The organism is Pararhizobium sp. DWP1-1-3, from assembly GCF_049896125.1.
In the GTDB taxonomy this organism is placed as follows: domain Bacteria; phylum Pseudomonadota; class Alphaproteobacteria; order Rhizobiales; family Rhizobiaceae; genus Pararhizobium.
In genome coordinates, this window is sequence record NZ_JAFCTR010000013.1 from 112,534 (window position 1) to 160,695 (window position 48,162).

The 48,162-nt window shown below is 60.4% G+C and carries 55 protein-coding genes and 1 tRNA gene (1 of these 56 only partly in view); 26 read left to right on the forward strand and 30 right to left on the reverse strand.

What is annotated here, in order from left to right:
• The 3 genes from ACP7BS_RS22735 to rpsI all read left to right on the forward strand — a co-directional run.
• A protein-coding gene (locus tag ACP7BS_RS22735; protein ID WP_426239910.1) for a PaaI family thioesterase crosses the window boundary here: on the forward strand, positions 1-18 show its 3' portion. Its footprint begins 414 nt before the window's first position; only the last 18 of its 432 coding nucleotides appear in the window; the start codon falls outside the window, past its left edge; its stop codon occupies positions 16-18.
• A 226-nt stretch (positions 19-244) separates the two neighbouring features.
• Positions 245-709 (forward strand): 50S ribosomal protein L13, encoded by a 465-nt coding sequence (gene rplM, locus ACP7BS_RS22740; RefSeq protein ID WP_060641245.1) that lies wholly within the window; start codon positions 245-247, stop codon positions 707-709.
• 2 nt (positions 710-711) lie between these two features.
• On the forward strand, positions 712-1,185 hold the full coding sequence (gene rpsI / locus ACP7BS_RS22745) for a 30S ribosomal protein S9 (RefSeq protein WP_426229969.1): 474 nt from the start codon (positions 712-714) through the stop codon (positions 1,183-1,185).
• Positions 1,186-1,245: 60 nt separating this feature from the next.
• Here rpsI and ACP7BS_RS22750 read toward each other — a convergent pair whose 3' ends face one another.
• Positions 1,246-1,707: an Lrp/AsnC family transcriptional regulator gene (locus tag ACP7BS_RS22750; RefSeq protein ID WP_426229968.1), complete on the reverse strand. Its 462-nt coding sequence runs from the start codon at positions 1,705-1,707 to the stop codon at positions 1,246-1,248.
• Between the two features lie 122 nt (positions 1,708-1,829).
• Between ACP7BS_RS22750 and ACP7BS_RS22755 the strand changes: the two genes are divergently transcribed.
• The 4 genes from ACP7BS_RS22755 (at position 1,830) to ACP7BS_RS22770 (ending at position 5,551) form a co-directional block, all read left to right on the forward strand.
• Positions 1,830-2,621: a phenylalanine 4-monooxygenase gene (locus tag ACP7BS_RS22755; protein ID WP_426239911.1), complete on the forward strand. Its 792-nt coding sequence runs from the start codon at positions 1,830-1,832 to the stop codon at positions 2,619-2,621.
• Between the two features lie 90 nt (positions 2,622-2,711).
• The gene (gene speB, locus ACP7BS_RS22760; protein WP_426239912.1) at positions 2,712-3,668 is read left to right on the forward strand and encodes an agmatinase; all 957 of its coding nucleotides are present in this window, start codon (positions 2,712-2,714) and stop codon (positions 3,666-3,668) included.
• Positions 3,669-3,761: 93 nt separating this feature from the next.
• Complete coding sequence (gene argC, locus ACP7BS_RS22765; protein ID WP_426239913.1) at positions 3,762-4,694, forward strand: N-acetyl-gamma-glutamyl-phosphate reductase; 933 nt, start codon at positions 3,762-3,764, stop codon at positions 4,692-4,694.
• 65 nt (positions 4,695-4,759) lie between these two features.
• On the forward strand, positions 4,760-5,551 hold the full coding sequence (locus ACP7BS_RS22770; RefSeq protein ID WP_426239915.1) for a sulfite exporter TauE/SafE family protein: 792 nt from the start codon (positions 4,760-4,762) through the stop codon (positions 5,549-5,551).
• On the opposite strand, the gene ACP7BS_RS22775 is transcribed toward ACP7BS_RS22770, so the two are convergent.
• Entirely contained in the window at positions 5,552-6,655 is a 1,104-nt protein-coding gene (locus ACP7BS_RS22775; protein ID WP_426239916.1) for a COX15/CtaA family protein, read from the reverse strand. It abuts the gene before it with no gap.
• A gap of 177 nt (positions 6,656-6,832) precedes the next feature.
• Between ACP7BS_RS22775 and ACP7BS_RS22780 the strand changes: the two genes are divergently transcribed.
• Together ACP7BS_RS22780 and ACP7BS_RS22785 are read left to right on the forward strand one after the other, a co-directional pair.
• A complete protein-coding gene (locus tag ACP7BS_RS22780) occupies positions 6,833-7,045 on the forward strand; it encodes a DUF2842 domain-containing protein (RefSeq protein ID WP_060641252.1) in 213 nt (70 codons plus the stop codon).
• A 16-nt stretch (positions 7,046-7,061) separates the two neighbouring features.
• Positions 7,062-7,805, forward strand: coding sequence for a metallophosphoesterase family protein (locus tag ACP7BS_RS22785; RefSeq protein ID WP_426239917.1), 744 nt, complete (start codon positions 7,062-7,064; stop codon positions 7,803-7,805).
• Here the strand turns inward: ACP7BS_RS22785 and ACP7BS_RS22790 are convergent.
• Positions 7,802-8,452 carry a CatB-related O-acetyltransferase gene (locus ACP7BS_RS22790; RefSeq protein WP_426239918.1) on the reverse strand — a complete coding sequence of 217 codons (651 nt, stop codon included), beginning with the start codon at positions 8,450-8,452 and terminating at the stop codon, positions 7,802-7,804. The genes ACP7BS_RS22785 and ACP7BS_RS22790 overlap by 4 nt on opposite strands.
• A 322-nt stretch (positions 8,453-8,774) precedes the next feature.
• On the opposite strand from ACP7BS_RS22790, the gene ACP7BS_RS22795 reads away from it, so the two are divergent.
• Positions 8,775-10,046: a GNAT family N-acetyltransferase gene (locus ACP7BS_RS22795; protein ID WP_426239951.1), complete on the forward strand. Its 1,272-nt coding sequence runs from the start codon at positions 8,775-8,777 to the stop codon at positions 10,044-10,046.
• A gap of 15 nt (positions 10,047-10,061) precedes the next feature.
• Here the strand turns inward: ACP7BS_RS22795 and ACP7BS_RS22800 are convergent, their stop codons facing one another.
• The gene (locus ACP7BS_RS22800; RefSeq protein ID WP_426239919.1) at positions 10,062-12,251 is read right to left on the reverse strand and encodes a GumC family protein; all 2,190 of its coding nucleotides are present in this window, start codon (positions 12,249-12,251) and stop codon (positions 10,062-10,064) included.
• A 230-nt stretch (positions 12,252-12,481) separates the two neighbouring features.
• Between ACP7BS_RS22800 and ACP7BS_RS22805 the strand changes: the two genes are divergently transcribed.
• The 5 genes from ACP7BS_RS22805 to ACP7BS_RS22825 all read left to right on the forward strand — a co-directional run bounded on the left by ACP7BS_RS22805 (position 12,482) and on the right by ACP7BS_RS22825 (position 18,342).
• Entirely contained in the window at positions 12,482-13,042 is a 561-nt protein-coding gene (locus ACP7BS_RS22805; RefSeq protein ID WP_426239952.1) for a polysaccharide biosynthesis/export family protein, read from the forward strand.
• A gap of 4 nt (positions 13,043-13,046) precedes the next feature.
• Positions 13,047-14,222, forward strand: coding sequence for a glycosyltransferase family 4 protein (locus ACP7BS_RS22810; RefSeq protein WP_426239920.1), 1,176 nt, complete (start codon positions 13,047-13,049; stop codon positions 14,220-14,222).
• 57 nt (positions 14,223-14,279) lie between these two features.
• Entirely contained in the window at positions 14,280-15,842 is a 1,563-nt protein-coding gene (locus tag ACP7BS_RS22815) for an undecaprenyl-phosphate glucose phosphotransferase (RefSeq protein WP_426239921.1), read from the forward strand.
• Positions 15,839-17,110: an O-antigen ligase family protein gene (locus tag ACP7BS_RS22820; RefSeq protein WP_426239922.1), complete on the forward strand. Its 1,272-nt coding sequence runs from the start codon at positions 15,839-15,841 to the stop codon at positions 17,108-17,110. Before ACP7BS_RS22815 ends, ACP7BS_RS22820 begins: the two co-directional genes overlap by 4 nt.
• 65 nt (positions 17,111-17,175) lie before the next feature.
• Complete coding sequence (locus ACP7BS_RS22825) at positions 17,176-18,342, forward strand: glycosyltransferase family 4 protein (protein ID WP_426239923.1); 1,167 nt, start codon at positions 17,176-17,178, stop codon at positions 18,340-18,342.
• A 114-nt stretch (positions 18,343-18,456) separates the two neighbouring features.
• Here the strand turns inward: ACP7BS_RS22825 and ACP7BS_RS22830 are convergent, their stop codons facing one another.
• Positions 18,457-19,134, reverse strand: a complete 678-nt coding sequence (locus ACP7BS_RS22830; RefSeq protein ID WP_426239924.1) for a hypothetical protein — start codon at positions 19,132-19,134, stop codon at positions 18,457-18,459.
• A gap of 205 nt (positions 19,135-19,339) precedes the next feature.
• Between ACP7BS_RS22830 and ACP7BS_RS22835 the strand changes: the two genes are divergently transcribed.
• The 4 genes from ACP7BS_RS22835 to ACP7BS_RS22850 all read left to right on the forward strand — a co-directional run bounded on the left by ACP7BS_RS22835 (position 19,340) and on the right by ACP7BS_RS22850 (position 21,146).
• Positions 19,340-19,416: transfer RNA gene (locus tag ACP7BS_RS22835), tRNA-Pro, on the forward strand.
• A gap of 482 nt (positions 19,417-19,898) precedes the next feature.
• Entirely contained in the window at positions 19,899-20,384 is a 486-nt protein-coding gene (locus tag ACP7BS_RS22840; protein ID WP_426239925.1) for a hypothetical protein, read from the forward strand.
• Positions 20,368-20,748, forward strand: a complete 381-nt coding sequence (locus ACP7BS_RS22845) for a helix-turn-helix domain-containing protein (protein ID WP_426239926.1) — start codon at positions 20,368-20,370, stop codon at positions 20,746-20,748. The genes ACP7BS_RS22840 and ACP7BS_RS22845 overlap by 17 nt, the downstream gene beginning before the upstream one ends.
• On the forward strand, positions 20,748-21,146 hold the full coding sequence (locus ACP7BS_RS22850; RefSeq protein ID WP_426239927.1) for a hypothetical protein: 399 nt from the start codon (positions 20,748-20,750) through the stop codon (positions 21,144-21,146). Before ACP7BS_RS22845 ends, ACP7BS_RS22850 begins: the two co-directional genes overlap by 1 nt.
• A gap of 71 nt (positions 21,147-21,217) precedes the next feature.
• Here the strand turns inward: ACP7BS_RS22850 and ACP7BS_RS22855 are convergent, their stop codons facing one another.
• The 10 genes from ACP7BS_RS22855 to ACP7BS_RS22900 all read right to left on the reverse strand — a co-directional run bounded on the left by ACP7BS_RS22855 (position 21,218) and on the right by ACP7BS_RS22900 (position 27,082).
• Positions 21,218-21,484, reverse strand: coding sequence for a hypothetical protein (locus ACP7BS_RS22855; protein WP_426239928.1), 267 nt, complete (start codon positions 21,482-21,484; stop codon positions 21,218-21,220).
• A gap of 86 nt (positions 21,485-21,570) precedes the next feature.
• On the reverse strand, positions 21,571-21,939 hold the full coding sequence (locus tag ACP7BS_RS22860; RefSeq protein ID WP_426239929.1) for a hypothetical protein: 369 nt from the start codon (positions 21,937-21,939) through the stop codon (positions 21,571-21,573).
• Positions 21,940-22,059: 120 nt separating this feature from the next.
• The gene (locus tag ACP7BS_RS22865) at positions 22,060-22,305 is read right to left on the reverse strand and encodes a DUF982 domain-containing protein (RefSeq protein WP_426231766.1); all 246 of its coding nucleotides are present in this window, start codon (positions 22,303-22,305) and stop codon (positions 22,060-22,062) included.
• A gap of 100 nt (positions 22,306-22,405) precedes the next feature.
• Complete coding sequence (locus ACP7BS_RS22870; protein WP_113316048.1) at positions 22,406-22,939, reverse strand: MerR family transcriptional regulator; 534 nt, start codon at positions 22,937-22,939, stop codon at positions 22,406-22,408.
• Between the two features lie 154 nt (positions 22,940-23,093).
• Positions 23,094-23,432 (reverse strand): integration host factor subunit alpha, encoded by a 339-nt coding sequence (locus ACP7BS_RS22875; RefSeq protein WP_113316049.1) that lies wholly within the window; start codon positions 23,430-23,432, stop codon positions 23,094-23,096.
• Positions 23,433-23,526: 94 nt separating this feature from the next.
• A complete protein-coding gene (locus ACP7BS_RS22880) occupies positions 23,527-24,498 on the reverse strand; it encodes a beta-ketoacyl-ACP synthase III (RefSeq protein ID WP_426239930.1) in 972 nt (323 codons plus the stop codon).
• Between the two features lie 5 nt (positions 24,499-24,503).
• Positions 24,504-25,562, reverse strand: coding sequence for a phosphate acyltransferase PlsX (gene plsX / locus ACP7BS_RS22885; RefSeq protein ID WP_426239931.1), 1,059 nt, complete (start codon positions 25,560-25,562; stop codon positions 24,504-24,506).
• 204 nt (positions 25,563-25,766) lie between these two features.
• Positions 25,767-26,318 carry a YceD family protein gene (locus ACP7BS_RS22890; RefSeq protein ID WP_426239932.1) on the reverse strand — a complete coding sequence of 184 codons (552 nt, stop codon included), beginning with the start codon at positions 26,316-26,318 and terminating at the stop codon, positions 25,767-25,769.
• 58 nt (positions 26,319-26,376) lie between these two features.
• A complete protein-coding gene (locus ACP7BS_RS22895; protein ID WP_426231947.1) occupies positions 26,377-26,916 on the reverse strand; it encodes a ubiquinol-cytochrome C chaperone family protein in 540 nt (179 codons plus the stop codon).
• Positions 26,867-27,082 carry a hypothetical protein gene (locus tag ACP7BS_RS22900; RefSeq protein ID WP_426231955.1) on the reverse strand — a complete coding sequence of 72 codons (216 nt, stop codon included), beginning with the start codon at positions 27,080-27,082 and terminating at the stop codon, positions 26,867-26,869. The genes ACP7BS_RS22895 and ACP7BS_RS22900 overlap by 50 nt, the downstream gene beginning before the upstream one ends.
• On the opposite strand from ACP7BS_RS22900, the gene ACP7BS_RS22905 reads away from it, so the two are divergent.
• Entirely contained in the window at positions 27,048-27,572 is a 525-nt protein-coding gene (locus ACP7BS_RS22905) for an outer membrane protein assembly factor BamE (RefSeq protein ID WP_426231770.1), read from the forward strand. The genes ACP7BS_RS22900 and ACP7BS_RS22905 overlap by 35 nt on opposite strands.
• A gap of 121 nt (positions 27,573-27,693) precedes the next feature.
• Here the strand turns inward: ACP7BS_RS22905 and ACP7BS_RS22910 are convergent, their stop codons facing one another.
• From ACP7BS_RS22910 to ribH, 4 genes are all read right to left on the reverse strand, one after another.
• Positions 27,694-29,832 carry a sodium-translocating pyrophosphatase gene (locus ACP7BS_RS22910; protein WP_426239933.1) on the reverse strand — a complete coding sequence of 713 codons (2,139 nt, stop codon included), beginning with the start codon at positions 29,830-29,832 and terminating at the stop codon, positions 27,694-27,696.
• A gap of 219 nt (positions 29,833-30,051) precedes the next feature.
• Positions 30,052-31,287 (reverse strand): MFS transporter, encoded by a 1,236-nt coding sequence (locus ACP7BS_RS22915; protein WP_426239934.1) that lies wholly within the window; start codon positions 31,285-31,287, stop codon positions 30,052-30,054.
• 9 nt (positions 31,288-31,296) lie between these two features.
• Positions 31,297-31,791, reverse strand: a complete 495-nt coding sequence (nusB, locus tag ACP7BS_RS22920) for a transcription antitermination factor NusB (RefSeq protein ID WP_426239935.1) — start codon at positions 31,789-31,791, stop codon at positions 31,297-31,299.
• Positions 31,788-32,249 carry a 6,7-dimethyl-8-ribityllumazine synthase gene (ribH, locus tag ACP7BS_RS22925; protein ID WP_113316057.1) on the reverse strand — a complete coding sequence of 154 codons (462 nt, stop codon included), beginning with the start codon at positions 32,247-32,249 and terminating at the stop codon, positions 31,788-31,790. Before ribH ends, nusB begins: the two co-directional genes overlap by 4 nt.
• A gap of 207 nt (positions 32,250-32,456) precedes the next feature.
• Between ribH and ACP7BS_RS22930 the strand changes: the two genes are divergently transcribed.
• Together ACP7BS_RS22930 and ACP7BS_RS22935 are read left to right on the forward strand one after the other, a co-directional pair.
• On the forward strand, positions 32,457-32,960 hold the full coding sequence (locus tag ACP7BS_RS22930) for a cupin domain-containing protein (RefSeq protein ID WP_426239936.1): 504 nt from the start codon (positions 32,457-32,459) through the stop codon (positions 32,958-32,960).
• A 42-nt stretch (positions 32,961-33,002) separates the two neighbouring features.
• On the forward strand, positions 33,003-33,521 hold the full coding sequence (locus ACP7BS_RS22935; protein WP_426231776.1) for a GNAT family N-acetyltransferase: 519 nt from the start codon (positions 33,003-33,005) through the stop codon (positions 33,519-33,521).
• 117 nt (positions 33,522-33,638) lie between these two features.
• On the opposite strand, the gene ACP7BS_RS22940 is transcribed toward ACP7BS_RS22935, so the two are convergent.
• The 10 genes from ACP7BS_RS22940 to ACP7BS_RS22985 form a co-directional block, all read right to left on the reverse strand.
• Positions 33,639-34,259, reverse strand: a complete 621-nt coding sequence (locus ACP7BS_RS22940) for a riboflavin synthase (RefSeq protein ID WP_426239937.1) — start codon at positions 34,257-34,259, stop codon at positions 33,639-33,641.
• Entirely contained in the window at positions 34,259-35,371 is a 1,113-nt protein-coding gene (gene ribD, locus ACP7BS_RS22945) for a bifunctional diaminohydroxyphosphoribosylaminopyrimidine deaminase/5-amino-6-(5-phosphoribosylamino)uracil reductase RibD (RefSeq protein WP_426239953.1), read from the reverse strand. The genes ACP7BS_RS22940 and ribD overlap by 1 nt, the downstream gene beginning before the upstream one ends.
• 69 nt (positions 35,372-35,440) lie before the next feature.
• Positions 35,441-35,914 (reverse strand): transcriptional regulator NrdR, encoded by a 474-nt coding sequence (gene nrdR / locus ACP7BS_RS22950; protein ID WP_037107514.1) that lies wholly within the window; start codon positions 35,912-35,914, stop codon positions 35,441-35,443.
• 27 nt (positions 35,915-35,941) lie between these two features.
• Positions 35,942-37,243 (reverse strand): serine hydroxymethyltransferase, encoded by a 1,302-nt coding sequence (gene glyA / locus ACP7BS_RS22955; protein WP_426239938.1) that lies wholly within the window; start codon positions 37,241-37,243, stop codon positions 35,942-35,944.
• A 182-nt stretch (positions 37,244-37,425) separates the two neighbouring features.
• Positions 37,426-38,751, reverse strand: coding sequence for a L,D-transpeptidase family protein (locus ACP7BS_RS22960; protein ID WP_426231779.1), 1,326 nt, complete (start codon positions 38,749-38,751; stop codon positions 37,426-37,428).
• A 549-nt stretch (positions 38,752-39,300) separates the two neighbouring features.
• Positions 39,301-39,813 (reverse strand): transcriptional regulator LdtR, encoded by a 513-nt coding sequence (gene ldtR, locus ACP7BS_RS22965; RefSeq protein ID WP_426239939.1) that lies wholly within the window; start codon positions 39,811-39,813, stop codon positions 39,301-39,303.
• Between the two features lie 131 nt (positions 39,814-39,944).
• Complete coding sequence (locus tag ACP7BS_RS22970; RefSeq protein ID WP_426239940.1) at positions 39,945-40,484, reverse strand: DUF6163 family protein; 540 nt, start codon at positions 40,482-40,484, stop codon at positions 39,945-39,947.
• 53 nt (positions 40,485-40,537) lie between these two features.
• Positions 40,538-41,467 (reverse strand): adenylate/guanylate cyclase domain-containing protein, encoded by a 930-nt coding sequence (locus ACP7BS_RS22975; RefSeq protein ID WP_426239954.1) that lies wholly within the window; start codon positions 41,465-41,467, stop codon positions 40,538-40,540.
• Positions 41,468-41,610: 143 nt separating this feature from the next.
• The gene (locus ACP7BS_RS22980) at positions 41,611-41,808 is read right to left on the reverse strand and encodes a hypothetical protein (protein WP_426239941.1); all 198 of its coding nucleotides are present in this window, start codon (positions 41,806-41,808) and stop codon (positions 41,611-41,613) included.
• Between the two features lie 85 nt (positions 41,809-41,893).
• Complete coding sequence (locus ACP7BS_RS22985; RefSeq protein WP_426231781.1) at positions 41,894-42,232, reverse strand: hypothetical protein; 339 nt, start codon at positions 42,230-42,232, stop codon at positions 41,894-41,896.
• Positions 42,233-42,680: 448 nt separating this feature from the next.
• Between ACP7BS_RS22985 and hemB the strand changes: the two genes are divergently transcribed.
• Positions 42,681-43,694, forward strand: a complete 1,014-nt coding sequence (hemB, locus tag ACP7BS_RS22990; protein WP_426239942.1) for a porphobilinogen synthase — start codon at positions 42,681-42,683, stop codon at positions 43,692-43,694.
• 41 nt (positions 43,695-43,735) lie between these two features.
• Here the strand turns inward: hemB and ACP7BS_RS22995 are convergent, their stop codons facing one another.
• Positions 43,736-45,445, reverse strand: a complete 1,710-nt coding sequence (locus tag ACP7BS_RS22995) for a diguanylate cyclase (RefSeq protein ID WP_426239943.1) — start codon at positions 45,443-45,445, stop codon at positions 43,736-43,738.
• A gap of 284 nt (positions 45,446-45,729) precedes the next feature.
• Between ACP7BS_RS22995 and ACP7BS_RS23000 the strand changes: the two genes are divergently transcribed.
• From ACP7BS_RS23000 to ACP7BS_RS23010, 3 genes are all read left to right on the forward strand, one after another.
• Positions 45,730-46,194, forward strand: coding sequence for an RDD family protein (locus tag ACP7BS_RS23000; RefSeq protein ID WP_426231784.1), 465 nt, complete (start codon positions 45,730-45,732; stop codon positions 46,192-46,194).
• 180 nt (positions 46,195-46,374) lie between these two features.
• A complete protein-coding gene (locus ACP7BS_RS23005; RefSeq protein WP_426231785.1) occupies positions 46,375-47,121 on the forward strand; it encodes an arginyltransferase in 747 nt (248 codons plus the stop codon).
• A gap of 27 nt (positions 47,122-47,148) precedes the next feature.
• Positions 47,149-48,054, forward strand: coding sequence for a DMT family transporter (locus ACP7BS_RS23010; protein WP_426239944.1), 906 nt, complete (start codon positions 47,149-47,151; stop codon positions 48,052-48,054).
• Positions 48,055-48,162 lie beyond the last annotated feature (108 nt).

Below are 48,162 nucleotides of genomic sequence, written 5' to 3' on the forward strand. Positions count from 1 at the left end.
TCGATTCCGCCCAGATAATTTGTGGTATCAAAATACCCCATACCTAACCACATGTTTTATAAAGGTATTTTTTCGAACTGGCCAAATCGGCAATCTTGACCGCATTTCATCCTTTGCGTATAAGCCGCACCAGATCGCGGTCCCTTGGGGCCGCTTTCATTTTTGGCTGACGGAATGCCTGCCAAATTCAAGCAACAAGAAACGCCCGGCGGCAACGCATCGGGTTCAAACGAAAGAGTTTAACATGTCAACCTTCGTTCAGAAGCCTGCAGAGGTGGAGAAGAAGTGGATCCTCATCGACGCCGAAGGCCTCGTTGTTGGTCGCGTCGCTTCCATTATCGCCAACATCCTGCGCGGCAAGAATAAAGTCACCTACACGCCCCACGTTGACGATGGTGACAATGTCATCGTGATCAACGCTGAGAAGGCTGTCCTGACCGGCAAGAAGTACACCGACAAGAAGTACTACTGGCACACCGGTTACCCGGGCGGCATCAAGGAGCGCACCGCGCGCCAGATCATCGAAGGCCGCTTCCCGGAGCGCGTTCTCGAAAAGGCTGTCGAGCGCATGGTTCCCCGTGGCCCGCTTGGCCGTCGCCAGATGAAGAACCTGCGCGTATACGCCGGTACAAATCATCCGCATGAAGCACAGCAGCCGGTGACGCTCGACGTCGCAGCGCTGAACAGCAAGAACACAAGGAGCGCCTAATCGTGGCTGATCTCTCTTCTCTGAAAGACCTCGGCACGGCGACTGAAGCAACAGCTTCGGCTCCGGTTCATGTCCGCAAGGTCGACGCCCAGGGCCGCTCCTATGCGACCGGCAAGCGCAAGAACGCCGTTGCCCGCGTCTGGGTCAAGCCGGGCTCCGGCAAGATCACCGTCAACGGCAAGGAATTTGCTCACTACTTCGCACGTCCGGTTCTGCAGATGATCCTGCGCCAGCCGATCTTCGCTGCTGCCCGTGACGGTCAGTTCGATATCGACGCAACGGTTGCAGGCGGCGGTCTTTCCGGCCAGGCCGGTGCCGTTCGTCACGGCATCTCGAAGGCCCTGACCTACTTCGAACCGGGCCTGCGCACGGTTCTGAAGAAGGGTGGCTTCCTGACCCGCGACAGCCGCGTCGTCGAGCGTAAGAAGTACGGTAAGGCCAAGGCCCGCCGTTCGTTCCAGTTCTCGAAGCGTTAATCGTTTCGAAAATTTCGATTTGGAAAAGGCGGGCTTTGTCCCGCCTTTTTCTTTGGGTTATTACAAAGGCAATTCCGTCGAAAACTTCAGTTCCCGCAACACGAAGCTCGACACCACCGTGCGCACATGCGGGTTGCGCATCAGATAGCGCGTCATGAACGCCTCGTAGCTTTCCACGTCGCTCGCCCGGATTTTCAGCATGTAGTCGAAGGCGCCGGAAAGTGCATAACACTCCATGATTTCCGGCCGCTCCAGCACCACAGCGGCAAACGAGGCCACCGCCTCCTCGTGATGATCCTCCAGCGTCACATGCGCGATGACGCAGAGTTTCAGATCGAGCTTTCCCGGATCGAGCAGCGTCACCCGCTTGCGGATGACGCCGTCGGCTTCCAGCTCCTGGATCTTGCGCCATGCCGAACTCTGCGACATGCCTGCCTTCTCGGCCAGTTCCGCCAGCGACAGACTGCCATCGGCCTGGACGAGCTGCAAAAGCTTGCGATGGAAACTCCCAGATTCTTTCATAATTTTAGAAATCCCCGAAAAATCCTGCCAGGATTATGGAGATGTCCAGCACGAAAGAAAGAAAAATCCTCCAATCCGGGAGCATAATTGCGAGGAATCATGCATCTGGGAGGATCGATCCGATGACCAAGCAAAGCAGCTACACCGCCAAACTACCCGGCCCGGACGGGGTCTATCCCTACACAGCTGAAGAAGACGCCGTCTGGGGCGAGCTCTACGAGCGCCAGATGAAGCTGCTCGCCAACATGGCCTGCCAGGAATACTTGGATGGGGTAAAAACGCTTGGGCTGAGGCCAGACAAGGTGCCGCAGCTAACCGATGTCGGCCGCCGCCTGCATGAGACGACAGGCTTCGGGGTCGAGGGCGTGCCGGCGCTCATTCCGCCCTCGCGCTTCTACGAATTGCTGTCACAAGGCAAGTTCCCGCTCGCCACCTTCCTGCGCCGCCGCGAGCATATCGACTATATCGAGGAGCCGGACCTGTTCCATGAGGTCTTCGGCCATTGCCCGCTGCTCACCAATCAGAGCTATGCCAATTTCGTCCGCCAGTTCGGCGAAGCGGCCGTCCGCCTGGGCAAGGGCTATTCCTGGCACCTGTTCCGCATCTTCTGGTTCACCGTCGAATTCGGCCTGATCAACACGCCGCAGGGGCGCCGTTGCTTTGGCGCAGGCATCGTCTCGTCGCCCAGCGAAGCGAAAGCCGCGATGGACGGCAGGGCCTGTGAATTCCGGCCGTTCGATCTGATGAGTGTGCTCAGAACCCCCTACCGCATCGATATCGTCCAGCCGATCTACTATGTCATCGACAGCTTTGCCGATCTCGAGGCAATCGTCGGGCAGGACATCGGCGGCATGATCGACAAGGCCAAATCGCTAGGCGACTTTGCCTCGGCTTTCGAGGCCAAGGCCTCGTGAGCGGCTGATTATCCTGTTGCGGTTCTCTCGGGGTCTTGCCTTCCAGCCGCCGATTGTCCAACGTCTGGCACCCAACAGACGGAACCGATCATGGCCAACAAGACGATAGACCACGCCATCACCGCCACATCGCTGAAGAGCGCCGCCACCGACCCGACCCATGCCGGCATCCTGTCGTTCATGCGGCGCAGATACACCAAGAGCCTGAAGGGCGTCGATGCCGTCGTCTGGGGCATCCCGTTCGATGCCGCGACGTCCAATCGTCCCGGCGCCCGCTTCGGGCCGCAGGCCATCCGCCGTGCCTCCGCGATCTTCGACAATGATCCGCAATATCCGTTCGACCGCGATCTGTTTGCCGACATGGCGACGATCGATTATGGCGACTGCCTGCTCGACTACGGCAATCACGGCAAGACGCCGGCGACTATCGAGCGCGAAGCCGCAAAAATCCTGAACACCGGCGCATTTCTCTTGACGCTGGGCGGCGACCATTTCGTTACCCTGCCGCTGCTGCGCGCCCATGCCGCCGTGCACGGACCGCTTGCTCTCGTCCAGTTCGACGCCCATCAGGATACCTGGGCCGACGAGAAGGGCCGCATCGACCACGGCTCGTTCGTCGGACGTGCGGCGCGCGAAGGCCTGATCGATACCGCAAGCTCGATCCAGCTCGGCATCCGCACCCATGCGCCCGACGATTGCGGCATCCGCATTCTCTATGGCTACGATCTTGAGGAGATGAGCGCCGGCGAGATTGCCGATGTGATCCTGTATCATGTCGGCGACCGCCCAGCCTATCTCACCTTCGATATCGACTGCCTGGATCCCGCCTATGCGCCAGGCACCGGAACACCGGTTGCGGGCGGCCCGTCCTCGGCAAAGATCCTGTCGGTAATCCGCAAGCTCGGCGCGCTGGTCATCAAGGGCGCCGATGTCGTCGAGGTGGCTCCGGCCTATGACCATGCCGATATCACTGCCATTGCGGGCTCCACCATCGCGATGTATATGCTCGGCCTTCATGCCGAGCAGCTGGCGGAGCGACGTGGATAGTTACCTGCTCCGCCCTGTTGTCAAACTGATTCAATTGCATGCCAAAGTGATTCTGCAAGACCGGATAATCCCTTGGCAGGACAGGATAAAACCATGAAACCGAAGATCTTCATCGATGGCGAACACGGCACCACGGGCCTGCAGATCCGCACCCGCATGGCTGGCCGTTCGGATGTGAAGCTGCTGTCCATTCCGGAAGCGGAACGCCGCAATGCCGCCATTCGCGAAGATCTTTTGAACAGCGCCGATGTCGCCATTCTCTGCCTGCCCGACGATGCCTCCAAGCAGGCCGTCACCATGCTTGAGGGCAACAACAAGGTGCGCATCATCGATACCTCGACGGCCTATCGCATCGCGCCGGACTGGGCCTATGGCTTTGCCGAAATGGATGCGGCGCAGGCGACGAAAATCCGCGATGCCCGCCTGATCGCCAATCCCGGCTGCTACCCGACCGGCGCCATCGGCCTGATCAGACCGTTGCGCCAGGCCGGTATCTTGCCGGAAAATTACCCGATCACGGTCAACGCCGTCTCCGGCTATACCGGCGGCGGCAAGCAGATGATCGCGCAGATGGAAGACCCGGCCAATCCGGATCACATCGATTCGCCGAACTTCCTCTACGGCCTGACGCTCAAGCACAAGCATGTGCCGGAAATGCAGATCCATGGCATGCTCGATCGGGCTCCGATCTTCTCGCCGTCCGTCGGCCGCTTCCCGCAGGGCATGATCGTTCAGGTGCCGCTGTTCCTCGATCAGCTGAAGGACGGCACGACGCTGGAAACCATCCATGCAGCACTGGTTGCCCATTATGCCGGGCAGTGGATCGTCGAGGTCGTGCCGCTCGATGTCAGCGCCAAGCTTTCGCGCGTCGATGCTGTCGAGCTTGCCGGCAAGGATACGATGAAACTGTTCGTGTTCGGCTCGGAAGGCGGCGAACACGTCAATCTCGTCGCCCTGCTCGACAATCTCGGCAAGGGCGCCTCGGGCGCTGCGGTGCAGAACATGGATTTGATGCTGTCGGCTTAAGGCCACTCTCACTTCAGGGCGTTCGCCGCCCTGCTCCGCACGCGCGGAAAGGCATTTGATCCGACATGGGCGATACCGGCTTCTTCGCGACGCTTCTGGCAAGGGTCGCCACCGCGCTGCCGGAGCATGGGCTCAATGTGCTGCTTGTCTGCACCTTCATCGCCGGTCTTGCCCGCGGCTTTTCCGGCTTTGGAGCGGCCCTCATCCTGATCCCGATCGGCGGTTCCATCCTTGGCCCGAAGATCATTTCGCCGGTGCTTCTGGTCATCGACACGATCGCCGCTGCCGGCATGTTGCCTGCTGCGTGGCGCGCCGCCAACCGGCGCGAGGTGTTCACCATGGCGTCCGGCGCTCTGATCGGCGTGCCGCTCGGCACCGCGGCCTTGGCACTTGCCGATCCGCTCATCCTGCGCTGGGCGATCACCGTCGTCTCAGCTGTCCTGCTTATCCTGTTGATCTCCGGCTGGCGCTATCACGGACAGCCACGCGCGCTGCTGACCGCCGGCGTCGGCGGCATTGCCGGGATTTTCAGCGGTGCGGCACAGCTCGGCGGCCCGCCGGTCGTCGCCTATTGGCTGAGCGGCGCCAGCGACGTACTGGTCATCCGCTCCAACATCATGCTTTATTTCGCGATTTCCTCAGCGCTGACCGCCATCAGCTATCTCGTCGGCGGCCTGTTCGTCGAGCAGGTCTTTGCGCTAACGCTGGTCATCCTGCCGCTCTATGCCGGCGGATTGTACGTCGGCTCGCGCCTGTTCGGCTTTGCCAAACCGTCGACATTCCGCATCATCTGCTACGTGCTGATCGGTGCTTCTGCCATTCTCGGCATGCCCGCCCTTGACGGGCTGTTGCGCTGATCAGCTGCGCATTTCGATTTCCAGTGGACGCGCATATTCGCCGATGAATGCCCGCCAGTGAGCAACGGCGAACCCGAGCACCACCAGCGCGCCGCCCTGATGGGCGACACCCCAGCCGACCGGCACCTGCAGGATCAGCGTGGTGATGCCGATGATTGCCTGGATCGTCACCAGCACGAACAGCAGAACCGAGCGCCGCGCATGCGTCGTCTCCGGCGCGTTGCGCAGGGAAGCGATCATGTGCATCAGAACGAAGGCGAACAGCACATAGGCGCCGATGCGGTGGACGAACTGCACGGTCTTCGGGTTTTCAAACAGATTGAGCCAGGCGGGCTGCTGGATGAACAAGTCTGACGGCACGAGTGCGCCGTCCATCAGCGGCCAGGTGTTGTAGGAAAGGCCTGCATCGAGCCCCGCCACCAGCGCGCCGAGATAGATCTGGAACAGTGCCATGCAGGCGATGATCGCAGCCATTTTTCTGGAGCTTTTCGTCGGTGCAGGATCATTGGCATGCGGCGCCAGTCCCCTGCCGATCCAGATGCAGGAGATGAAGATCAGACAGGCGATGATCAGATGGGTGGCCAGCCGGTACTGGCTGACCTCGGTGCGGTCGGCAAGACCGGACGATACCATCCACCAGCCGATAAAGCCCTGAAACCCGCCCAGCGCCAGAATACCGACCAGCGGCAGTTTCAACCGCGGCTCGATCTGGCCTCGTACCCAGAAGAAGGCCAGCGGCAGCGCGAAAATCAAACCGATCGAGCGGGCCAGCAGCCGGTGCGCCCATTCCCACCAGAAGATGGTCTTGAACCCTTCCACGGTCATGTCGCTGTTGACCTGCTCATATTGCGGAATCTGCTTGTAGAGCTCGAATTCCTCCTGCCACTCGGCAGCGGTGAGCGGCGGAATGACGCCATGGATCGGTTTCCACTGGGTAATCGACAGGCCGGATTCCGTCAGACGCGTCGCGCCACCGACAAGGACCAGCCCGAACAGCACCAGCACCACGATACCCAGCCAGATCCTGATCTGGGTCCGGTTGCGGCTGACCGTATCGATCTCGCGCATAAGACGCTGTTCCGTCGCCAAATCCGTGCTTGCCATCAAGGCCTCCGTCTATCGAAATATACAGGCATCGCCGGAAGGCGGCGATTTGTCTGAAGACCTGTCCATCAAAGCCGTTGATTTGCACCAGAGCAGCATGCAAAACAAGGCTTACCCCTTTGCGGCATGCCGTCGCGGCCTAAAGCCCGGCGAAATCTGCCAACCGGAAAGACCTGAATGCCCGTACGCCTGAGAAAACTGATCGGCACCGTCCTGATCATCATCCTCGTCATCGTCTATGCGCTGGCGGCTACCACCTTTGCCTCGCTCCTTCTCGGCACGTCGCCGTGGTGGGTGCATCTGGCCTATTTCTTCTTCACCGGCCTGTTGTGGATTCTGCCCGCCATGCTGATCATCAAGTGGATGGAAAAGCCGGCAAAACCGCGCTGAACCGAAAGTAGACCTTATGAAGATCGCAGTGATCGCCGATATCCACGGCAACGACCTTGCCCTTGAGGCCGTACTTGCCGACATCGCGGCGCAGGGCATCGACGACGTGGTCAATCTCGGCGATCACCTGAGCGGCCCGCTCAATGCTGCGCGCACCGCCGATATTGTGATAGCGCGCGATTTCCCGTCGATCCGGGGCAACCACGACCGCTGGCTGATCACGAAAGAACCGGCGGATATGGGCCAATGGGATCGCGCCGCCCATGACGAATTGCAGCCGCACCATCTCGATTGGCTGCGCACCCTGCCCCCGACGCTCGTTCACCGGCAGGAGCTTTTTCTTTGCCACGGCACGCCGCAGGACGATCTCACCTACTGGCTTGAAGATCTGACGACCGATGGCGTGGTCCATATGTCGGCCCGCCAGCGGATCGAGAGTTACGCCGCCGGCATAGACTATCCCGTCATCCTCTGCGGCCACACCCATATTCCCCGCGCCGTGCACCTGGCCGACGGCAGGATCGTCGTCAATCCCGGCAGCGTCGGCTGCCCCGGTTATGACTACGACGAACCGGTGTTCCACAAGGTCGAAACCGGCTCGCCCGATGCCGGCTACGCCATCCTCTCGAAGGCGGACGGCCATTGGGACGTAACCTTCCGGCGCGTCGCCTACGATCACATGACGATGTCCCGGCTCGCGCATGAGCGTGGAAACAAGGAATGGGCCAACGCGCTCGCCAGCGGCTGGGTCGGCGGTTAAACCGCGTTTTCGAGCGCCTCGATATCAGCGCCGGTGATCGCGGAAATATGGCGAGAAACTTTGTCGACCGGCCAATTCCACCAGGCAATTGCCTGAAGGCGCTCGACGATGTCGTCGCTGAACCGCAGCTTCACCACCCTGCCCGGGTTTCCGGCCACGACGCTGTAGGGCGGCACGTCCTTGGCGACCACGGCGTGAGCGCCGATAATGGCGCCGTCGCCGATCGTCACACCCGGCATGATCGTCGGCTTGGTGCCGATCCAGACATCGTTTCCAACCGTCGTATCGCCACGATAGCCGCTGGCATAACCTGCGGGATTAAAACCATCGCGCCATGCGCCGGGAAAGATGCCGAACGGATAGGTCGAAAAACCCTGCATGGCATGGTTGGCGCCGTTCATGATGAAGGTCACGCCTTGCGCCAGCGCGCAATACCGGCCGATCTCCAGCCGGTCGCCGATGAAATCATAGTGATAGAGGACGCATTTCTCCTCGAAATGCTCTGGTCCTGCCGGATCATCGTAATAGCTGAAATCGCCGGCTGTGATCAGCGGCGAACGGATGATGTTCTTGAGAAAGCCAATCTGCGGAAATGCGGCGACGGGGGTGACGGCACCGGAATCCGGCGCTCCTTGATGTTCAGGCATGGGGATGCTCCACCTTAATGTCCAACGGTCGTGGTGACACAGAACGGTCGGGAACGCGCGTGAATTGCCGCGAATTGTCCAAACCGTGTTCAGTGGCGCATCGGTCTCTCCATCAAAGCGGACGTCCGGCTTAACAAGGATTGCGGTAAAAATCCACTTTTCTTCCCCTTGCTGCCTCGGGGCCGCGGCTTTTGCTCTTAGTCATTCGGTAACCGCATTTGATAAAACCCGGGGCATGCTGGGCGCCGCCAGCCCAACTTAAACGAAAATAAGGGCCTGCTAGCTTTAGATGCGACCTCATCCCGTTCCCGGACCGCAAGCGATCATGACCGACATGGACCTCAACATGATGCCCGGCAGCAAGGCACGCCACCGCGTCCGGCAGGGCCGTCGCGACCCGGTACGCGATATTGCGCTTACTGAGGGCCTGACGCTGAGTGTTCACGTCAGCATGCAGGCGCTGGAAACGGACTGGCGCGCGCTGGAGGCTTCCCCCAACACCTCCCTGCATCAGGGTTTCGACTGGTGCGCCGCCTGGGCTGCGACCCATGCCAATCAACTGCTGTTGGTACGTGGCCGGATAGGTCAAAAGACGGTGTTCATTCTGCCGCTGGAACTGGTGCGCGGCGTTTTGTTCCGCACGGCGCGGTTCATCGGCTCGCCACACAGCAACATCAATACCGGGCTGTTCGCCGACGATTTCGATCCGATCACCTGCACGAAGCTGGCCGCAGAGCTGATTGCCGACCTGTCGGCCAAGCTGTCGCGCGTCGCCGATATCGTGACGCTGGAGAAAATGCCGTTCGACTGGCATGGAACGCGCCATCCGCTCGCCTCGCTTCCGGCGGTCCGAAACCAGAATGCCTCATTCCAGCTGCCGCTTCTGGAAAACTTCGAAGCGACATTGGCCCAGCTCAATGCCAAGCGGCGGCGGAAGAAATTTCGCGTTTCGGAAAAGCGGCTGGAAGCGATGGGAGGCTACGAGCATATTGTTGCCAAGACCAGCGCGGAACGGCGGCAGGTACTCGAGCTGTTTTTCGAGCAGAAGGCCATCCGCTTCAAGGCGCTCGGCCTGCCCAACGTTTTCCAGGACGAGGAAACCCAGGCGTTCTTCCATACGCTTGCAGCCGTTGAACCGACGCATGACGGCCAACCGCTCGAACTGAATGCGATCCGCTTGCGGGGCGAAGAGAATGGCCGCATCGTTGCCATTGCCGGCCTGTCGCGCAAGGGCGATCACGTCATCTGCCAATTCGGATCGATCGACGACGATCTCGCCGCAGATGCCAGTCCGGGCGAGCTTCTGTTTTACCTGATCATCCGCAGATGCAACGCCGAAGGCATAAAGCTGTTCGATTTCGGCATCGGCGACCAGGGCTACAAGCGCTCCTGGTGCACGGTCGAGACAATCCAGCGTGATATCGTCCTGCCCTTGACGTTGCGCGGACGTCTTGCGGCATCGGTGCATCGCACCACCGTTTGGCTGAAATCGGCTATCAAGAAGAACAGAAAGGCCTATTCTTTGCTGCAGCGGCTTCGCCAGCGCCGGCAGACAGCTGGCCCGGCAACTGCAGCGGAAACCGATGGCGACTGAGACGACCGTGGTTGATCAAGCGGCGCGGCGGCCGGAATTTCCAGACTGCGGATAGCCCGTTCCCGTCATCAGCACGATCTCACCAAAGCCCGCCTCGCCGAAACCGGTGATGAGGTCGATGATCTCTTCGTTGCCGACAAAAGGTGCCGAAATGATGATCTTCGTATCGCGCGCGCGCGTCACCCTGCGGACCGCATTGACATCGGCAGGCCCGCATTCGATCAGCACCGTGTCATAGGCATTCGACAGGGCATCGATGATCATCTGCAACCGCTCGATACCGCGCATGGCGAGCACCGGATCGGCATCGCCCTGCGGGATGATATGCGCATCCGACAGCCGGTCGGCATGGATCGTTTCCGTGAAGGGAACTTCGCCGACAAGCAGATTGGTGATCCCGGGGAGATCCGCCGTCTGCGCCATAAGACGTGTCGGGCAGGCCGAGCCGGTCAGGTCGATCAGGACGATCTTGCGTCCCTCCTCGGCGACCATCCGCGCCAAGGCCACTGCATTCACCGAGCCCTTGTCACCGGCGGGCGAGACGGAGATCGCCACGCGCACGTCGTCAGCGCTCAGATGGTCGGCAACCGAGGCAATCGAAAAATCGTCCTCTTCCGGCTCGGCCATCTCGGGCTCGTCCGGTTCCTCAGCAACTGCCGCCGCAAAGACGGGTTCCTGGACAGCAATGGGCGCCGCCTGCGCGGCCGCAGGGTGGATAACAGTTTCCCGCACCGGCTGGACGTCGAGTGCCGGAATGGCCAATGGCTCGTCGTCAAACAGTTCGTCTTCCCTGCGGCCGACCGGGCGCAAAGCCCTGCCGCTGAACAGTTCGGAAAGCATGATGACGACGCAACTGACGAGGAAGCTGGCAAAGGCGGCGACAATGGTGATCGGCAGCACTTTGGGGAAGCTGACTTCGGTCGGCTCTACCGCCTGGGAGATGACGCGCGCGTCGGCCGGGGCGGCATTTTCGCCGCTGCGCGACGTCGCTTCCCGATAGCGCGCCAGGTATGTTTCGAGCAGCTGCCGCTGTGCCGTGGCTTCCCGTTCCAGCGCCCGCAACCCGACTTCATCCTCGCCGGCCTTGGCCGAATTTGCCTTCAGCGTGTTGAGCTGGGCAACCAGCTGCCGCTCGCGCAACTGCGAAACAGTCGCTTCACTTTCGAGGCTGCCAAGGATCTTCTTGGTTTCGCTCAAGATCTGCGCCCGTATCCCCTGCAGCTGGGATTTCAATCCTTTCAGGCGTGGATGCCCGTCAAGCAGTGTTGTCGACAGATCGGCGATCTGTCCCTGGATGTTGGATTCGGTTTCCTTCAGCCGTTGGATCATCGGCGAGGCGACGACATCGTTCAGCGTATCGACGGCCCTGCCATTGGCCAGCGCCGTGCGGACGTTTTCCGCCCGCGCCTCGGCATTGGCCCGCTCTCCGCGCATGCGGGCAAGTTCGGTCGAAATGTCGTTCAGCTGCTTGGTCGCGAACGTGCCACCGGCTTCGCCGGTCAAAAGCAGATCGCTGGATGCACGATAGCCCGCCACCTTGGCCTCGGCCTCGCGCACCTTTTCGCGCAGATTGGCGATTTCCGGCTCCAGCCAGCGGCTGGCCTCCGAGTTGGAATCAAGCTTGGCGCCGCTTTGCAGCGACAGGAAGACCTTGGCCATCGCATTCGGGATGGCGGCGGCGAGCTTCGGATCTTCCGAGGTGAACTGCATCGCGATTACCCGCGATTTCTCGACCTGATAGACCTGCAGCTTCTTTTGGAATTCCTTCAATACGCGCTCTTCGGGTGGCAGATCGAGCGGGTTCTTCTTGATGCCGAGCATGACAAGCACATCGGAGATCGCCGACGGGTTCGTGGGCGGATCGAATTCCGGCAATTCGTAAAGCTTCATATCGCGGGCGACCTGCTTGATCAGATCGGCCGAGCGCAACACCTGCACCTGGCTGGAAATGCCGGATTCGTCGAATTGGCTATCGCCGGTCTGCGGCTGAGCCGGGTTGGCACCGCTGAATTCGGCCTGACGCGATTCGATCAGAAGCCGCGCCTCGCCCTGATATTCCGGGCTCATCAGGTTGGCGCCGACAAAGGCCAGGCCGCCGAATGCCGCGGTTGCCAACAGCACCCTGCCCCGCCGGCGCCAGATGGCGCGGAACAGCCCGCCGAGATCGATATCTACGTCCTGATGACCGTCGTTGACGCCCGGCATGCGTTTTACCTCGAACCTTCACACTCCGCGCCACCGTAAACAAACATGGTAACGCAACAGTTAATGCGGTTTGACGGTGCCACTCCACCAAAGCACCCGAACCACGCCAAAAATAGGCTGCTCTGCGCGAAATTCTTTTCGGCCTTTACCGGCTATTAACCCTAACGGATTGATAACATCAGGCCATGACATGGTTTCTGGAACGCGAGAGCCCGATGACATCCGCACGTATGAAAACAGGCCCGGCCTTGGCCGTACTCTCGCTGTGCCTTGCAATTTCTGGGTGCAGCAGCTATCAGCCAGCACCCAAGGCCTTCCATGAAGCAACCATCCAGCCTTATCGCGTCGATAGCGGCGACAAGCTGCGCATCAGCGTGTTCGAACAGGCGGGTCTCACCGGCAGCTATACCGTCGATCAGGCTGGCTACGTCGCCTTCCCGCTGATCGGTGCCGTACCATCACGCGGGCATACCCTGCCCGAAATGGAAAACGCCATCGCCAGCAAGCTGCGCGAGGGATATCTGCGCGATCCGGACGTGACGATCGAAGTCGATCGCTACCGTTCCGTCTTCATCATGGGCGAAGTCGGCCAGGCCGGGCAATACTCCTATGTGCCGGGCATGACGGTCCAGAACGCCATTGCCGTTGCCGGCGGTTACTCGCCGCGCGCCAACCAGGCCAATGTTGACGTCACCCGCAAGATCAACGGCCGCATCCTCACCGGGCGTGTCTCGATCTCCGACCCGATCATGGCCGGCGACACGATCTATGTGCGTGAGCGGCTGTTCTGAGCGCATGCACGACCCCCAGCCGCTGCGCATCATTCATTGTTTCAGGTCGCCCATCGGTGGAATCTTCCGCCATGTGCGCGATCTGGCGGAAGCGCATGCGCGGCAAGGTCATGAGGTCGGCATCGTCTGCGACAGCACGACGGGCGGAAGCTACGAAGATGCGCTTTTCGACGAGATAAGGCCGTTTCTGGCGCTCGGTCTCGTCCGGCTGCCGATCCGCCGGTCCGTTGGTCCCGCAGACCTCGCCGCCCTCTGGAGAGGCTACAAGGAAATCAGAAGTTTGCGGCCGGATATCCTCCACGGTCACGGCGCCAAAGGTGGCGCTCTGGCCCGGATCATCGGCTCGGCCTTGCGGGTGAACAGGTATTGCGTTGCCCGTCTTTATTCGCCGCACGGCGGTAGCCTGCACTACGGCAAGAAGAAGCCGTCGGGCAAAATCGTGTTCCTGCTCGAGCGTCTACAGGAATGTCTGACCGACGCCATCGTCTTCGTCTGCGATTTCGAGCGCAAGGCCTATGAGGACAAGGTCGGCAGGCCGCGCGTCCGCAGCGAACGCATCTACAACGGCATCGACGACCGCGATTTCGAAACTGTCTATGCCCGCCCCGATGCGGTGGATTTTCTCCATATCGGCATGCTGCGCGATCTGAAGGGGCCTGATCTCTTCATCGATGCCTTTGCCAAAACCGAGCGGAGTATCGGCAGGCCGCTATCTGCGATGATGATCGGCGATGGTCCACAAAAGGACGAATACGAACAGATGATGCTGGAACGCGGCCTTGGCCGTCGCATCCAGATGCTGCCGGCGATGAAGGCGCGCGATGCCTTCGCCTTCACCCGCAACGTCGTCGTGCCGTCGCGCGCCGAATCGATGCCATATATCGTTCTGGAAGCCCTGGCCGCCCGTAAACCGGTGATTGCTTCTGGCGTGGGCGGCATTCCGGAGGTTCTCGGACCCAATAGTGCTGCCCTTGCCAAGGCCGACGATGCGCAGTCACTGGCCGATGTGATGACGGCGGCGATGACGGAAAAGGACTGGGCCGCAAAGGTCATGCCCGATGCCGTCACCTTCAAGGCCGCCTTTGCAACCTCTACGATGTCGGCCAGCATCATGCGGCTCTATCGCCAGCTTGTCCCGGAAAAGACCACCGCACGGGAAACGCCGCCTGGAAACCCGTAAACGTTTCTTAGGGGCTTTCTGCTATCCCGAAGGGACACAACGGCCCGGGCGGATATCATGAACCAGATCGACAAACCGGATTCTTTCGACACCGACGCTTTGCGCAAGAAGATTTCCGATATCCGCTCGACTGCGCCTGGGGAAAAGCGCGACGACGAACCCAAGCGCGAACTCAATCCGCTCGCCCGCCGCATCGCCTCGCAATTCCGCACCGATACCTATTCGCCGAACATGATCATCGGGCTGATCCGTCTGCTCGAAATCACCGCGCTTTTCGCCATCGGCTATGCCGTCCACATGCTCTATGTCGCGCCGCGACTGGACGAATTGCTCGGTTACTGTGCCCTTATCGCCGGCGTTTCCGTTCTGACGGTGGTGTTCCTGCAGCTATGCGACGGGTATCAGGTTCCCATGCTCAGATCCCCGGCCCGGGTCGTGCCGCGCTTGATCGGCTGCTGGACACTGGCTTTCGCTGCCATGACCATGGTGCTCTTTCTGCTCAAGACCGGGGGCACATTCTCACGCTTCTCCTTCGGCATCTGGTATGTGCTTGGAGCGGTATTTCTGATTGCGGAACGGGCTTTCATCGCCTTTTCGATCCGCCGCTGGGCGCGCAATGGCATCATGGAACGCCGCGCCGTCATCGTCGGCGGCGGCCAGCCGGCCAAGGATCTGATCCGTTCGCTTGAACAGCAGACGGACAACGACATCCGCATCTGCGGCATCTTCGATGATCGCGACGAGCGCCGCTCGCCCGGTATCATCGCCGGCTATCCCAAACTGGGCACTGTCGCCGAACTGGTCGATTTTGCCCGCCTTACCCGGATCGATATCCTGATCATCGCGCTGCCGCTTTCGGCGGAGCAGCGAATCCTCGAACTTCTCAAGAAGCTTTGGATCCTGCCTGCGGATATCCGCCTCGCCGCCCATGCCAACAACCTGAGGTTCCGCCCGCGCAGCTATTCGCATGTCGGCCAGGTCCCGATGCTGGATATCTTCGACAAGCCGATCGCAGACTGGGATTCGGTCGCCAAGCGCATCTTCGACGTATTCTTCAGCCTCGTGGCACTGGCCTTGCTCTGGCCGGTCCTTATCGGCGCTGCGATCGCCGTGAAAATCAGCTCCCCCGGCCCGATCATCTTCAAGCAGAAACGGCATGGCTTCAACAACGAGATGATCGACGTCTACAAGTTCCGCTCGATGTATACCGACATGAGCGACCCAACGGCCCGCAATGCCGTCACCAAGGGCGATCCGCGTGTCACCCGCGTCGGCCGTTTCCTGCGCAAATCGTCGATCGACGAATTGCCCCAATTGTTCAACGTGCTGAAGGGCGAACTGTCGCTGGTCGGACCGCGGCCGCACGCCGTTTTGGCCCAAACCGCCGAACGGACCTATTCCGAGGTCGTGGAGGGCTACTTCGCGCGCCACCGCGTCAAGCCCGGTGTCACCGGCTGGGCGCAGATCAACGGCTGGCGCGGCGAAATCGATCATGACGACAAGATCAAGTTCCGGACGGCGTTCGACCTCTACTACATCGAAAACTGGTCGTTGTGGCTGGACCTGAAGATCCTGTTCCTGACACCGATCCGCCTTCTCAACACGGAAAATGCCTATTGAGCACCCCGGCCGCCACATCTGCCGCGGGGTTTTCCCCGCAGATGGCTACCGTCGCCATCCTCGGCTCGGCGATGGTGACGTTCGGCGTCTTCCTGTCGGGCTTCGTCATTGCCGAGCCGGCTCCCTACGAAGTCTTCATGGCGGCACTGATCGGCCTATGGTTTCTTTTCGGCCTTAAAATCTCGCGTTCGGTCGCACCGCTTCTGGCTCTGCTCATCCTGTTCATGACCGGCGGCATTCTGTCACTGACGGTGATGAGCGATCTCGCCACGGCGCCGATGTACATGGCGGTGTCCGGCTTCCTCTGCCTCACGTCGGTCTTTTACGCCGCCATCATCGAAACCCGGCATGAACGGCTGAAGCTGATCTTCGATGCCTGGGTTGCCGCTGGCGTCATCACCTCCCTGCTCGGCATCCTCGGCTATTTCGGCGCAATACCCGGAGCTGCGAATTTCACGCTCTACGACCGCGCCAAAGGCGCGTTCCAGGACCCAAACGTCTTCGGCCCGTTTCTGGTGGCACCGTCGCTCTACCTGATGTACCGGCTGCTAAGCGACCGGATCGCAACGGCCCCGATCAAGGCCATCGCCATCCTGATCATGGCGCTCGGGCTTTTCCTTTCCTTCTCGCGTGCCGCCTGGGCGCTCTACCTGTTTTGCGCCTGCGCGCTTGTTTTCGTCATGCTTCTGAAACAACGCACCGGCGCCTTCCGGCTGAAAATCCTCGTGTTGGCGCTGGGCGGCGCCTTGCTGATGGTCGTGGCACTTGCCGTTGCCCTGCAGATCCCGCAGGTGGCCGACCTGTTTTCAAGCCGCACCCAGCTTGTTCAGGACTATGACGGCGGCCATCTCGGCCGTTTCGACCGCCACAAGATCGGCTTCCTGATGTCGATGGAAAAGCCGCTCGGCATCGGCCCGATGGTGTTCAGCACGATGTTTCCCGAGGACGAGCACAATATCTGGCTCAAATCGCTGACTTCCTACGGCTGGCTGGGATTCGTCTCCTACGTGACGCTGATGATCTGGACGGTGACGATGGGCTTTCGCTTCCTGTTGCTCGACCGGCCCTGGCAGCCCTATCTGATGATCGCCTGGATCGTGCTGATCGGTCATGCCGCCATCGGCAATGTCATCGATACCGACCACTGGCGGCATTTCTTCCTGCTGCTCGGCATCGTCTGGGGCTGCGGCGCCCTGGAATACCGCCACCGGCGCGGCCTCACCAGAGTGCAGTTACACCGCCCCTCCCCGGCGCCAACGCTGCGTTAACGTCAAGCCTGTACATAGAGGGCAACAGATCGGCTTCATAGCGGGGTCGGCGGCGGAATGTCAGAATGAATATCGACCCCTTTACTCCCGGCGCTGACAGCGGCCTGCGCATCCTGCAGGTGCTTGAGCCCAGCGGCGGTGGATCGGGCCGCCATTTCCTCGATCTCTGCCGTGGCCTGCATGCGCGGGGCCACCATGTCGAAGCGGTCTATTCGCCGATCCGGGCCGAAGACGCCTTCGTGCGCGAATTGAAGTCGCTTGCCCTGCCCGCCGTGCACGCAGTCGCCATGAAGCGATCCCCTGGCCTCTCCGACGTCGCCGCCCATCGCGCCTTGCGGTCCATCATCAACCACGGCACGCCGTTCGACATCGTCCATGGTCATAGCTCGAAGGCCGGCGCGCTGACCCGCCTGCGCCTTCCCGGCGTCCACGCGCCACGGGTCTACACGCCGCATGCTTTCCGCACCATGGACCCGACACTCGGCAGGATCGGGCGGCTGATTTTCGGCAGCATCGAGACCATCCTGGCCAAGCTTTTCACCGATCACCTGATCTGCGTCTCCGACGACGAATATGCCCATGCCCGCTCACTCGGCATGCCGGCGCGAAAACTGTCGGTCATCATCAACGGCGTGACGCCGCCGCCGCTCGACATGGTAAACACCGTGCGCGCCAGCTTTGGCATTTCGTCCGATGCCTTCGTCTTCGGTTTCGTCGGCCGCTTGTCGCCGCAAAAGGCGCCCGAACGTTTGATCGAAGCCTTTCGCAATGCCGCCTCAAGATTGCCCGGCGCCGAACTGATCATGGTCGGTTCCGGCGAACTCGAACAACAGGTCCGCGTTGCCATCGCCGAAAGCGGCGTGCAGAAGCGCATTCGCCTGACCTCCGCCTTCACCGGTCCGCAAGCCGTTCCCGCCTTCGACGTGCTGGTGATGCCGAGCCGCTACGAGGCGATGTCCTATGTCATGCTGGAAGCAGCAGCATCGGGAAAGCCGATCGTCTCCACCGATGTCGGCGGCGCCTCGACCGCCATCGACAAGGACAGAAGCGGCCTGATCGTGCCCAATGACGGCGATACAACCAAACTCGCCAACGCCATGGTGGAAAGCGCCAACCCGGAGCGCCATCGCCAGCTCACCGAGGCGGCACTTGGCCGGATGGCGAATTTTTCGATGGGCCAGATGATCGACAAGACCGAGGCAGTCTACAGGCGGCTCGTTGCTGCCCGATAGGCCAAACGACCAAACGAGGCCGCGATCGCCTACAGGCTTCCGTATCCTTTAGGCCGTCGATGCCAAACTCCCCATGGCGGGATACGGCAACGGAGGCGACGGCAGGGCAAAAAATCACCCCTGCGCGCACCAGCCCTGCTTGCCGCCCGGCATGCGCCGGGCAAGCCCTTCGGAAACCAGCATATCGCCGATCGAACGTCCCTGCCCGACCGTGACCTGGGTCTCCTGACCGGAGGCGCCGGCCAGGTGAACCTCGCCGGCATTGAGAATTTCCCAGAGCCGTTTCTTCGCCAACGAGCCGAGCTTGCGCTCGTCGTCGCATTTGGCCTGTTTGATTTTCGGCGCCTGGATATCGGCGATCTGTATTTTTCGCCGCCCGTACCAGAACGTGCCGCCATCGACGACGCAGTTTTCCAGCGTTTCGGTGCAGAAATAGAAAGTACCAGGCCTGCGGCCAGAAGTCTTCTGCTCCCCAACGGTCTTGAGCGCACCTACATCCACGGCTGCCTGCTCCACCGGACGCGCAGCCGGCATCGCGAGTGCGGGCTGTGCGGAAGACTGGGGTTTCTCAACGCGTTTTTCCGGCGCGGACTGTTTCTCAACGGACCGCGGCTTGGCGATCGATGCCGTATAGAACGGCGCCGCCATCGGCAGGATCTGCGCCCGGTGATCGTAAGCCATAACAGCGCTCACCGACAACACGCCGGCCAGATACCACGGCCACATGCTTGTTTTGGTCTGCTTGCGGCCCGTGCGCCGCTTCTGGCCTTTTCTGGCCGCCGTCTTTGCCATCACCCGAATCCCCTGTTCGCCCGCGCATTATCGCGGCAAGGGATTGCCGAAAACTTTAAGGATCTTGAAAATCTGCCGCAGCCCGCATGTTTGCTGCAATTTCCGCCGCAGCGAAAAACGTCACCGCTTTTTCCCGGGATTTACACCGTTTTCTAAAATCAACACTTGCGCGCCAAGTCCCGATTATATACCCCTCTTTTCGGTTCGGAGCGTAGCGCAGCCCGGTAGCGCACTTGACTGGGGGTCAAGGGGTCGTGGGTTCGAATCCCGCCGCTCCGACCATTTTCTCCTTGAAATCCCTAGTAAACGCCTGTTGCCTTTTTCTTTTCTACCGGAAGAAAATGGAACAAACAGACGCCAATGCACTCGGTTGGGAACATAAAGTCCCGAAAAAATCCTGAACAAACCAGCGTTTTGTTCCAGTCTTGTTTTGACTGAAGGGTTCAGATTGATTCTTTCCAACGGGCTAGGCGATCCCAGGCAAAGAATTTTCACATCGGTAGCTTCATGCACCTCGGCCCAGATCGTCCACAAATCCTCTTAAACAAACAGCGGGCCAGCCCCTACCGCAGATAATATTTTCACGATCGACCATAGCGCCAACTTGTTACATCAAAACGAACGGGATGAATGCCAAGTGGAGAAGCGCCGTTGCCGGTACTCTACCACTACCCATCGCTTTGAGTTGACACCACCACCATAAGATGAGCATAGAAAGAAAAATCCAACCCTACATTCCTTATTAATGTTTTTTGTTGACTTATATGGCAACATTAGATGAATTGGTAGCAAGCGGCGCTCTGATAAAAATCAGGGTGAACCTTTCATTGCCGGACGTAGAAAGGCGTGCGCTTTGCGTGCTCCCGCCGGTACGGAATTGGATTTTGAAAGTGCTGCCAACTCTTACGTCTTTTGAAGCAGACGATATCTCGCCTCTACTTCAGGCGCGTGCACTGTTTAAAATGTTCATTTCCGGCGAAGCTCTGTCTGAAGGCCTAATGTTTCGTCTCATGAACCCAATGGAAAGTGACATTTATGAGCTGAAGAGTGCGGATCTGCGTTTTTTTGGATGGTTCTACAGACCCGCAATCTTTATCGCAGTCGCGGCCGATACAATGGAACGCGTTCACTCGGTTGATGGGCTGTCATCCGGATATCGAAATGCCGTTTCTTCGGCGCGTGATGAAATTGATCTTGATCCGCCGAAATACATTGAAGGAGCGAGTGCTAGCCATGTCTTTTCTTTTTGAGCTCGATCCAAAGGACGAAGCAGTGGCCGACCTAGTGGCGGAGGCAGGGAAAAAACTGCAGCGTGCTATAAATATTCGTGGGCTTACGCAAAACGAAATAGCTCAGAAACTCGGGGTTGATCGCTCTCGTGTTAACAAATGCCTGTCCGGTTTTAGCAATCTTACGCTTAAGTCCTTGGCGGAAATTTCCTGGGCTCTGGATGGCAAAGTTAAGTTAGACATCGAACTTTATGGCGAAGAGCAGGACCAGACCGCTGACGAAGCAATCACGAATGTTGTAGCTTTTGTTGGTCGGCAAACCCCTGACGAGCAGGAGCAATCCGCGATCCCCGATCCGTCAATTCTTAATCGGGCTTTTGGCTAATGAACATCGACGTTACGTTCTGTGACCAAGTTCGCAATGAAACGAATGGGAAGATATTTTTAATAGGTGTCTACCCAGCCGATGTGATGATGGTCTCTCAGATTCCCGGTAACGTGCACGTTTCGGCTTGGGTAAAAGTGCGCGACCTACAGGTAGGCGCTTACGATTTTGAAATGTCGTTCCTATCGCCGCAGGCTTCGCTGCAGTCGCCAACACCTTACTACGCTAATGTGTTCATTAGCCATTACGGCATTCCGGCAACGATGCACTCTGGCCCTGCTTCAATACCCTTGTCGGAGCCAGGTTTCGTAACGCTCAGACTCAAAATAACGGACGCTCTTCAAAATGTGGTTTGCGATCAAGTTGCCGGGAAAATTTTTATAGGCAAGCAAACGTAGGGACCTATCGTACCCTATGCTTGTTAAATAGCCGCCGCGCATCGCGGAGGTTGGGCCTCAATACCCAGCCTTCAATGCACTGAAACGTCGGTCTCAGGTTCTTCCAGGAACGACTCGATGCCATCGCGTTCGACGGTGGCCAAGAACTCTTCGAAGGCTTCCTTGTCCGTGGCGAACGGCTCTTCCCAGACTGTCAGCCCCTCGTCCTGGTCAATCACTTCCAGCGTCCAGCCATCGGTGCTGCCTTCCTTGCGGAAGATATCGACGAGCACGGTGATATCGCCTTCGGTGAATTCGCCGGAAAAATCGGAATGTTCGAGCTTCTGCTTCTTCGTCATGGTCATTATGCCTGTTTCGCGTTGGTGACACTGCATAATTCCTGAAACCGGTTCCGGTTCAAAAACTATTCAGCACATTTAAACTGCTACAGCGCCCCTTGCCCGCCCTGTCCGGCCCGCGCGGAGGTCGTCGCCGTCAGCCGGCCTCTGGAGCGTTCGCGCGTGGCGCTGCCCTCAAGCCGCTTGGCCGCTTCCTTGATGTCGAGCGGCGCAAAAAGAGCACGATATTCCGGCCTTGTCATCGCTGCTTCCATCGAAAATTCGGTCTTGTTTGCCTCGACCAGGCGTTCCAGACCCGTCGTGCCGGGCTTGAACACCAATTCGCGCGCCGCCTCGACGCCACCTTTCAGGATGACGAGGCGGCGAAACAGAACAGGCCGGAAGCCGATTCGCGCACAATGATCGTAGAGCGCCAGCATCTCGCCGTGAAACTTTGCCTGCAGGGCCTTGGTCATCTCGTTCCTTCTCACTCGCACGACAGACATATGGAGATGCCGGCGGCTTGCGCCAAGAGCCCTTTTACCCTTCTGGTGCGACGGCCAAAAGACCGCTTTCGCGCCAACCGCGCGGCGCCTTTAATCCTGCACCGCAATCTCCGCTTCGGCAGCCGCCGCCAGAAAGGCCTTGCGCGCGTCTTCGGCCGGACGTTTGCCTTCGACGACCTCAGCGCAGATTTCCAGCGCCCGGTCCAAAGCCGGTGCATCCTCCAGCGGCCAGTCCTCGATCATCGCCCAGGAGGCCTCTGTCGTATTGGAGATCGTCACGTATTTGCCCGGCCCCTCCAGGGCGAGCGTCACGCTTTTCGTCCAGGACTTTTCCATTGTCTTGCCTTGCTGAGAATTCGGTCGGGGTTCCTACCATGAACGGCAGGGCGGCACGAGGGGAAAGCGTGACAGGGTCGGCTATAGCGGTGCCGCGATTTCAGCGCACCTGGTCGAGCAGCCGCTTGCATTCCAAAAGGTCGTAGAGCGCTTCCTGCAACAGCGCCCTGTCCTCCTTGCCGACCGATGTCTTGCCGATCGAAATTTCCGGCGTTTCGTCATTGCCGCCTACGAAAGAAAAGAACCGGCGGCTGGCCGGGGCTTTGGCGCGGCCGACGATCTGATCCTCGTCGGGATTGCCGAGTTTCGGCTGTGCCGGTTCCTCGATATTGGCGGCAGCCAGCGCCTCGACGGTTGCCAGATCGCCGCTGGCGATGGCCGCGACGAACTTGTTGCCGTTCATCTTCAAAAGCTTCTGCACGCCCTTGATCGTGTAGCCGTGATCGTAAAGCAGATGGCGGATGCCCTTGAGCAGGTCGACATCTTCCGGGCGGTAATACCGCCGGCCGCCGCCACGCTTCATCGGCTTGATCTGCAGGAAGCGCGTTTCCCAGAATCTCAGCACATGCTGCGGCAGGTCGAGATCGTCGGCCACTTCACTGATGGTGCGAAATGCATCCGGGCTCTTGTCCATGTCTTCCCCCATTCCGCATCGAACATGCGCGGCATTCGCCACGCGGCTCTTGCCGCAGGTCTCTGGTGCCGTGACTGCGTAAGATTACACGAATCAAGCGCATTTCAATGGCTTATGGAGGTGTTTTCAACCACTTTAATGATCGGAGGTGGATTTAGGCGGCTGGAGACTGCGGTTTCAACTTGGCCTTGCGCTGCAGATGCGCCTTGAGCACGCGTTGCTTCAGCACGTTGGAGGCCTTGAACGTCATGACGCGGCGGGGAGAAATCGGGACTTCCTCGCCGGTTTTCGGGTTTCGCCCGATGCGCTCGTTCTTGTCTCGCACCTGAAACGTTGCGAAGGACGAAAGCTTGACGCTTTCACCCCTCACGATGGCATTACAGATTTCGTCAATCACGGTCTCGACCAGTTCAGCCGATTCCGTTCGCGAAAGACCGACCTTGCGAAAAACCGATTCGGCCAGGTCTGCTCGTGTCACCGTTTTTCCGCTCATCTTCCCCCACCGATTTTCTTGAAATATCGATTAGCCCGGAAAGAGTATTGCCCTTGTCCATTCCGGTCAAGCGTCTGCACCATATCACATTTTTTTACCAGCGCAGCAGTACAGAACCCCAGGTGAAGCCGCCCCCCATCGCCTCAAGCAGGACGAGATCACCCTTTTTGATGCGTCCGTCCGATGCCGCGACATTGAGTGCCAAGGGAATCGAGGCTGCCGAGGTATTGCCGTGGAGATCGACGGTGACAACCACCTTTTCAAGCGGAATTCCGAGCTTCTTGGCCGAACCGTCAATGATCCGGCGATTGGCCTGGTGCGGCACCAGCCAGTCGAGATCGTCGGCGGTCGTGCCGGTCGCCTCGAACGCGGCCTCGATCACGTCGGTGATCATGCCGACCGCATGTTTGAAGACCTCGCGGCCCTCCATGCGCAGATGGCCGACCGTGCCGGTGGTCGAAGGACCGCCATCGACATAGAGCTTTTCCTTGTGGGCGCCGTCTGAGCGCAACTGCGCTGTCAGGACACCGCGATCAGCCGTGGTGCCTGAGCCTTCCTGGGCTTCCAGAATCAGCGCGCCGGCGCCGTCACCGAACAGCACGCAGGTCGTGCGGTCGTTCCAGTCGAGAATGCGTGAAAACGTTTCGGCCCCGATGACCAGCACCCGCTTGGCCAGCCCGCCGCGGATATAGGCGTCCGCCGTGGTCACCGCGAAGATGAAGCCCGAACAGACGGCCTGCAGGTCGAAGGCGGCGCCGTGATGCATGCCGAGCCGGTTCTGGATGTTGACGGCAGTTGCCGGAAAGGTGTTGTCGGGCGTCGAAGTGGCAACGATGATCAGGTCGATGTCGGCGGGCGTCAGGCCGGCATTGCCGAGAGCCGCGCGTGCGGCCCCTTCGCCAAGCGACGCCGTGGTCTCCCAATCACCGGCGATGTAGCGCTGGCGGATGCCGGTGCGCTGCACGATCCATTCATCGGTCGTGTCGACCTTGTCTTCCATTTCGCGATTGGTCATCACCTGCTTCGGGAGGGATGCCCCAAAACCGCGAACCACAGAACGGATCATGCTTTTCAAACCTCGTCTGCCGTGCCTGTCGCTGCACCTTCGGAAGGGCGCGAGGCATGGTATTTTTGCACATCGTTTTCGATCTTGGCCTTCAGCCCGTTGCGGACCATGTCGTAGCCGACGTCGATAGCGGCTGCGAAACCTTCCGCGTCCGTTCCTCCATGGCTCTTGATCACGACACCATTAAGGCCGAGGAAGACGCCGCCGTTGACCTTTCGCGGGTCCATCTTCTCGCGCAGCCGGTCGAAGGCGCCCTTGGCAAGAATATATCCGATCTTGGCCAAAAGCGTACGCGACATTGCCGCGCGCAGATATTCGGCGATCTGGCGCGCCGTACCTTCGGCAGCCTTCAGCGCAATATTGCCGGAAAAACCTTCGGTGACCACCACATCGACCGTGCCGCGGCCGATATCGTCACCCTCGACGAAGCCGAAATAATCGATGCTGTCGATGCCGGCTTCGCGCAGCAGGCGCCCGGCTTCCTTGACCTGTTCCTGGCCCTTGATTTCCTCGACGCCGACATTGAGCAGGCCGAGCGTCGGGCGCTCGACCTCGAACAGCGCGCGCGCCATGGCGCCACCCATCAGGGCAAAATCCATCAGCTGCTGCGCATCGGCGCCGATCGTCGCACCGACGTCAAGCACGATGCTTTCGCCCTTCAGCGTCGGCCAGATCGCCGCAATCGCCGGGCGCTGGATACCCGGCATCATCCGCAGGCAAAACACCGACATCGCCATCAGCGCGCCGGTATTGCCAGCCGAGACCACCACATCGGCCTCACCCTTGTTGACGGCGTCGATCGCCTGCCACATGCTGGCCTTGCCACGGCCGCGCCGCAGCGCCTGGCTCGGCTTCTCGTCCATAGCTATCGCCAATTCGGACGCATGAAACGTGCTGTTCGCCTTGAGCTTGGGATATTTTTCCAACAAAGGAGCACATTGATCTGCAAGTCCGTACAGCGCGAAACGGATATCGGGATGCCGTTCCAGCGCCTTGGCGGCGCCCGGGATGACGACCTGCGGACCGAAGTCGCCGCCCATCACATCAAGAGAAATTCTGACCACGCGTGCCCTATCCTTTTTTCCTGCCACACTGCATGTTTCGTTCCAGCGCAATCAGCATGGGCGATGGAGACACACGTGTTTTCATGACATTTGAGACGTAACGGCCCCACTTAAGGAGCAAAACGGCCCAACGGGCTGGATTTTGGCCAAAATACCGTTTTTCGCTGATGTGACAACCGAATTGTGCCGCACGCTGCCGTTCACTCAGTCCTTTTTCCAATCCTTGAGGACTGCAAAGGGATTTGGACGGACATCGTCTTTTTCGCTGCTTTCGATCCGCTCCCCGAAGCTCACCCCCGCTTTTCGCGGATAGGGATCGATGGCAAGTGCTGCATGTTCGGTCACGGTAACACCGACATCGATGGTGTCGCCGGTAAACACGTCGGGAAGATCGGGACCTTCCGGATCGAGAATCATCTCGCCGCTATCGTTGGCGGCGATCCGCGCCAGCCGCGATCCCTCCGGCACGAAGATCGCTTCGACGGGTTCATCGATGTTCGATTCGACCGGCTCCAGCGTCACGACGCAAGCCTGAACGATCCTGGCCTTGACCCGGCCCTTGATCTTGACGCCGTCCCGCTTCCAGCGGGCAACCTGCAACTCGGCGGCCACCGACTTGACCTCCAGGACATTCCAGAGATCGCGCAGAGCCTTGCGTTCGGCCTCATTTGCCTCGAGACGAACCGTCACGGCGTTGGCGGAAATATTGCCGACCTTGACCGGATAGGAGAATGCGGGTTTTTCGTCGTGGTTCATCGTCTGGTCCTTTCGGGCGGCGCTGCCGCCCAAGATAGTGCTGCCGGTTAGACCGATATCAGGCGGCCGCTTGCGGCAGGTCGATCCGGCCGGTTTCTACGACATCCTCGCCTTGCTGCGCAAGCTGGGCTTCGGCAGCCAGCAGATAGTCGGCGAGGCCCAGCATCGACAACGCGTGATCGTCCGTCTGCGGATGGAAATTGCGCTTCAACGCGGCGGCCAGCTCGCTGCGGTCGCGCCGCTCAAGCGCCGCTGCATAGCTTTCAAGCCGGCCATAGAACATCGATGCCAGCTTCTTCATGCGCTTGGGCACGCTGACATCGCCGACGCCGAGCTCGCGGATCGAATGATCCACATCCTCGAAGAACGCGTCGATGATCTCCTGGGAAATCTCCTGGCCGGCGCGGCGCGAGCTGCGGGTGCGGCGGAAATACAGGATCAGCGATGCCGACAGCATCTCGAAACGGCCCATCACGGTGTCCGGCACATCAAGGTCGGTATAAAGATACGGACGGCGGGCGGCGGCGGTCAACAGCGCGTATTGGCGCTCAACGATGGCCGCATTGCCGTTTTTTTTGCCGAACAGTCCGAATATCATCATAAAGCCCAAGTTTGCCTGCTTCAAAATGCGCTAGCCCGCGCATCCTGTTATTGCATGATTGCCGAAGCTGGTTTACCGAAGCAGGCACGAAATGCAATGGCGCATCTGCCAGCGTTACCTTGGGGGAGATGTCGTTGACGAAACGGTATTTCAGGTCAGACATGAAATTTCTGAATAACGTCGCCTTTACATTGGCAATTTGCGTAACCACCCTTTCCGGCTGCAAGACGGCCGAGATGCTGAACACCAGCGAAACCATCAATCAGGGCTATGTCGTCGACCAGGAGACGCTGGCGCTGGCGCCGGTCGGCTCCAGCCGCGAGCAGGTGCTCCTGTCGCTGGGAACGCCATCGACGACGGCGACATTCGACAATGAAGTGTTCTACTACATTTCGCAGAGGCGCCAGCGTCCGGTCGCCTTCATGAAGCCGAAGCTGGTCGATCAGAGCGTGCTCGCCGTCTATTTCGACAAGGACGGCGTCGTTTCGCAGTTGGCGCACTACACGCTGCAGGACGGCAAGGTCTTCGACATGATTTCCCGCACCACGCCAACCGGCGGCAAGGAAATGACCTTCCTCGGCCAGCTGCTCTCCGGCAACGGTATCGGCAAGAGCATGGCGAAATCGGTGCTTGGCAACGCCAACAACCAGTAACCGCCAACCTCACGATCTTCACGAAAAACCCGCCGGCGATATATGCGCCGGCGGGTTTTTCTTTGTTTTGGGTCCTTCGCCCGCCAGCCCGAAATGGTGCGGCGGGCTCGGCCTTCACCCTTTATCCTGCAAGCACCGCCAGAAGCAGCAATGCAACGATATTGGTGATCTTGATCGCCGGATTGACGGCCGGACCAGCGGTGTCTTTGTAGGGATCGCCGACCGTATCGCCGGTGACGGAGGCCTTGTGGGCTTCCGACCCCTTCAGGTGGCGCGTGCCGTCCTTGTCGACGAAACCGTCTTCAAAGCTCTTCTTGGCATTGTCCCAAGCACCACCACCCGAAGTCATCGAGATGGCGACGAAGATACCGTTGACGATGACGCCGAGAAGCGAGGCGCCGAGCGCTGCAAAGGCGGACGCCTTGGAGCCGGAGATCAGCAGCACGCCGAAATAGACGACGATCGGCGCCAGCACCGGCAGCAGCGACGGCACGATCATTTCGCGGATCGCCGCCTTGGTCAGCATGTCGACGGCGCGGCCGTAGTCCGGCCGGTCGGTACCCGCCATGATGCCCGGCTTTTCCCGGAACTGGCGGCGGACTTCCTCCACCACGGCACTGGCCGCACGGCCGACGGCCGTCATGGCGATACCGCCGAACAGGTAGGGGATGAGACCGCCGAAGATCAGGCCTGCGACGACATAAGGGTTGGACAGATCAAACGAGATCGTTCCGACATCGGCGAAGTACGGATACTTGTCGCCATTGGCGACGAAGTATTTCAGGTCGTTCGAATAGGCGGCGAACAAAACCAGCGCGCCGAGACCGGCAGAACCGATCGCATAGCCCTTCGTGACAGCCTTGGTCGTATTACCGACCGCATCGAGCGCATCGGTCGATTTGCGCACCTCCGGGGGAAGACCGGCCATCTCGGCGATACCACCGGCATTGTCGGTCACCGGACCGAAGGCATCCAGTGCCACGATCATGCCGGCAATGCCGAGCATGGCGGTGACGGCGATGCCTGTGCCGAACAGGCCTGCGAGCTGGTAGGTCGAGATGATGCCGCCGACGATGACGAGCGCCGGAAGCGCTGTCGATTCCAGCGAAACGGCGAGCCCCTGGATGACGTTGGTGCCGTGGCCGCTGACGGAGGCCTGGGCGATGGAATTGACCGGCCGCTTGTTGGTGCCGGTGTAATATTCGGTAATCACCACGATCAGGGCGGTGACCACAAGGCCGAGAATGCCGCAGATGAACAGGTTGGTGCCGGTGATATCCTTGCCCTCGACGGTGCCGATCGAGCCCCAGCCGATGGTCAATGACGTGGCAAGAGCGAGGCCGACGATCGACAGCAGGCCCGTGACGATCAGGCCCTTGTAGAGTGCGCCCATGATCGAACCGTTCGAGCCGAGCTTGACGAAGAAGGCACCGATGATCGAGGTGATGATGCAGGCGCCGCAGATGGCCAGCGGATAGCTCATCACAAGGCTGAGATTGGCCCCGCCGGCAAAGAAGATCGCGGCCAGAACCATGGTGGCAACGATCGAGACCGCATAGGTTTCGAACAGATCGGCCGCCATGCCGGCGCAGTCGCCAACATTGTCGCCGACATTGTCGGCGATGGTGGCCGGGTTGCGTGGATCGTCTTCCGGAATGCCGGCTTCCACCTTGCCGACCAGATCGCCGCCGACGTCCGCACCCTTGGTGAAGATGCCGCCGCCGAGACGGGCGAAGATCGAGATCAGCGACGCACCGAAGCCGAGCGACACCAGCGCATCGATCACGTCACGCGAGCCTACGGCAAGGCCAAGACCGGCCGTCAGAATGAGGTAGTAGATAGTGACGCCGAGCAGGGCCAGACCTGCAACCAGCATGCCGGTGATCGCACCGGACTTGAAGGCGATATCGAGACCTGCCGCAAGACTGACGGAGGATGCCTGTGCCGTGCGCACGTTGGCTCTGACGGACACGTGCATGCCGATGAACCCGGCCGCACCCGACAGAACCGCGCCGATCAGGAAGCCGATGGCGGCTGTCACGGAGAGAAGAACCCAGGCACCGACAAAGACGACGGCACCGACGATGGCAATGGTCATATATTGACGTGTGAGATAGGCCTGCGCCCCCTCGCGTATGAAGCCTGCAATCTCTTGCATGCGGGCATTGCCCTGATCGGCAGACAACACCGATCGCGTTGCCCAGATGGCATAAACCACCGAAAGCAACCCGCATGCGATAACGCCCAGAAGTATGGTCATTTCGCGATTTCCTCCGTTTAGCCTACGGGCTCACTCCGTTCCGCAGGCCCCCAAAAAGCGCTGCAGACCAAGCCTCCTCTTCAAGCAAGGGCCGCATACGTGGCTGCAGAGTGCTGTGGCGAATCGGGATCGTCAAGCCGCCAAAACCGGAAAAACCCACGTTTTTCGGTATGTTGGCGGCGGCTTACAAGTCGGGAATACCTCTTTGGGAGAAAAATCTCAGACGGCGCGCCGCCTTTCGGCGACAAACAGCGCAACAAGCAGCAAAACGCAGAATGCCGTTACCGGCCAGACGGCAGCGCTCAGCATGTCCCAGCCGTAGGCCGTCAGCACCTTGCCGGAGCCAAACGAGGCAAGCGCCACCGTGCTGAACAGGATGATGTCGTGAAAGCCCTGCACCTTGTCGGCTTCCTGCGGCCTGTAGCTGGACGCAACGATCGCGGTCGAGCCGATGAAACCGAAATTCCAGCCCGCACCCAGCAGGATCAGCGCACCCCAGAAATTCCACAGCGTAACGCCCGCATGCGCGACCAGCGCGCACAGCATCAAGATGACCAGTCCGCAGGCGACCACGCGCTCAGGACCATAGCGGCTGACCAGCATGCCGGTGAAGAAGCTCGGGGCAAACATGGCCAGCACATGCCACTGGATGCCGAGCGTCGCCAAGTCCTGCGAGAACCCGCAGCCGACGACCATGGCGATCGGCGCGCCGGTCATCATGAAGGTCATCAGCGCATAGGTGGAGATGCCGCAGACCATGCCGGTGAGGAAGCGCTGGGTCAGCACGATCTCGCGCAGCGGACGGATGGGGCCCATGGATGCCGCGCCAGCGGCCGGACGCAGGTCCGGCAGCCGCAGGAACGCCAGGATGGCGATCGCCGCCAGGCAGGTGGGAACCATTGCGATGAAGGCACCGGCAAAGAACACCGGGGCCAGCGCATCCTTGGCCAGGATGACCAATTGCGGCCCGAGCACGGCAGAGACCATGCCGCCGGCGAGAATCCACGAAATCGCCCGGGGCTTGTAGAAACGCGGAGACGCATCGGCGGCGGCAAAGCGCAGTTTCTGGGTGAAGCCGCCCGCCATGCCGCAGATGCACAACCCGAGCGCAAACAGCCAGAAGTCGTTTCGAAACAACGCAGAGGCGGCGACCAGCCCGCCGCCGGCACCCAGAAGTGCGCCGACCACGAACGCTGCCTTGCGGCCGATAAATCTGGACATGGCGGTGACGAAAATGGCGCCGAGCGCGACGCCGACATTGAAACCGGTCAGCGGTGCAGTCGCCAGCGACTTGTCGTCGCCGAGCAGCTGATAGCCGGCAACACCGCCGACGGAAAAGACGATCGGGCCGATGATGCCAAGAATGGCCTGTGCCGCCGTCAGCAGATAGACATTGCGGCGGGCATCGCGCAGTTCAAGACCCACGCCCTGCACCCCGCCTGCCCGCACCGTCATCGCATGACCTTACTTCTTGACGTCGGTTCTGATCGTGCGAGCGATCCGGTCGAGCACCGCGTTGACCAGTTTCGGCTCGTCCTGTTCGAAGAATGCCTTGGCGATTTCGACATATTCGGTGACGATCACGGCGACCGGAACGTCCTTGCGTTCGCGCAGCTCGAACGTGCCGGCGCGCAGGATGGCACGAACGGTCGAATCGAGACGCGACAAGGCCCAGTCGTCCTGCAGAGCGGTGCCGATCAGCGGATCGAGCAGACGCTGATCGCGCACGACGCCGGCAACGATCGAGCGAAACCACGAGGCATCCGCCTTCAGATAGGTATCGCCGTCGATTTCCTGGCCAAGCCGGTGGGTTTCGTATTCTGCGACGATCTCCAGCACGCCGGTGCCGCCGATATCCATCTGGTACAGCGCCTGAACGGCGGCAAGACGGGCTGCGCCACGCTGGTTTGCCTGCTTGATCGGCTGGTCGGCCGGCGGATTGGTGGGAGTGTCGCTCACTGTTCGCCGCCCAGCTTGATCTTCAGGTCGATCATGGTCAGCGCCGCACGGGCAGCAAAGCCGCCCTTGTCGCCTTCGCTCTTCTTGGCCCGGGCCCAGGCCTGCGCGTCGTTTTCGACGGTCAGGATGCCGTTGCCGATGGCAAGACTTTCGCTGACGGCAAGATCCATCAGGGCGCGGGAGGATTCATTCGAGACGATGTCGAAGTGGTACGTCTCGCCGCGGATGACCATGCCGAGCGCGACGAAACCGTCATACTCGGTGGCGCCATTGTCGATGCCGTCGAGCGCCATCGCAATTGCCGCCGGGATTTCCAGCGCGCCGGGAACGGTCACGACGTCGTAGGTCGCACCGGCATCCTTGAGCGCCGACGTGGCGCCGTCGAGCAAGGCGTCGGCCATATCATCATAGAAACGCGCTTCCACAATCAGAATATGTGGTTTTTCGGTATCGGACATTTGTCACCTGTCTGAAATTGGGGGCCGGACATCTCCAGCGCAGGCGGCGGTCAAACCACGCTGGAGCCCGGTTGGCAAGCATTTTTCGCGGTTTGCATGGATTTGGCCGGCCGTTCGACCATCGCTCCATGCAGAACAGCTGAAATTGGCGCCGTCTTTTCAATCCGATGGCGTCTCTGTACAAGTTTCGCCGAGATGGAGAAAAATATGACAAAGTTGGAAAAACCCGTCGTCAACCCGGCTGACCTTGAGCTGGACCACTGGCAGGAAGGCACTTTCTTTGAATCCCGCGACGCGTCCTTCGGCGCACAGCTCGGTCTAAGGAATCTCGGTATAGGCTACGGTGAAGTTCCGCCGGGAAAATCCGGCTGTCCGTTCCACAATCACCATATCGAGGAAGAGCTGTTCGTCATTTTGAGCGGCGAAGGCGAGTACCGCTTCGGGCCGGATCGCTATCCCGTCAAGCCCGGAGACGTGCTGGGGGCACCGGCCGGGGGACCCGAGACTGCGCACCACCTGATCAACACCGGTAGCGTCCCCCTCACCTACCTGTCGATTTCGGCAAATGCGAAGGCCGAGATCGTCGAATATCCGGATTCGGGCAAATTCCTGGCCAAGTCGCGTGCAACACCCGGTGGAAAACCCGTCTTCCGTTTCGTCGGACGCAAGCAAAGCGAAACCGATTACTGGGACGGCGAGCCGGGAATCTGATCGAATACCGGCATCATCATCTCTAACGGACTGAACAGCCTCATGCACAGCGTCCCCACCATCGAAACCGAACGTCTGATCCTGCGCCCCTATCGCCGCGACGACTTTGCCGCCTACGCCGCGCTGTTTGCCGATCCGGAAGTCACCCGCTTCGTCGGCGGCATACCGTTTTCGCGTGAACAGGCCTGGACGCGCTTCCTGCGCCAGGTCGGCATGTGGCACTATTTCGGCTTCGGATTTATGGTTTTGCAGGATCGCGGGACCGGCCAATTTATCGGCGAAGCCGGCTTTCACGATCTGCACCGTGGCATCAGTCCCTCGGTCGAAGGCACGATGGAAACCGGCTGGGCACTGTCGCCACGCTCCCATGGCCGTGGCCTCGCAACCGAGGCCGTTGGTGCAGCGCTGAAATGGGGCGATCAGCATTTTCCGTCGCTGAAGAAGACCTGCATCATCGATACCGGCAACCTCGCATCGCTGAGGGTGGCCTCGAAACTGCAATTCAAGGAAACCGGGCGGACGACCTATCACGGCGCAAATGTGATTTTGCTGGAGCGGTGAGGTTTCGCCTGGCGTAGTCGCCGAGACAAATCAGCCCATCCATACCGGAGAATGGTTTGATCCGCTCCCGGACAATCCGGGCGGGATCAGACCATTCCGGAGATCGTTCAAGCCGGTTTATTCGGCCTTTGGTGCCGGAAACTCAGCCAGCCTCGCGGCATAGCGGGCCATCGTGTCGACTTCGAAATTGACGAAATCGCCGGCCTTGCGCTCACCCCACGTCGTCACCTCAAGCGAATGCCGGATCAAAAGCACGTCGAAATCCGTTCCATCGACGGCGTTGACCGTCAGGGATGTGCCGTCCAGCCCAATGGAGCCCTTCGGTGCCACGAATTTCGCCAGATGTGCTGGCGCGCGCAGGCGAAAACGCGTCGCCTCGCCTTCCGTTTCGACGGAGAGAATCTCAGCCTTGCCGTCGACATGACCGGATACCAGATGGCCGCCCAGTTCGTCGCCGATCTTCAGCGAGCGTTCCAGGTTGATCTTCTGGCTCGCCGTCCACGACGAAATCGTCGTCAACCGCAGCGCCTCTTCCCAGGCCTCGACCTCGAACCAGCGGCCGTTGGCGCCTTCTTGCGGCAATGTCGTGACAGTAAGGCAGACGCCGGAACAGGCGATCGACGCGCCGATATCGATGCCCTTTGGATCATAGGCGGTGGCGATACGCAGCTTGATGCCTTCATCAAGCGGCGTAATGGTTTCGACGGTGCCGATATCGGTGATAATGCCGGTGAACATCAGAGGGTTCTTTCGTATTCGTAGGTGTCGAGAAGGTCGTCGCCGAACGTGTCTGTCCGCCTGTGGACGAAGCCCACCGGGATCATCTTCCTGTCAATTGGGGATGGTACCCCCTCCTCGCCAAGGGTGCGCGGCGCGGTAAACAGCAGAATCCGGTCGACCAGTCCGTCATTGAGGAATTGCTGCGCCGTACGCGCGCCGCCTTCGACCAGAAGCGAGGACACGCCGCGCGTTGCCAGAGCTGCCAGCAGATCGGCCGGCACTTGCGGATCGCAGACCACGACTTCGACACCGGCTGCCTCCAAAGCCTGCTGGCGCTCTAAAAAGGCGACCGAGCCGTCGCTCTCACCAGTGACGATCAGGACCGGCACGGTGCGCGCCGTCTGTGCCAGCTTGGAGGTCACCGGCAGATTGAGATCGCCGTCGATGACGATCCGCAATGGCGAGCGGTGCTCCAGTCCTGGGATGCGGGCAGTCAATTCCGGGTCGTCGGCAATCGCCGTGCCGATGCCGACAAGGATGGCGTCGGTTTCCGCCCGCAGCCGATGAACGATGTCGCGCGCCGGGGCACCGGTGATGCTCACCTGCCCCTGTCCCTTGATGCCGATCATGCCATCGGCGGAAACGGCAAGCTTCAGAGTTACATACGGCCGGTTGTTGCGCTTGCGCATGAGGTAGCCCTCAAGCTCGCGCTCACCCTCTTCCTCCAGCACACCGGTGACGACCGCGATGCCGGCATCACGTAGCTTCTCGAGCCCGTGACCCGAGACACGATCATCCGGATCGACCACGGCGACCACCACCCGGGCAACGCCTGCCGCGATCAGCGCATCGGCGCAGGGCGGCGTCTTGCCGTGGTGGGAGCAGGGTTCCAGAGTGACATAGGCCGTGGCGCCGCGTGCAGCCTCTCCAGCGGCGGCCAAAGCCTGCGTCTCGGCATGCGGCCGGCCGCCGGTGGCGGTGACGGCGCTGCCGACGATCTTTGCGCCATCGCCATCATCGCGGACGATGACGCAGCCGACGGACGGGTTGGAACCAGTGGCACCGAGGTGCTGATGGGCGAGGCGCAGCGCCTCCGCCATAAAACGCTCGTCGTCAGCCATTTCCGCCATACCGATGCCCATCCCTACCCTGCAGACGTCAAACGCCGCCCCTTCAGGCGGCGCGTGTATTGGCATCGATCAGGCGCCGGGATCACGTGCGATCTTGGCGCTGATCTCGGCAATGACCTTCTCGAAATCATCCGCATGGGAGAAATCGCGATAGACCGAGGCGTAACGGACGAAGGCAACGTCATCGAGTCCTTTCAAGGCCTCGAGCACCTGCAGGCCGATTTCCTCGGACGGAATTTCCGTTTCGCCGGAGCTTTCCAGCCGCCGGACGATGCCCGACACCGCCCGCTCGATCCGGTCGCGATCGATCGGCCGCTTGCGCAGCGCGATCTCGAACGACCGCAACAGCTTGTCGCGGTCGAACGGCGCCTTGCGGCCGGTCTTCTTCAGGATCATCAGCTCCCTGAGCTGCACCCGTTCGAAGGTCGTGAAGCGGCCGCCGCAATCCGGGCAGATGCGCCGGCGGCGGATGGCGGCGCCATCCTCCGCAGGACGGCTGTCCTTCACCTGGCTGTCTTCCGATCCGCAATAGGGGCAGCGCATCAAGGCTCCTTTTGGAGAGGTCTGGGATCAGAGGTAGGGGTACATCGGGAAACGGCCGGTCAGCTTGACCACCTTTTCACGCACACCGGCTTCGACTGTGGCATTGCCTTCATCGGAATTGGCGACTTTCAGACCATCGAGCACTTCGACGATCAGGTTGCCGATTTCGCGGAAGTCCGCTTCCTTGAAGCCACGCGTCGTACCGGCCGGAGTACCGAGGCGAACACCGGAGGTGACGAACGGCTTTTCCGGATCGAACGGGATGCCGTTCTTGTTGCAGGTGATGTAGGCGCGGCCGAGCGCTGCTTCGGCCCGCTTGCCGGTGGCGTTCTTCTTGCGAAGGTCGACCAGCATCAGGTGGTTGTCGGTGCCGCCCGAGACGATATCGAGGCCGCCGGCAACCAGCGTTTCCGACAGCGCCTTGGCATTCTTGACGATCTGGGCAGCGTAATCCTGGAATTCCGGCTGCAACGCTTCGCCCAGAGCCACGGCCTTGGCGGCGATCACGTGCATCAGCGGGCCGCCCTGCAGGCCGGGGAACACAGCCGAATTGAACTTCTTTGCCAGCGCCTCGTCATTGGTGAGGATCATGCCGCCGCGCGGGCCGCGCAGCGACTTGTGCGTGGTGGTGGTGGCAACATGGCAATGCGGGAACGGCGACGGATGCTGGTTGCCGGCAACCAGGCCGGCGATATGGGCCATGTCAACCATCAGATAGGCGCCGACTTCATCGGCGATCTCGCGGAAACGCTTCCAGTCCCAGATGCGGGAATAGGCAGTACCGCCGGCGATGATCAGCTTGGGCTTGTGCTGCCGGGCCTTTTCGGCAACGGCATCCATATCGAGCAGGTTGTCGCCCTCGCGCACGCCGTAGGAGACGACGTTGAACCATTTTCCCGACATGTTGACCGGCGAACCATGCGTCAGGTGACCGCCCGAGTTGAGATCGAGGCCCATGAATGTGTCGCCCGGCTGCAGCAGCGCCAGGAACACGGCCTGGTTCATCTGCGAACCCGAATTCGGCTGGACGTTGGCGAAGCCGACGCCGAACAGTTTTTTGGCGCGCTCGATGGCGAGCTCTTCGGCGATGTCGACGAACTGGCAGCCGCCGTAATAGCGCTTGCCCGGATAGCCTTCGGCGTACTTGTTGGTCATGATCGAGCCCTGGGCTTCGAGCACGGCGCGCGAGACGATGTTTTCAGACGCGATCAATTCGATCTCATGGCGCTGGCGGCCCAGCTCCTTCTCGATCGCACCGAAAATATCCGGATCGGTGTCGGCAAGTGAACGGCTGAAGAAAACATCGGGGTTGACGACGGAAGCGCTCATTCTCAAAGCTCCTTAAGAGGCGGTGGCACGGTGTTTACCGTCCTCGCATGGCAAGGGCAATACGGGCTGTGCGATTTGCGCCATTTCCCCCATCTGCAGCGCCGGGATGCGACAGGGACGGGAACGCAAAAGGCCGCGCACCTTGACGGGACGCGGCCTTGGTTCGATGAATGCGGACCGGCTTATTGCGGCAGGTTGTCGCGCTCGACGGAACCGGCCGCCTGCTCGATCCCGAAAGTCGTCTGCAGCGCCAGTTCCTGCTCGCCGTCCATCTCGTAGATGTCGTCGCGGAACTGCACGATGCCGTCGGTTGCAGCCCAGGCGGTGATATACTTGAAATAGACCGGAACTTCGACTGCCAGCTTGATCGGCGAGTTCTGGCCGGCACGGATCGTCGCCTCGATCTGCTGACGCGACCAGCCGGGTGTGTCGCGCAAAAGCCAGGTCGTCAGGTCGCGCACGTTCTGGACGCGCACGCAGCCAGAGCTTTCGAAGCGGGCGAGCTTGTTGAACAGGCCCTGCTGCGGCGTGTCGTGCATGTATTCATTGTTGGGGTTGTGGAAGTTGATCTTCGTCGAGGCCATGGCGTTGGTCTTGCCTGGATCCTGGCGGAACGTCAGGTTCGGCGCCTTCTCGGCATTCCAGTCGATCGTCTCCGGAGAAACTTCGTTGCCCTTGCCGTCGATGAGGCGGATGGAATTCTTCTTCAGATATTCCGGATCCTTGCGCATCAGAGGAACGATGTCCTTCTCGACGATCGAGCGCGGCGATGTCCAATACGGGTTGAGGATGACCTCGTAGATCTTCGAGTTGATGATGTGGGTCTGGCGGCTGATGCGGCCGACAACGGCCGTGTGGCGTGTCGCAACGCGGCCATTCTCGACGGCTTCGATATAGGCCGCCGGAATGTTGACCAGCACATAGCGCTCGCCCAGATCGCCCGACATCGACTGCAGGCGGACGATGTTGGTGTTCAGCTGACCAAGCCGGACATCGGCGGCGATGTTCATCGCCTTGACGGAATATTCGCCGAGCACGCCGTCGGCCGGCAGGCCGTGACGGGCCTGGAAGCGCTTGACCGCGCCATCGACATAGCTGTCGAAGGAGTTGGAAATACCGGCGGATTGCGGCAGATCGCCCGAAATGATCAGGCGCTGGCGCAGGGCCTGCACGGAGGGATCGGCGACGCCCATTTCCAGGCGAACCGGCGAATTGACCTGCGGCCAGCCGCCGGCCGAAACGATCTGTTGGTACTGGCCGATGGCATTCTGCGTATTGGCCAGCGTATCCATGCCAAAGATCGGCGTGTTGGAGACGACCGCGGTGGCGCTGCGCGAAGCCTTGGCGTCAAACTGATCGTCCCAAGCGCCGCGGCGCGGTGCATTGATGATATCGTCGAGTGCGTCCTGCGCGAAAGCGCCACCGGCAAATGTTGCAGCGCCGAAGGCCGCCGCCGAGGCAAGGAAGCCACGACGCGAAAGTGCATCAATTCCGGGTTTTTTCGACATATTTCCTACCATCCAATGCTGCTACGCAAAACGCAGAGCTATCACGAACACGGTTAACAAACGTAAACTATACTTGCCGGGTCTCTGCCCGCCGTTCACATTTGTGAGATCATGAATGCAATTAGCGGCCAGTCGCCGATTGGCAACAGAAGCAGCGCAAAACCCGCATTCTCGTGCATTGTCGCTGTCATAGTAATATGGCCGATTCGTGTCACCCACCCGCGACGTTAGACGTCAAGGCGTCCGCCTTGCACCGGTGCGGCATTCGGGAGACATTACCGCTATGTTCACCGAGCGCCCAGGAAGCGGTGAAGGGACCGCACTGGGGAGTTCGTTTCCATGAAGCAGGGACATTTGCGCGTGAGCGCGCGGCGGGATTGATCGGATGACGGTAGGTCATCGCCCTCGGCGCCCCGACGAGCATGGCTTCAATCGGGTACGCATCAACCGGGCCGGAAAACGGTGGCATCATGCATCCTGTGTCCGCTTCTCATCCTGCGGCCGGCAAGCCGCAGGAGAGGAGAAACAGCAGTCAGTCGGTAGCCTTGATCAGAGTTTGTAGAGCATCGTGTCGTTCCAGAAGCGGTCGAGGCGCTGCAGGAGCTTGTTCAGCTGGCCGAACTCGTCGGTGCCGATGCCGCCGACCTTCTGGATCGAGCCGATATGGCGTTCATAGAGCTTGGCAACCGTTTCGGCGATCTCCTGGCCCTCGTCAGTCAGGCTGATGCGGACCGAACGGCGGTCGACACGCGAGCGCTGGTGATTGATGAAGCCGAGATCAACCAGCTTTTTAACATTGTAGGATACGTTGGAGCCGAGATAGTAACCGCGCGAGCGCAGTTCGCCGGCCGTCAGTTCCGAATTGCCGATGTTGAAGAGGAGAAGCGCCTGGACGGCGTTGACATCGGAGCGGCCCGACCGGTCGAATTCATCCTTGACGACGTCGAGCAGACGACGGTGAAGACGCTCAACCAGGTGGAGGGATTCCATGTAGAGCGAACGGATCGCATCTTCGTGGGGATCTTTGACGGCAACGGCCTGCGGTTTCATTTTGGTGTTCATGATGACTGCCTCACTGTTTTGTTTGGCGGTGTATGTTTCTCTTCCCGCCTTGAGGTAGACACTATCGAATACGTATAAAATTCTACTTAAACACCAGCCTTAACAGCGCCTTACTATCCACAGCCCTTGTATCAGGGTAAATCAATTCTTGCAGCACGTGCCTGCCTGGTCCGCTGATAGAAGATCGCAGCCCGGAAAAGCACGAAGGTTACGGCCACGGCGGCATGGAGAATGACCAGCGGCGGCTTCTCCCCGAAAATCTGCGGATAGACCGCAAACATCACGATTTCCGCCCCGGCTGCCGCCACCCAAATGACCGGCCCCCATGAGACCAGTAGCCACAATCCAAGCGCCGCCACGGGGTAGACGACGGCCAGAGCTGTGGCGGCCACCCGCCACGGTACCGGCAGCAGATCGAACCGCCCGCCGCCGCCGAACGAAAAGCCGATCAGCATCGCCCAGTAGTTGAGACCAAACCAGAAACACGACACCGCTACCAGCCGCAGGAACAGCCCGAACAACGTTTCGATCAGCGACAGTTTGGGGATTTTTATAGAATCACGGGCCATGGCGGCGAAGATAGGTCGCAGGCGAGCGCTTTGCCAGACGGATATTTTTCCACAGCCCGCCCCCCGATGGCTGCGCCGTCGCGCTTCAAGGCAGCCATCCATTCAGCAGAGCGTAGCAGAAGCAGCCATGGCGACACGGGAATTGCGACTGAAGATCAGCGGGGGATGATCTTGTACAAGGCGGCAACAATGCCGATGCCGAGCATCGGCCAGACCGACCAGAAAATTCCGTGCCATGTCAAAATATTGATCCCGGCAATAGCCAGGCCGATGACGCCAAGTCCGGCAAGGAGCCGGTCGTACCGGGTTTGCATCGCCACCCAGGCCACGGCAGAGAGAACCGCCACTCCCAGCACCGGCCAGGCCGACCAGAACACGCCCTGCCACGACAGAATATTTATGGCGACCAGCACCGCAGCCGCCAGGGCGGCCAGCCAAAACATCGGGGCGATCAGCGCCCATAGTTTGTGCAGCGGCGCCGCAGAGTTGACCTGCCGATGCGAGCCCGCATCCACGCCCGGCTTTGCCCTCATGCCCGGCGTTGCATCGGCCGGCGGCAATGGCTCACCAATGCGCACGGCATAGCTCGGCACCGCGTCGGCGATATTCTTGATCGCCAGCGGTCCGAGGAAATCAAAGCTGACCGCCACCTTGTTGCGAACCTGATCGTAGACCGTATTGGAGATGACGATGCCGCCGCCGGTGGCCGATGCCTGGAGGCGCGCGGCAATGTTGACGCCGTCACCATAGATATCGTCGCCATCGACGATCACATCGCCCAGATTGATACCGATGCGAAACAACATCCGCCCATCGACCGGCCGCGCCGCATTTTGCCCGGCGAGTTCGTTTTGAACGTCCATGGCTGCCCGCACGCATTCGACGACGCTGGGAAACTCGGCGATGACGCCATCTCCCCAGGTATTGATCACCCGCCCGCCATGCGCTGCGATCAGCCGGGACATGGCATCACGGTAATGCTTCAGCATCGCCAGCGTGCCTTCCTCGTCCACGCCCATCAGGCGCGTATAGTCCTGCACGTCAGCACAGAAGATCGTCGTCAATTTGCGTTGCGTGCCGCCCAATGTGTCGATCATGTTCCCAGTCTCCCCACAACAAGGGTAACCCGATTGCCTCCGCAACGATATGGGGATTGCAAACTGGATAAAAGCCTCAAGGCCTAGCGGTCGCCGCACGTCCTGAAATTTATCGGAGGCTTGCCAGTATTTTATGCGGGCTTCGCGCCGTTCAGCCGCGTCTGCGCGCGCTGCCACTCTTCAATGGACTGCCTTTCGCCGCTTTGACGCCAGAAAAAAGATTGCGGCAGCAGCAAGCGAATTGCGAGCAGAAGCGGAGTGGGAAACGGCTTGAACGCAGGTTGCCTGTCACTCCGACCCGCAGCACAGTTCAGCTTTTTGGTTTGCATAGAGGTTCCTGTGCCAACCTCGTGCCTTTAACGGCGTAAAAAAGGGCTCCCCAGACAGGGAGCCCCTTTTTTGAACAATCGCGATTTACTTGGTGTAGACGATCTTGCCGCCGTTGGCCGCTGTCTGAATGCCGATCACGTTTTCGAGCTGAACATTTTTCGCTTCGAGCGTCGCCATCAGGGCCGGGTCGTTCTGAATTTCGGTTTGCGCCTTGGTGATCGATTCCGGCGATGGATTGCGATAGGTGGCAGGGATCGACGACGTGTCCGTGTTGGCATTGGCCTCTGAGCCAACATTGACGATCGTGATCATGTCGTCCGCCATCATCGACGTGGTCGAGCTCGTAGTCTGCGCATAGGCATAGCCACCGAGCGACGTTGCAGAAATAGCGGCCGCCAAGGCCAGTTTTACACTCGTTCTCATAATCTTCTCCTCTGGTTTGGAGGCCATTCACCGCTCACCGGTGAGATATGATCGGGCTCTCCATAAGACGAGGGCACAACCGGATTGGAGCGAAATGGTTCCGTCACGATCACGGCTTCGTGACAGGACGCCATGACTGCGAAATTCGATTGCCGTCATTGAACGGCAGCAAACCAGCCGTGTGTGATGCGATCAGCGCGTGGTCGTAGTTGTTCTACCTCCTCCTTGAAGAGGAAGGTCGCGACACAGTCGCGGATGGGGGTGACGACCGCGAACACCATGATCTATTGGGGATGCCGCTGATCACCCAACCCCGGCACCCCGTGCCGACCCTCCCCCTCAAGGAGAGGGTAAAGGGATGATGAAACGCCGCACCTCGACCATTTTGCTTTGGTGATCGCCCATGATAAACCGCGACCAGATGAGACGCTGACGAAAGACGATCGCCATGACCGACAAGACAAACGCCGTTGACCTCATTACCGGCCATCGCCGGATGCGCCGCAACCGCAAGGCCGACTGGAGCCGGCGGATGGTGCAGGAAAACCGGCTGACGGTCGACGATCTGATCTGGCCGATCTTCATTGTTGCCGGCACAAACATCGTCGAGCCGATCGACGCGATGCCCGGTGTCAACCGGATGAGCATCGACAAGGCTGTGGAAGCGGCAAAACTCGCCGCCGATCTCGGTATCCCGGCGCTTGCCACCTTCCCGAATGTCGATATCTCGCTGCGTGACGACACCGGCTCCAACAGCCTTGCTGCCAACAACCTGATCAACGAGACGACGCGGGCCATCAAGAAGGCCGTGCCGAATATCGGCGTCATCACCGACGTGGCGCTCGACCCCTTCACCAGCCACGGCCATGACGGCATCCTGCGCGACGGCGAGATCGTCAACGACGAGACGGTGGCGCAGATCGCCAGCGCCGCCGTCCTGCAGGCCGATGCCGGCGCCGATATCATCGCCCCGTCCGACATGATGGATGGCCGCGTCGGCGCCATCCGCCGGGCGCTGGATGCGGCCGGCCACCAGAATGTCGGCATCATGGCCTATGCCACGAAATTCGCCTCGGCCTTCTACGGCCCTTACCGTGAAGCGATCGGCACCAGCGGCCTGCTCAAGGGCGACAAGAAGACGTATTATATCGACCCTGCCAACGGCACCGAGGCGATGCGTGACGCCGCCCTCGACGTCGAGGAAGGCGCCGACATGCTGATGGTCAAGCCCGGCCTGCCCTATCTCGATATCTGCTGGCGGATGAAGGAAAGTTTTGGCCTGCCGGTCTTTGCCTACCAGGTGTCGGGCGAATATTCGCAGATCAAGGCTGCGGCCGCGAATGGCTGGATAGACGGCGAGCGCGTCATGCTCGAAACGCTGCTTGCCTTCAAGCGCGCCGGATGCGACGGCATCCTCAGCTACTTTGCCGTTGATGTGGCGCGGATCCTGGCCAAGCGCTGACGCCTGCCCTTTGGTTGCCTACCCGATCAGAAACGGCGCTCTCAAACCGGTGCGCGAAAAACTCTGACGCGGTTGCGGCCGGCATCCTTGGCCTTGTAGAGGGCGGCGTCGGCGTGGACGAGGATGTCATTCCAGGGTAGATGGGCCCCACCCGCGACGCCGAAGCTGGCCGTTACCGTCAGCATCGCACCATCCGGAGCCTTGAGCGGGGAGTTCTCGATCGACGTCCTGAGCTTTCGCGCCATGCAGGCCGCTTCGGCCAGCGAACCGCCTTCCAGCAGAAGCGCAAACTCCTCGCCACCGAAACGGGCCAGACAACCCGATTGACCGGCGGAAAGGCGCATCAGATCCGCAGTGGTGCGCAAAACGGTGTCGCCAAAAGGATGGCCATAGCGGTCGTTGATCGATTTGAAATGATCGATATCCAAAAGGATCAGATACTGCGCCGTGTCCTGCGCCACGGCCGCCGCCTGGCCTTCCAGCGCACGCCGGTTGAGAAGGCCGGTCAGTCCGTCGGTTGCGGCGAGGATTTCGAGCTGGTTGGTCAGCAGCGCACGCTCGCCGAGCCGATGCGACAGAATGCCGATGGCGCCGTACAGCCTTCGAATCTCCTTGACCTCGCCCCGTGCGGAAACCAGATCGGCGGGGCGCTCGTCGGCAAGCGCGATAACGGCCTGCGCACCTCTCAGCAAGGGCCGCAGGATATAGATCTGCACGGCAGCAACGAGACCGAGCACCAGCATCAGCAGCACGGCCGTGATCAGTCCGCTGCGGTAGAGCGCGAACTGCGCTTCCCGTTCCCGGGTTTCGAACTGGCTGACAATCTCGGACATGTAGATGTTTCTCAATTCGCCAAGTGGCTGCATCAGCGCGACGTAGCGCCGTGTGAGGTTGACGCCATCAAGGGAGAAATGGCCGCTCCTGCTGCCGATCGCCATCTGCTCGTCGATCAGCGTAAGGCCCTGCCGCATGAAGGTGTCTTCCGCCTCCTGACGCTTCAGCCGGATCGGATCCGATACAGGCAAGGCAGAGCGTGGGCCGACCAGGTCCCAGACTTCAAGCAGCCTGCCGCGTGCGACACTGCTTGCAGCGATATCCTGCGGTGTCACGGCCGTCCCTGCCGCCATCGGCGCGATCAGATAGGAGCCAAGCCGGCCCGCATATTCCCTCAGATCGCTGAGGGCGATGCCCTGCACGACGATGGTAGCGAGATCGGGATCCCTCCTGAGGATTTCCCCGCTCTGCCATTCGATGATCCTGCGATAGGAGTCCCTGGCAGCAAACATGGCGTCAACGGCCGCATGAATCTCCTGGTAACGCCGGCCGTCGCGCGGCTGTTGTCCAATTGCCGTGATCAGCGTGCGAGCTGCGGCAAGTCTGGCGCGGACATCATCGATCATCGCATCCGGTATGCCGCGCCGCTCAAGCTCATCCAGCGCCACGTCGGTACTCACGACGACATCGCGCCATTTCAACCGTGCCTCAATCCGCTTGGGCTCCGATGCGGTCATCAGGTTGTTGGCAGGCCCCCTCTCGGCCGAGATGAAATTTGCGGCGTCGAAGATGGCTGTGAACTGACGCATGTTCCCTGCACCGGCATGGGCCTTGCGAAAAGCTTCGATGGAAGCCGATATCGTCGATGTCGCCAGCAGCAATGTGCAAACTACGGCGAGCAGGGCCATGAGACAGAGACGGCCTTTGAGACCTTCGAACCGGCCGGTATTGGTATCTGCATGAAGGCTGGGGGGCATGTGAGGAACCGGTGACTGGGATGAAGCGCTGCCATCCAACACACCGGCTGGGAGCCAGTGTCATTTGGGAGGACGAACCTCCCGGGTTTGCAGTGCTGCCTTACCGTTAGCATATTTATATGAACGCAGGCTGAAAGGACGGCGGGAATGCCCTGCCGATCGGTTGCCGCCGCAATGCGAAGGGCTTGTGCCGGCGCTGCGTCCACCATCAGAGATTTGGATGACCGCCGGATTTGCATTTTGGCAGCCACTACCCATATCAGGAAAGAACTGGAGACACAGACATGAGCGTACAGGACGAAAACCTCAGAATCCCGAGCAACGACTGGCGGGCCTATCAGGGCGTGCTCAGCCGGCGCGTCATGGCATTCGTGATCGATTACGCCATCGTCGCCCTGTTGTGGATTCCTGCCGCCGTCGTCGTGTTCTTTCTCGGCATCCTGACGTTCGGCCTCGGCTTTTTCCTTTATCCGGTGCTGTTTGCCGGTCTCGCCATGCTGTATTTCGGCATCACGGTGGGCGGCCCGAAGCAGGCTTCGCCGGGCATGAGCATGATGGGGCTGGCGATCGCCCGCACCGACGGCCGGCCGATGGATTTTCTAACCGCCATCGTCCATCTGGTGATCTTCTGGATTGCCAACGCTATTCTCACTCCGCTGGTGCTGCTTGTCGGCCTGTTCACCGATCGTGGCCGGTTGTTGCATGACCTGCTCATCGGCACGGTCACTGTCCGTCGCGACGCCTATTGACGGGTTAGACCTGCGCCGGGATGCCTTGCCGCATTCCGTCGCAGACCTGCAGCCGATCATCTAAAAACACCAGTTCGCTGCATTGCAACGCGACAGTTCAAAAAGTCGCGATTGACCTTTTATAATCTTGCGCCATGCTAATGTTATCCAAGCGGCCAAGAAGAGCGATCTCCGCATCATATGAACACGCAAACTACACCGTCTCCACAATTCTACCTGACCGCGCCGGCAACCTGCCCGTATCTGCCGCAGGAGATGGAGCGCAAGGTGTTTACCCACATGGTGGGCGAGCGGGCACCTGAACTCAACGATCTCCTCACCCAGGGCGGTTTCCGCCGCTCCCAGAATATCGCCTACCGGCCAGCCTGCGAAAGCTGCCGGGCCTGCGTTTCCGTGCGCATCGTCGCCGGCGAGTTTTCACCCACCCGTTCGATGCGCCGCATCCTGGCGCTAAACAGCGACGTGGTTTCGACGGAATACCCGGCAGAACCCTCCAGCGAGCAATACAGCCTGTTTCGCCGCTATCTCGACCATCGCCACCAGAAGGGCGGCATGTCCGACATGTCGGTGCTGGATTACGCGATGATGGTGGAAGATACCCATGTCAACACCAAGATCATCGAGTACCGTCTCAAGGTTGAAGGCGATGGCATCGGTCTGGCGAAGGGACCGCTGATCTCGGCAGCGCTGACCGACAAGATGGGCGATGGCCTGTCGATGGTCTATTCCTATTTCGACCCTGACGTGGCGGACCGCTCGCTCGGCACCTTCATGATTCTCGATCACATCCGCAAAGTGAGGGAACGGGGCCTGCCGCACGTCTATCTCGGCTATTGGGTCAAGGGATCGCGCAAAATGGACTATAAAACAAAGTTTCTGCCGCAGGAGCACCTTATGGCCCAGGGCTGGGAGCGCTATACGGACTAAAGCGCTGCCACCTGACAGGACGAAATCTTGAGTGTAGACATCGATGCCGCCCACCACCGCCGCGGACTTCTCATCACCGGCCTTGGCGGCCTTGCCCTCTCCTTCGACATTCCGCTGATCCGCTCCGCCGATGGCGAAGTCTGGTCGCTGCTCGCTTTGCGCAGCCTTTGCACCTTCGCCGTCGCGCTGATCGCCTGGGTGGTGCTGAACAAGTTTCTCGGCCGCAGGATAGCGCTGGTGCCGGGCAAGGCAGGGCTGCTCGCCGGCCTGTTCTACGGCCTCGGCTCCTTCACTTTCCTGTTGTCGGTCTTCAACACCGCGACCGCCAATGTCGTCTTCATCGTCGCCTTCACCTCGATGTTCGCCGCTATCCTGTCCTGGGTCTTCCTCAAGGAGCGTCCCTCGAATGCGACGCTGGTGACGATGGCCGTCATGGTCTTTGGCGTCGGGCTGATCGTCCAGGACGGCTTGAAAAGCGGCAGTTTCTTCGGCGATGCCATGGCTGTCTGCTCGGCCCTGATGCTGGCATCCGCCATCACCGTCAGCCGCGCCAGCGGCAAGGACATGGGGCTGGTGCCACTGGCAACCGCGATCTTCCCCGCCATTATCGGCTACCTGCTGTCGCCGGCCGAGGGCCTTGCAATCGCCCATCCCGGCTGGATCATGTTCGACGGACTGATCATGATCCCGTTCGCCTTCTTCTGCCTCGCCACCGGCCCGCGCTACCTGTCGGCGCCGGAAGTCGGCATGTTCTACCTGCTCGAAACCATCCTCGCCCCACTCTGGATCTGGATCGTCTTCCTGGAGGTCCCGACATCGCAAACGCTGACCGGCGGTGCAGTGCTGATTCTGGCGCTGGTCGGGCATTCGGTGTGGCAGATGCGGCAACGATCCGCTGTCGCGGTTTCGCCGCCCCTTCATTCACGGCCCTGAACTCGGGTTAACGGGTATTTCGGAAATTTCACGAGTCTGATTCAAGTGTGTCGGTGATTTGGAGGCCGACATGATTGAAGATCATCGCCCGCGGCTGCGGGTTTTGCT

Bases quoted from the DNA above. Each gene is read 5' to 3' on its own strand.
- ldtR (WP_426239939.1), bottom strand. From the start codon at position 39,813: ATGAACACCAAAATGAAACCGCAGGCCGTTGCCGTCAAAGATCCCCAC.
- ACP7BS_RS22775 (WP_426239916.1), bottom strand. From the start codon at position 6,655: ATGGCAAGCACGGATTTGGCGACGGAACAGCGTCTTATGCGCGAGATC.
- ACP7BS_RS22875 (WP_113316049.1), bottom strand. From the start codon at position 23,432: ATGAGCGGAAAAACGGTGACACGAGCAGACCTGGCCGAATCGGTTTTT.
- glyA (WP_426239938.1), bottom strand. From the start codon at position 37,243: ATGAGCGCTTCCGTCGTCAACCCCGATGTTTTCTTCAGCCGTTCACTT.
- ACP7BS_RS22900 (WP_426231955.1), bottom strand. From the start codon at position 27,082: ATGTCTGACCTGAAATACCGTTTCGTCAACGACATCTCCCCCAAGGTA.
- ACP7BS_RS22935 (WP_426231776.1), top strand. From the start codon at position 33,003: ATGCACAGCGTCCCCACCATCGAAACCGAACGTCTGATCCTGCGCCCC.
- ACP7BS_RS22865 (WP_426231766.1), bottom strand. From the start codon at position 22,305: ATGGAAAAGTCCTGGACGAAAAGCGTGACGCTCGCCCTGGAGGGGCCG.
- ACP7BS_RS23005 (WP_426231785.1), top strand. From the start codon at position 46,375: ATGAACACGCAAACTACACCGTCTCCACAATTCTACCTGACCGCGCCG.
- ACP7BS_RS22860 (WP_426239929.1), bottom strand. From the start codon at position 21,939: ATGACCAAGGCCCTGCAGGCAAAGTTTCACGGCGAGATGCTGGCGCTC.
- ACP7BS_RS22750 (WP_426229968.1), bottom strand. From the start codon at position 1,707: ATGAAAGAATCTGGGAGTTTCCATCGCAAGCTTTTGCAGCTCGTCCAG.
- ACP7BS_RS22915 (WP_426239934.1), bottom strand. From the start codon at position 31,287: ATGACGGTGCGGGCAGGCGGGGTGCAGGGCGTGGGTCTTGAACTGCGC.
- ACP7BS_RS22960 (WP_426231779.1), bottom strand. From the start codon at position 38,751: ATGTCGAAAAAACCCGGAATTGATGCACTTTCGCGTCGTGGCTTCCTT.
- ACP7BS_RS22930 (WP_426239936.1), top strand. From the start codon at position 32,457: ATGACAAAGTTGGAAAAACCCGTCGTCAACCCGGCTGACCTTGAGCTG.
- ACP7BS_RS22850 (WP_426239927.1), top strand. From the start codon at position 20,748: ATGAACATCGACGTTACGTTCTGTGACCAAGTTCGCAATGAAACGAAT.
- nrdR (WP_037107514.1), bottom strand. From the start codon at position 35,914: ATGCGCTGCCCCTATTGCGGATCGGAAGACAGCCAGGTGAAGGACAGC.
- ACP7BS_RS22995 (WP_426239943.1), bottom strand. From the start codon at position 45,445: ATGCCCCCCAGCCTTCATGCAGATACCAATACCGGCCGGTTCGAAGGT.
- ribH (WP_113316057.1), bottom strand. From the start codon at position 32,249: ATGTCCGATACCGAAAAACCACATATTCTGATTGTGGAAGCGCGTTTC.
- ACP7BS_RS22825 (WP_426239923.1), top strand. From the start codon at position 17,176: ATGAATATCGACCCCTTTACTCCCGGCGCTGACAGCGGCCTGCGCATC.
- ACP7BS_RS22780 (WP_060641252.1), top strand. From the start codon at position 6,833: ATGCCCGTACGCCTGAGAAAACTGATCGGCACCGTCCTGATCATCATC.
- ACP7BS_RS22845 (WP_426239926.1), top strand. From the start codon at position 20,368: ATGTCTTTTCTTTTTGAGCTCGATCCAAAGGACGAAGCAGTGGCCGAC.
- ACP7BS_RS22815 (WP_426239921.1), top strand. From the start codon at position 14,280: ATGAACCAGATCGACAAACCGGATTCTTTCGACACCGACGCTTTGCGC.
- ACP7BS_RS22895 (WP_426231947.1), bottom strand. From the start codon at position 26,916: ATGATATTCGGACTGTTCGGCAAAAAAAACGGCAATGCGGCCATCGTT.
- ACP7BS_RS22910 (WP_426239933.1), bottom strand. From the start codon at position 29,832: ATGACCATACTTCTGGGCGTTATCGCATGCGGGTTGCTTTCGGTGGTT.
- ACP7BS_RS22985 (WP_426231781.1), bottom strand. From the start codon at position 42,232: ATGAGAACGAGTGTAAAACTGGCCTTGGCGGCCGCTATTTCTGCAACG.
- ACP7BS_RS22830 (WP_426239924.1), bottom strand. From the start codon at position 19,134: ATGGCAAAGACGGCGGCCAGAAAAGGCCAGAAGCGGCGCACGGGCCGC.
- ACP7BS_RS22890 (WP_426239932.1), bottom strand. From the start codon at position 26,318: ATGAACCACGACGAAAAACCCGCATTCTCCTATCCGGTCAAGGTCGGC.
- ACP7BS_RS22755 (WP_426239911.1), top strand. From the start codon at position 1,830: ATGACCAAGCAAAGCAGCTACACCGCCAAACTACCCGGCCCGGACGGG.
- ACP7BS_RS22905 (WP_426231770.1), top strand. From the start codon at position 27,048: ATGTCGTTGACGAAACGGTATTTCAGGTCAGACATGAAATTTCTGAAT.
- ribD (WP_426239953.1), bottom strand. From the start codon at position 35,371: ATGGCGGAAATGGCTGACGACGAGCGTTTTATGGCGGAGGCGCTGCGC.
- ACP7BS_RS22980 (WP_426239941.1), bottom strand. From the start codon at position 41,808: ATGCAAACCAAAAAGCTGAACTGTGCTGCGGGTCGGAGTGACAGGCAA.
- rplM (WP_060641245.1), top strand. From the start codon at position 245: ATGTCAACCTTCGTTCAGAAGCCTGCAGAGGTGGAGAAGAAGTGGATC.
- ACP7BS_RS22855 (WP_426239928.1), bottom strand. From the start codon at position 21,484: ATGACGAAGAAGCAGAAGCTCGAACATTCCGATTTTTCCGGCGAATTC.
- argC (WP_426239913.1), top strand. From the start codon at position 3,762: ATGAAACCGAAGATCTTCATCGATGGCGAACACGGCACCACGGGCCTG.
- ACP7BS_RS22800 (WP_426239919.1), bottom strand. From the start codon at position 12,251: ATGCCGGGCGTCAACGACGGTCATCAGGACGTAGATATCGATCTCGGC.
- speB (WP_426239912.1), top strand. From the start codon at position 2,712: ATGGCCAACAAGACGATAGACCACGCCATCACCGCCACATCGCTGAAG.
- ACP7BS_RS22970 (WP_426239940.1), bottom strand. From the start codon at position 40,484: ATGGATGGCTGCCTTGAAGCGCGACGGCGCAGCCATCGGGGGGCGGGC.
- hemB (WP_426239942.1), top strand. From the start codon at position 42,681: ATGACCGACAAGACAAACGCCGTTGACCTCATTACCGGCCATCGCCGG.
- ACP7BS_RS22785 (WP_426239917.1), top strand. From the start codon at position 7,062: ATGAAGATCGCAGTGATCGCCGATATCCACGGCAACGACCTTGCCCTT.
- ACP7BS_RS22880 (WP_426239930.1), bottom strand. From the start codon at position 24,498: ATGATCCGTTCTGTGGTTCGCGGTTTTGGGGCATCCCTCCCGAAGCAG.
- ACP7BS_RS22810 (WP_426239920.1), top strand. From the start codon at position 13,047: ATGCACGACCCCCAGCCGCTGCGCATCATTCATTGTTTCAGGTCGCCC.
- ACP7BS_RS22870 (WP_113316048.1), bottom strand. From the start codon at position 22,939: ATGGACAAGAGCCCGGATGCATTTCGCACCATCAGTGAAGTGGCCGAC.
- ACP7BS_RS22770 (WP_426239915.1), top strand. From the start codon at position 4,760: ATGGGCGATACCGGCTTCTTCGCGACGCTTCTGGCAAGGGTCGCCACC.
- ACP7BS_RS22805 (WP_426239952.1), top strand. From the start codon at position 12,482: ATGAAAACAGGCCCGGCCTTGGCCGTACTCTCGCTGTGCCTTGCAATT.
- ACP7BS_RS23000 (WP_426231784.1), top strand. From the start codon at position 45,730: ATGAGCGTACAGGACGAAAACCTCAGAATCCCGAGCAACGACTGGCGG.
- ACP7BS_RS22940 (WP_426239937.1), bottom strand. From the start codon at position 34,259: ATGTTCACCGGCATTATCACCGATATCGGCACCGTCGAAACCATTACG.
- ACP7BS_RS22840 (WP_426239925.1), top strand. From the start codon at position 19,899: ATGGCAACATTAGATGAATTGGTAGCAAGCGGCGCTCTGATAAAAATC.
- ACP7BS_RS22790 (WP_426239918.1), bottom strand. From the start codon at position 8,452: ATGCCTGAACATCAAGGAGCGCCGGATTCCGGTGCCGTCACCCCCGTC.